Here is a 57671-nt window from a genome sequence, read left to right on the forward strand (position 1 = left end):
CTTGCCATGATGCAACAGCAGGGCGGCGGCATCGTGGACATGTTCAACATGTTCTCGGGCGGCGCCCTGCACCGTTTCAGCATTTTCGCGCTGAACGTGATGCCGTACATCTCGGCATCGATCGTGATGCAGCTGGCTGTGCACATCTTCCCCGCCTTGAAGGCGATGCAGAAGGAAGGTGAGTCCGGCCGCCGCAAGATCACCCAGTATTCGCGTATCGGCGCCGTGCTGCTCGCAGTGGTGCAGGGCGGTTCGATCGCGCTGGCGCTGCAGGGCCAGGTGTCGCCGACCGGCGCACCGGTCGTGTACATGCCGGGCATGGGCTTCGTGCTCACTGCCGTGGTCGCACTGACCGCCGGCACCATGTTCCTGATGTGGGTTGGTGAGCAGGTGACCGAGCGCGGCATCGGCAACGGCGTCTCGCTGATCATCTTCGCCGGTATCGTGGCGGGCCTGCCGGGTGCGGTCATCCACACCTTCGACGCCTACCGCGACGGCAACATCCAGTTCATCCAGCTGCTGCTGATCGCCATCGTCGTGCTCGCCTTCACCTTCTTCGTGGTGTTCGTCGAACGCGGCCAGCGCCGGATCACGGTGAACTACGCGCGCCGCCAGGGCGGTCGCAACGCGTACATGAACCAGACCTCGTTCCTGCCGCTGAAGCTGAACATGGCTGGCGTCATCCCGGCGATCTTCGCTTCGAGCCTGCTGGCCTTCCCGGCGACCCTCGCCATGTGGTCCGGCCAGGCTGCCAACCAGAGCACCTTTGGCCAGACCCTGCAGAAGGTCGCCAATGCCCTGGGTCCGGGCGAGCCGCTGCACATGATCGTGTTCGCTGCGCTGATCACCGGTTTCGCGTTCTTCTATACCGCGCTGGTGTTCAACTCGCAGGAAACCGCCGACAACCTGAAGAAGTCGGGCGCGCTGATTCCGGGCATCCGTCCGGGCAAGGCCACCGCCGACTACATCGATGGCGTGCTGACCCGACTGACTGCTGCCGGTTCGGCCTACCTGGTGATCGTCTGCCTGCTGCCGGAACTGATGCGCACGCAGTTGAATGCCTCGTTCTACTTCGGCGGTACTTCGCTGCTGATCGTGGTGGTGGTGGTGATGGACTTCATCGCCCAGGTGCAGGCGCACCTGATGTCCCATCAGTACGAGAGCCTGCTGAAAAAGGCCAACCTGAAGGGCGGCAACCGCGGTGGTTTTGCTCGCGGCTGATTAGCCTGTTATACTTTCGTCTTCCTGACGTGATGGTCCTCCGCTTCGCGGACTCTGGCCACACAAACGAAGGGCGGCCCCCGCAGCGGTTCCGGGTGGGGGTGTGATGAGGTGGTCCCGCGCTGGAGTAGCGCGGGCGGCCCGGGAGGCAACTCCAGGTCCAACCCCATCCGGCGCCGGAGCCTGGGCACACTCCCCGGGCCGGGTTCATGAAACCTCTGGTTTCACGGGCTTCCAAGTAAACCGGAACCTTGTTAGTATCACTGGTTCACTTTTTTGATCCATCCTGCCGGATCGGCGTGCCTTGAGCGCGCTGTCGGCCATCACTCAGCTGGAGAACCGCGTCATGGCGCGTATTGCAGGCGTCAACCTGCCAGCCCAGAAGCATGTCTGGGTCGGGTTGCAAAGCATTTACGGCATCGGCCGTACCCGTTCGAAGAAGGTCTGCGAAGTCGCAGGCGTCACTTCGACCACCAAGATCCGCGATCTGTCGGAGCCGGAAATCGAGCGCCTGCGCGCCGAAGTCGGCAAGTACATCGTGGAAGGCGATCTGCGCCGTGAAATCGGTATCGCGATCAAGCGCCTGATGGACCTGGGCTGCTACCGCGGCCTGCGTCACCGTCGCGGTCTGCCGCTGCGTGGCCAGCGCACCCGTACCAACGCCCGCACCCGCAAGGGCCCGCGCAAGGCGATCAGGAAGTAAGGGACATATAAATGGCTAAGCCTGCTGCTAAGACCAAGAAGAAGATCAAGCGCGTCGTCACCGACGGCGTTGCCCACGTCCACGCTTCGTTCAACAACACCATCGTGACCATCACCGACCGTCAGGGCAACGCTCTGTCGTGGGCGACCTCCGGTGGCGCTGGCTTCCGCGGTTCGCGCAAGTCGACCCCGTTCGCAGCCCAGGTGGCTGCCGAAAAGGCCGGTCGTGCTGCGCTGGACTACGGCGTGAAGTCGCTGGAAGTCCGCATCAAGGGTCCGGGTCCGGGCCGTGAGTCGGCCGTGCGTTCGTTGAACAACGTCGGCTACAAGATCACCAACATCATCGACGTGACGCCTATCCCGCACAACGGGTGCCGTCCGCCGAAGAAGCGTCGCGTCTAAAGGGAGCGATAAGAAATGGCTCGTTATATCGGTCCTACCTGTAAGCTCGCCCGTCGCGAAGGCGCCGACCTGTCCCTGAAGAGCCCGGCGCGTGCGCTGGACTCCAAGTGCAAGTTGGAGCAGAAGCCCGGCCAGCATGGCGCCACTGCCCGTAAGGGCAAGCTGTCCGACTACGCTACCCAGCTGCGTGAAAAGCAGAAGGTCAAGCGTATCTACGGTCTGCTGGAGCGTCAGTTCCGCAACTACTACAAGAAGGCCTCGACCAAGAAGGGCAACACCGGCGAGAACCTCCTGCAGCTGCTGGAAACCCGCCTGGACAACGTTGTCTACCGCATGGGCTTCGCCGTGACCCGTCCGGCTGCCCGTCAGCTGGTGTCGCACCGCGGCGTCACCGTGAATGGCAAGTCGGTCAACCTGGCCTCGTACCAGGTCAAGGCTGGCGACGCCATCGCCCTGTCTGAGAAGGCTGCCAAGCAGCTGCGCGTCCAGGAAGCCCTGACCGTCGCCGCCCAGCATGACCTGAGCCCGTCGTGGGTTGAAGTGGATTCCGGCAAGTTCTCCGGCATCTTCAAGGCTGTTCCGGATCGTTCGGATCTGCCTGCAGACATCAACGAAGCGCTGATCGTCGAGCTGTATTCGAAGTAATTCACATTGGAGAGCCCCCGGCGACGGCCGGGGGTTCACTAGGAGAACCCGCAACATGACGGTTACCGCCAACCAGGTTCTGCGTCCTCGCGGTCCGCAGATCGAACGCATTACCGACACCCGTGCAAAGGTCGTTATCGAACCTTTGGAGCGGGGTTACGGGCATACGCTGGGTAATGCCCTGCGTCGCGTGCTGCTGTCGTCCATCCCGGGCTTCGCCATCACGGAAGTCGAAATCGACGGCGTGTTGCACGAGTACACCACGGTCGAAGGTCTGCAGGAGGACGTGCTGGAAGTCCTGCTGAACCTGAAGGACGTGGCCATCCGTATGCACTCTGGCGACAACGCGACTCTGTCCCTGTCCAAGCAGGGTCCGGGCGTTGTCACCGCTGCCGACATCAAGGTCGACCACAATGTGGAGATCTTGAACGGCGACCACGTGATCTGCCACCTGACCAAGGACACGGCAGTGAACATGCGTCTGAAGATCGAGCGTGGTTTCGGCTATCAGCCGGCTGCTGCGCGTCGTCGTCCGGACGAAGAAACCCGTGCCATCGGCCGTCTGGTCCTGGATGCCTCGTTCTCGCCGGTCCGCCGTGTCGCCTATGCCGTGGAAGCGGCTCGTGTCGAACAGCGCACCGACCTGGACAAGCTGGTCATCGATATCGAGACCAACGGCACCATCGACGCCGAAGAAGCAGTGCGTACCGCTGCCGACATCCTCAGCGATCAGCTGTCGGTGTTCGGTGACTTCACCCACCGCGACCGCGGTGCAGCGAAGCCGGCCAACAACGGCGTGGATCCGGTGCTGCTGCGCCCGATCGACGATCTGGAGCTGACCGTGCGTTCGGCCAACTGCCTGAAGGCCGAGAGCATCTACTACATCGGCGATCTGATCCAGAAGACCGAAGTCGAGCTGCTGAAGACCCCGAACCTGGGTAAGAAGTCGCTCACCGAGATCAAGGAAGTGCTGGCCCAGCGTGGCCTGTCGCTCGGCATGAAGCTGGAGAACTGGCCGCCGGCCGGCGTCGCCAGCCACGGCATGCTGGGCTGATACAGCCTTTCTGCAAGACTGCATGGCCCCGTCGGCAACGACGGGGCCATTGCACCAAGGCAATACCGCCACGACGAACGAAGGTTCGCGGGCAGGTCGTCCAGGACGGATGGCCAGGACCAACCGCAGTCCGAGCAGCAGCGCCAGGAAGGCGACAACGATCCGCAAAGCCACATCATTAACCAAGGAATATCATCATGCGTCATCAGAAATCCGGCCGTAAGTTCAGCCGTACCAGCGCCCACCGCGAAGCGATGTTCAAGAACATGGCCGCCTCGCTGTTCAAGCACGAGCTGATCAAGACCACCCTGCCGAAGGCCAAGGAACTGCGCCGCGTCGCCGAGCCGCTGATCACCCTGGCCAAGGTCGACTCCGTCGCCAACCGTCGTCTGGCCTTCGCCCGCCTGCGCGACAACGAAGCCGTCGGCAACCTGTTCACCATCCTGGGCCCGCGCTACGCGACCCGTCCGGGCGGCTACCTGCGCCTGCTGAAGTGCGGCTTCCGCGCTGGCGACAACGCGCCGATGGCCTACGTCGAACTGGTTGACCGTCCGGTCGTGGCTGAAGCCGTCGAAGAATAATCGACGCGCGACACCCGTCATTCGGTGAAGAACCCGGCCTCGTGCCGGGTTTTTCCGTTTCTGCGGGGTCAGAGCCCTTTGCATCCGCAAAGGGATCCGACCCCGCACCGTTCCGACGGGCGCGACGTTGTGGCGGTTCGAACGGCGCGCAGTCTCGGTTACGCTTGCGGTCCGTACTACACGAGCGTTGCCGATGAATCCTCTGCGCTGGCCTTTCCGCGCCCAGTTCCTGCTGGGCTTCCTGATCTGCGCGGGCCTGCTGGGCTACGCCATCTTCCTGCAGTTGAAGATGGGCCTGGAGCCGTGTCCGCTGTGCATCTTCCAGCGCCTGGCGTTCGTCGCCTTGGGCCTGCTGTTCCTGATCGGCGCCCTGCATGGTCCGTCCAACCGTCCGGGGCGGGCGACCTACGGCATCCTCGCGTTCATCGCTGCTGCCGTGGGCGTGGGCATCGCCGCACGCCACGTCTACGTGCAGATGCTGCCGCCGGAGATGGGTGCAACCTGTGGCCCGCCGCTGGCCTTCCTGCGCGAAACCATGGGGCCGCTGGAAGTGTTCCGTACCGTGCTGACCGGCACCGGCAACTGCGGCAACATCGACTGGACCTTCCTCGGTCTGACCATGCCGATGTGGTCGGGCGTGTGGTTCGTGCTGCTGGCGCTGTGGGCGCTGGTTGTGTCGCTGCGCAAGGTCAAGCGCTGATCCAGCCTGGAGCCACGCATGGCGTGGCTCTACTGCATATCGGCAGCCACGCATGGCGTGGCTCTACTGCATATCGGCAGCCACGCATGGCGTGGCTCTACTGCATATCGGCAGCCACGCATGGCGTGGCTCTACTGGGTTCCGGTAGCAACCCTGAGGGCGGTGCAGTCCCCTGCAATGCCGGCCAGCGGCCGGCACTACCTCAGAAATCCTGCTGCAGGCTCAGATAGGCGCCGCGACGCGGCCCCCATTGCGGCGCGAACACGCCGATGCCGCCGCCATCGCGCAGCTGGTAGCTGCGGTCCAGCGTGTTGAGCACGGCCAGCTGCACATGCAGCGGATGGCCGCTGTCGGCGTTGAAGTCATGCGCGGCGCTGAGATTGACCTGCAGGTACGACGGCAGCTCGCCGCCATTGGGCACGCCCTCGATGTCCGAACGCAGGCCGCTGCCGTACACGTAGTTCGCGCCCACCCGGTTATGGCCAGCGAACGCGTAGCTGACGCCGCCGGAAGAGGTCAGCTTCTGGTCGTGGTCCAGATGGATCCAGTTCTGCTGCACGTAGGCCAATGCATCCGGATCGAGGTTGTACTGGCTGGTGATGACCTGGGTGCCCATCGCCTTGTTGTAGGCGGCGTTGAAGTACGCACTGATCGGCCCGTTGCTGTAGTCGGCGCTGAACTCCAGGCCGTGGATGTGGCCGCGCCGATAGTTGAAGGTGGAATAGATGTAGGCGGCGCCGAACTGGCCTTCGTCCTGCAGGCGCGAGACGCGGCGGTCGTAGGCATCCAGGCCGAGGGTGAGGTGCTCGCCGACCTGCTGTGACACGCCGATGTCGTAGTAGTCACTGCGCTCGGACAACGGCGTGTTGCTGCCACCGGCGGGTTGCTGGTTGCTGGTGCCGTCGAACAGGGCCAGATCGCTGCCGGCAACCAGTTCGCTGGCGGGCGGGGTGAAGTAGCGCGAGTAGCCGGCATGCACCGTGGTGCTGTCGCTGGCATTCCAGACCACGCCCAGGCGCGGGCTGAGCTGGCCCTCGGTGTGGCCGAACGCCTTGAAGCGGTCGCCGCGCAGGCCGTAGTTGACCGTCCAGTCATCGCCTATCCGCCACTCATCCTGCACGTACAGTGCCGCGGTGCTGGCGTGGAAGGCATTGCGGTCCGGGATCAGCTGCGGCGTGGTGCTTGTCTGCCGGCCATCGGCATCGACCGGGAAGACCCAGCTGCTGTTGTTGGCGGCGGCGTGTTCGTAGTTGCCATACAGGCCATAGCGCAGGGTGTGGTTGTCGCCCAGCGGCGTGGAGAAATCGGCCTGTAGCGTGTCGGCACGGTTGTTGCGCTGGACCTGCGAGGCGACGCCACTGAACACCAGGTCGCCGACGACGTCCGGGTTGAAGGCCACATCGCTGTAGCGCTGGCCGGCCGAGAGCTGGTACGCGGTCTGGCCCAGCGTGCCCTGCAGCACCAGCATGCCGAAGCGGGTGGTTTCGCGCTGGGTTTCGTCCAGCTGGCTGGAATCGAAGGTGGTGGTGTCCAGGTAACCGAACTGCGGGGTCTGCCCCGGGTTGACCGGAATCTGGAAGCGGTTGTTGGCGAAGCCGGCGAACACGCTCAGGCGGGTGTTGTCGTTGACCAGATAGGTCAGGTCGGCAAAGGCCTTCCCTTGGTGGGTATCGTCATGCAGCGGCTTGCGTGAGTTGGTGGGGTTCTCCAGCCCGACTTCGTTCTGATCGTAGTTGCCGGTCAGGAACCAGCTCCAGCGGCCCTGGTTGCCCCACCAGGAGGCATTCGGGTTGACCTTGCCGAACGAGCCGGCGGTGATGCCGGCGCTGCCGCCGTTGCCCAGTTCGGCGCCACTGCGGGTCGTGATATCGACCACCGCGGCGGTGCGTTCACCGAACTGGGCCGGCAGGGCGCCATCCATCAGGCGGATGCTCTTGATGGTGCGGGCATCCAGGGTCTGGCCGAAGCCGGAGATCGATTCGGGCAGAAGTACGCCGTTGATGCGGTACTGCAGGTTGGCGTGGTCGCCGCGCACGTGCACGCCGCCGTAGGAGTCCTGGACCACGCCCGGGGCCTGCAGCAGCACCTGGCTGAGCGGGGCGGAGGCGCCCAGGGGCTGCTTCTGGATGTCCTCGGCGGTGATCTGGTACTGGCTGCTGCCGATGTCCGGGGACAGGGCGTTGCGGGCTTGGTCGAGCTGGGCACTGACGGTGACCACGTCGAGGTTCTTGACCGCGGCCGCGCTGGAATCAGTGTCGGCGGCAAGCACGGGTTGGCTGGCCAGGATCAGGGCGAAGGTGATGGCGGTGGTGAGCAGGGAGGGCTTCATGGGAAATGGGCAGGGAAGGGGGAAGGGGCCGGTCCATGAGGGAGTGTTACTCCGTAACAACTGCGTGCCGATCATGCGCCTGTCCGGCGGTGGCGACCATGCCGTTTCTGGCCGATCACGCGGCCCCTTTCCACGCCGTTCAGGCAGTCGTGGCGGTGCCTGGCCCTTTGCGTCAGCGGCTGGCTCTGCGACCATGACCGCCCCCCACCCCCGGATGTCCGTGATGAGCCTGTCCGCCGTTCCGCCCGTCCCCGATCCTGCCGCCATCGCCGCTGGCGCTGCCTGGTCACCGGAGAGCTGGCGGGGCAAGACCGCGCTGCAGATGCCGACCTATCCCGATCCGGTGGCACTGGATGCCGCCCTGCACGAGTTGAAGCGGCTGCCGCCGCTGGTGACCTCATGGGAGATCCTGGCGCTGAAGCAGCAGCTTGCCGACGCCCAGGAAGGCAAGCGTTTCCTGCTGCAGGGTGGCGACTGCGCGGAGAATTTCAGCGACTGCGAATCGGGCACGATTTCCAACCGGTTGAAGGTGCTGCTGCAGATGAGCCTGGTGCTGGTGCACGGCCTGCGTCAGCCGGTGATCCGCGTCGGCCGTTTTGCCGGGCAGTACGCCAAGCCGCGCTCGGCCGATACCGAGACCCGCGATGGTGTGACCCTGCCCAGCTACCGTGGCGATGTCATCAATGCGCCGGCGTTCACTGAGGCGGCGCGGCTGCCCGATCCGAAGCGGATGCTGCAGGCCCACGCGCATTCGGCAATGACGATGAACTTCGTGCGGGCGCTGATCGATGGCGGCTTTGCCGACCTGCACCATCCCGAATACTGGAACCTGGAATGGGTAAGCCATTCGCCGTTGGCCGCCGACTACCAGAAGATGGTCGCCTCGATTGGCGATGCCGTGCACTTCATGGAGACCCTGGCCGGGGCGCGCGTGCACAACCTCAACCGCATCGATTTCTACACCTCGCATGAAGCGCTGCTGTTGCCCTACGAGCAGGCGCTGACCCGGCAGGTGCCGCGCCAGCAGGGCTGGTTGAACCTGAGCACGCACTATCCGTGGATCGGCATGCGTACCGCCGCGCTGGATGGCGCACACGTGGAGTACCTGCGTGGCGTGCGCAATCCGATCGCGATCAAGGTGGGCCCGTCGGTGACGCCGGACCAGTTGCTGCGCCTGATCGATGTGCTCAATCCGGATGACGAGCCGGGCCGCCTGAGCTTCATCCACCGCATGGGTGCGACGCAGATCGCGCAGAAGCTGCCGCCGTTGCTGGATGCGGTCAAGCGCGATGGTCGTCGCGTGCTGTGGGTGTGCGATGCGATGCACGGCAACACCGAAAGCACCGCCAATGGCTTCAAGACGCGGCGCTTCGACAATGTACGTGGTGAGGTCGAGATGTCGTTCGACCTGCACGCGGCCGCAGGCACCCGCCTGGGGGGCGTGCATCTGGAACTGACCGGTGAGGATGTGACCGAATGCACCGGCGGTGCGCGCGAGTTGACCGAGCGTGACCTGGAGCGTGCGTATCGTTCGACCGTCGATCCGCGATTGAACTACGAGCAGTCGCTGGAGATTGCGATGGCGATCGTGCGCAAGCAGGAGCAGGTGCGGTAAAAGGTGTTTCGGCAGGGCTGCGCCCTGCACCCGCAGAGGCAACGTCAACGTCAAATGCGGGCATTCGGCGTGTTGGCGGGGCGGTGTCGGATTGCGGGGACGCCGCAAGTACGTCCTTGTAGGCTTGGCCGCGGCATCCATGCCGCGGACACCCCGCAATCCGACACCGCCCCACCTTCGACAGATCTCCACGGCTGTTGGTAGGTGTCGACCTTGGTGGACACAAGTAGATCCACGCCATGCGTGGATGACTCCATCGAAATCGAATATTTCGATATCGGAACGAATTGAGCCGAGCATTGCTCGGCTCTACAGAAATGCCGGCAGATCGCGGAAATCTGTCGAAGGCGGGGTGGGTCCGGTTGCGGGAGTGTCCGCGGCATGGATGCCGCGGCCAAGCCCCCAGGGATGGGTTTACGGCGTCTCCCGCAACCGGACCCACCCCGCCATCCCGCAGGAAATCCGCTTCTGCTTCGGCTGTTGTTGCTCCAGCTTGCAGCAGGTGCAGGGCTGCAAGCCCTGCCGACCAACACCCTCCTTACGAACGACTGACGTGACGCTCATGCGCTATGCGCGAGGCTGTCCGCTTGGTGTTCGAGTGGAGGTGGCAACGGTGCACTGGGAAAGCGCACAGGCCTATGCATGGCCGTTGGGATTGGCAGTGTTGGTGGGTGGCATCGGCGCGTGGTTGATCCTGTGGATCTACCATCGGCTGAAAGGACGTGATCGTCGCCGCGCGCGCATCGGTCGTGTGCTCGGGCTGCCGATGGCCACGGCATGGCCGTTGCTGCTGCTGATTCCCGCGTTGCAATCCACACCGCTGCCGGAACACACGCTCGATCAGCTGCTGCGCGTGCTGCACATCGCTCTGACTGCCTGCTTCATCTGGCTGCTGGTGCGCGGCGTTGCTGCGGGTGAGCGGGCGATCCTGCGCAGTCATCCGATTGATGTCTCGGACAACCTCGAAGCGCGCCGCATCCAGACCCAGACGCGGGTGCTCAGCCGCGTGCTGATGGGCGGCATCATCGTGCTCGGTGCTTCGCTGGTGCTGTTGACCTTTCCGATGGTGCAGAAGATCGGCACCGCACTGCTGGCGTCGGCCGGCCTGATCGGCCTGGTGGCGGGTATCGCTGCCAAACCGGTGTTCGGCAATCTGATCGCCGGCCTGCAGATCGCGGTGACACAGCCGATCCGGCTCGACGACGTGGTGATCGTCGAAGGCGAATGGGGGCGCGTCGAGGAAATCGGCAGCAGCTATGTGGTGGTGCGCATCTGGGATGAGCGGCGGATGGTGGTGCCGCTGACATGGTTCATCGAGCATCCGTTCCAGAACTGGACGCGACGCAGTGCCGACCTGCTGGGAACGGCTTTCCTGTGGCTGGACTACCGTGCGCCGATCGCGGCGATACGTGCCGAGCTGGAACGCATCTGCCAGGGCCAGCCGCTGTGGGATGGACGGGTGTGCGTGACCCAGGTGACCGAAACCAGCGAGCGCGCGATCCAGGTACGGCTGCTGGTCAGTGCGCGCAGTTCCGGTGATGCGTTCGACCTGCGCTGCCTGGTGCGCGAGCGCATGCTGGATTTCCTCGCGCGCGAGCATCCGCAATCGCTGCCGCAGGTGCGCGCGCGCCTGCAGCGGGACGATGAGCTGGATATGCCGCGGATGCGGCGTGCAGGCAGCGCGGATGTGCGCTCGCCGGGTGCGGAGGACGGTGAGGCGGCGATCGCGCCGGTGGAGCCGGGCCAGCCTCTGTAGAGCCGAGCCATGCTCGGCTGCTTTCGATTTTCCGGTGAAGCCGAGCGTGGGCTCGGCTCTACAGAAACACGATCAGGGATCGCCGGATTCGATCAATGCATCGGTATCGAAGTGCGGCGGACGCCTGGCGCGCGTGCGCTGCTCATACGCGTAGGCCATCTCGATCAACTTCGGTTCGCTCCACGCCGTGCCCATGAACAACAGCCCCGCGGGCAGGCCATCGATCTGGCCCATCGGCACGCTCAGGCTGGGGTAGCCGGCGACGGCGGCGACACTGTAGCTCTCGCCGGGGAAGTCATCCCCCGTGCTGCGCAGGGGCCAGGCCACGCCGGTTGTCGGTGCGACCAGCGCATCCAGCTTCTGCGATGCCAATACGGCGTCGATGCCTTCCGGGCCCGCCAGTCGCCGCGCATCGCTGCGCGCGCGGATGTACACGGGATCGCCCAGGCCAGGGGTCGCCTCGGCCTCCTGCAGCAGCTCCTGGCCGAACAGGCCCAGTTCCTGGCCCTTGTGTGCCTCGTTGAAGGCGATCAGCCCGGCCAGGCTGCGCAGTGGTGCCTGGTAGGTGTTGAGGTAGCGCCCCAGTCCGGCCTTGAATTCGTACAGCAGGACGATGCGCTCGGCATCGGCCCAGGCGCCCTGGTTGGGCAGTTCCACCGGCACCACCACGGCGCCGGCGCGGCGCAGCTCGGCGACCGCCTGCTCAACCAGCGGCGGCATCCCGCGATACTTCAGCAGTGGTGTCTGCAGCAGGCCGATGCGCTTGCCACGCAGTCCCTGCGGATCCAGTCGTGCGGTGTAGTCGTAGACGGCGCGGCCGGGCATGGTCGCGGTGGCGGGATCGGCATCATCGCGGCCGGCGATGGCGGTCAGCACGGCGGCGGCGTCCGCGACGCTGCGGGTCATCGGGCCCGCAGTGTCCTGGCTGAAGGAGATCGGGATGATGCCTTCGCGGCTGACCAGGCCGACGGTCGGTTTCAGGCCGACCACGCCGTTGACCGCCGCGGGGCAGACGATGCTGCCATCGGTTTCGGTGCCGATGGCCACGCTGGCCAGGTTGGCGGCCACGGCCACCGCGCTGCCGCTGCTGGAGCCACAGGGCGAATGACTGAGGCGGTAGGGATTGCGGGTCTGCCCCCCGCGCGCGCTCCAGCCAGAGATCGAGTCGTTGCCACGGAAGTTGGCCCACTCGCTGAGGTTGGTCTTGCCCAGTACCACCGCGCCCGCTTCGCGCAGGCGTCGCACCAGGTAGGCATCGTCGGGGCGGAAGCTCTGCAGGGCGAGGGAGCCGGCACTGGTGGCCATTGGCGCGGCGTTGATGTTGTCCTTCAGCAGGATCGGGATGCCATGCAGCGGTCCGCGCAGGCGGCCGTTACGGCGCTCGCGATCACGCTCTGCAGCTTCCTTCAGGGCATCCGGATTGAGCTCGATCACCGCGCGCAGGCGCGGGCCGGCGCGGTCCAGTGTGGCGATGCGCTTGAGGTAAGCGTGAGTGAGGGTGGTGCTGTCCAGTTCGCCGGCGACCATGCGTGCCTGCAGGTCGGAGACTTCGGTCTCGGCGTAGGGGAAGGGCACGTTGCTGCTACCCGGTTCGGCAGCGTGGGCGCTGGACGTGGCCGGGCTGCAGCCAGCAGCAAACACCGCAGGCAGTGCGGCGATCAGACAGGAAAGGAGGGGCGGCAAGGACAGGCGCATGGGGCAGCTTCGACGGCTCCGATCCCCAGTGTAGCGGCTGCTCAGCGGCGGCGCTTGCGCAGGTCGCGCGCCAGCACGTAGACGACGATCAGGTTGATCGCCAGCACGGTCCACGAGGCCCAGCCGGGATGGCGGACGATCGCGTAGATATCGAAGGGCAGGTAGATGGAGGCGGTCAGGCAGCCCAGCCAGGAGGCCCATGCCTTGGCTTTCCACAGACCCCAGGCTTCGACCAGGTGCAGCAGGCCGTAGCCGATCATCGCCGCTGCGGCCAGGTGCACCGCGTCGGGACTGATTGCATTCAACAGCGAGGGCAGGGTGCCGTGATCCGGGTCCAGGCTGAAACGCCGGATCAGGGCATTGACGCCGTCGCGAAGCGGCTGCGGACCGAGGATTTCCAGCCCGGTAGCCGCCAACAACGCCAGCATCGCCTTGCTCGCTTCGAGCAAGGCGATGACGTGGAGGCCCGGATGCCGATGCGGATCCGGGTTGTAGCCGTTCTGGCTCACGGTTCGCTGGATCAGCCGCCGCGCGAGTTCTTCTTGCGGTCGCTTTCGGTCAGGAACTTCTTGCGCAGACGGATCTCCTTCGGGGTGATCTCGACCAGCTCGTCGTCTTCGATGAAGTCCAGGGCCTGTTCCAGCGAGTACTTGATCGCCGGGGTCAGCTGGATCGCATCGTCCTTGCCCGAAGCGCGCATGTTGGTCAGCGGCTTGGTCTTGATCGCGTTGACGGTCAGGTCGTTGTCCTTGGAGTGGATGCCGACCAGCTGACCTTCATACACGTTGTCGCCTTCAGCAGCGAACAGCTTGCCGCGTTCCTGCAGCGGGCCGAGCGAGTACGCCGGGGTGGTACCCGGGGCATTGGCGATCATCACACCGTTGATGCGCTTGGCGATGGCGCCCTGTTCCTTCGGGCCGTAATGGTCGAACACGTGGAACAGCAGGCCCGAACCCTGGGTGAGGGTCTTGAACTCGTTCTGGAAGCCGATCAGGCCACGGGCCGGGATCTGGTATTCCAGGCGCACACGGCCCTTGCCGTCCGATTCCATGTTCTTCAGCTGGCCCTTGCGGGTGCCCAGCTTTTCCATCACGCCGCCCTGGTGGACTTCTTCGATATCCACCACCAGCTGCTCGATCGGCTCCATGGCCTGGCCGTCGATCTGCTTGATGATCACTTCCGGGCGCGACACTGCCAGTTCGTAGCCTTCACGACGCATGTTCTCGATCAGCACCGACAGGTGCAGTTCGCCACGGCCGGAGACCAGGAACTTGTCGGCGTCTTCCAGCTGTTCGACCTTCAGGGCCACGTTGTGGACCTGCTCGCGATCCAGACGGTCCTTGATCTGGCGGCTGGTCAGGAACTTGCCACCGGACAGGTCCTTGTTGCCGGCGAACGGCGAGTTGTTGACCTGGAAGGTCATCGAGATGGTCGGCTCGTCGACGGTCAGTGCCGGCAGCGCTTCCGGGGTTTCCGGATGGCACAGCGTGTCGGAGATGGTCAGTTCCGGAATACCGGAGATGGCGACGATGTCGCCGGCTTCGGCGGTGTCCTGCTCGATGCGCTCCAGGCCCAGGAAGCCCAGCACCTGCGCGACCTTGCCGTTGCGCTTCTTGCCTTCACGGTCGATCACCGCGACCTGCATGTTCTTCTTCAGGGTGCCGCGCTGGATGCGGCCGATGCCGATCACGCCCACGAAGTTGTTGTAGTCCAGCTGGCTGATGCGCATCTGGAACGGACCTTCCGGGTCCACTTCCGGCTTCGGTGCGTGCTGCATGATCGCTTCGTACAGCGGGGTCATGTCGCCGTCGCGCACGGTGTCTTCCAGGCCGGCGTAGCCGTTCAGGGCCGAGGCGTAGACGATCGGGAAGTCGAGCTGCTCATTGGTGGCGCCGAGCTTGTCGAACAGGTCGAAGACCTGGTCGATCACCCACTCCGGACGCGAGCCCGGACGGTCGACCTTGTTGACCACGACGATCGGCTTGAAGCCCATCGCGAAGGCCTTCTGGGTGACGAAGCGGGTCTGCGGCATCGGGCCGTCCATCGCGTCGACCAGGATCAGCACGGTGTCGACCATCGACAGCACGCGCTCGACCTCGCCGCCGAAGTCGGCATGTCCGGGGGTGTCGACGATGTTGATCCGGTTCTTGATACCGGTCTTCTTGTCTTCCCAGGTGATGGCGGTGTTCTTGGCCAGGATGGTGATGCCGCGTTCCTTTTCCTGGTCGTTGCTGTCCATCACGCGCTCGGCGAGGACGGTACGCTCGGACAGGGTGCCGGACTGCTTCAGCAGCTGGTCGACCAGGGTGGTCTTGCCATGGTCGACGTGAGCGACGATGGCGATGTTGCGAAGATTTTCGATGGACATACGAAAGGGGGCCAGTCGGCGCCGGATTTGGAAAAAGAAGTCCAACATTATACGTCGAACTTGACGATTGGCGAAAACCTGGATTTCAGACCTGCCGAGGTCCCCATTCAGCCTGGCTCCCGGCGCTGCCCGTCCGCGGGCTGAAGACCCTGCCTGCGCCGATGGTCGAAGCCGCTCATGCCACGGGGGAGGTGTATCCTTATGGGGCTGATTACACACCCCGCATCCAAGGATCTGCATGTCCCTCATCGCCACTTTCGACACCACCCAGGGCCCGATCAAGGTCGAGCTGTTCGCCGACAAGGCGCCGCTGACGGTCGCCAACTTCGTGAACCTGGTCAAGCGCGGCTTCTATGATGGCCTGATCTTCCACCGCGTGATCCCCGATTTCATGATCCAGGGCGGTTGCCCGCAGGGTCGTGGCACCGGCGGCCCGGGCTACAAGTTCGAAGACGAGAAGAATGGTGTGAAGCACCAGATCGGCTCGCTGTCGATGGCCAACGCCGGCCCGAACACCAATGGCAGCCAGTTCTTCATCACCCACATCAAGACCGATTGGCTGGACGGCAAGCACACCGTGTTCGGCCAGGTGCTGGAAGGCCAGGCGATCGTCGATTCGGTCAAGCAGGGCGACGTGATCCATTCGATCACCCTGGAAGGCGACACCGACGCTCTGCTCGCCGCCCAGGCTGAGCGCGTGGGTGAGTGGAACAAGCTCATTCCCGCCTGATCCAATACCCGGACGGCCCCCTGCGAAGGGGGCCGTTTCCATGTTGCGGCCGCCTCGCCAGGCCCATCCCCGCCCGTGCGGCCATCTTCTACAACGCTATTTGGCTTCTTAGCAGAGGAAATCCCCATGAAAGCACCTGTTCGTGTTGCCGTGACCGGCGCCGCCGGCCAGATCGGCTACGCCCTGCTGTTCCGTATCGCCTCCGGTGAAATGCTGGGCAAGGACCAGCCGGTCATCCTGCAGCTGCTGGAACTGCCGGTCGACAAGGCCCAGGCCGCCCTGAAGGGCGTGATGATGGAACTGGAAGACTGCGCGTTCCCGCTGCTGGCCGGCATGGTCGGCACCGACGACGCTGAAGTCGCCTTCAAGGACGCCGACATCGCCCTGCTGGTCGGCGCGCGTCCGCGCGGCCCGGGCATGGAGCGCAAGGATCTGCTGCTGGAAAACGCGAAGATCTTCACCGCCCAGGGCGCCGCACTGAACAAGGTCGCCAAGCGTGACGTGAAGGTGCTGGTGGTCGGCAACCCGGCCAACACCAACGCCTACATCGCGATGAAGTCGGCGCCGGACCTGAACCCGCGCAACTTCACCGCCATGCTGCGCCTGGACCACAACCGCGCGCTGAGCCAGCTGTCGACCAAGCTCGGCAAGCCGGTCGCCGGCATGGAGAAGCTGGTGGTGTGGGGCAACCACAGCCCGACCATGTACCCGGACTACCGTTTCGCCACCGCCGATGGTGCGTCGATCGCCGATGCGATCAACGACCAGGAGTGGAACGCCAACACCTTCATCCCGACCGTCGGCAAGCGCGGCGCGGCGATCATCGAAGCCCGTGGCTCGTCCTCGGCTGCTTCGGCCGCCAACGCCGCGATCGACCACGTGCGTGACTGGGTGCTGGGCAGCAACGGCAAGTGGGTCACCATGGGCGTGCCGTCCGACGGTTCCTACGGGATTCCGGAAGGCGTGATCTTCGGCTTCGCGGTCACCACCGAGAACGGCGAGTACACCCTGGTCAAGGATCTGCCGGTCGACGACTTCAGCCAGAAGTACATCGACAAGACCCTGGCCGAGCTGGAAGAAGAGCGCGCCGGCGTCGCCCACCTGCTGGGCTGATGCGGTCTGTGCCGGCAGCTTGCCGGCACGTTTTCCATCACGGTAGGTACCAACCGTTGTTGGTGCTTTTCCAGTGAGGTAGGTACCGACCGTTGGTCGGTACGCAGAAAACGGGGAAGCTTCGGCTTCCCCGTTTTCGTTTGAGGGGCAAGGAAACCGATGATCCATCTGCATTACATCGACAACGCGCTGCTGGTGGCCGAGAAGCCTGCCGGCCTGCTGTCCGTGCCCGGCCGCTCGGCGGAGAACCAGGACTGCGTGGTCGCGCGGTTGCAGGCGGTGTATCCCGATGCGCTGACCGTGCATCGCCTGGACCAGGTCACCTCCGGCCTGCTGCTGCACGCGCGTGGCAAGGACGTGCAGGTGGCGCTGTCGATGCAGTTCGAGAAGCGCGAGGTGTGCAAGCGCTACGAAGCCATCGTGCAGGGGCTGCTTGAAGGAGATGCGGGTGAAGTGGATCTGCCGCTGATCGTCGATTGGCCGAACCGGCCGCGGCAGATGGTCGACCACGAACGCGGCAAGCCGGCACTGACCCGGTGGCGCGTGCTGGCGCGTGACGTCGCGGCGCAACGCACGCGTGTTGAACTGGAGCCGGTCACCGGCCGCAGCCACCAGTTGCGCCTGCACATGGCCAGCCTCGGTCATCCCATCGTCGGCGACGTGCTGTACGGCGCGGACGCGGCGCAGCGCGTGCACCTGCATGCACGGGAGCTGCGGTTCACCCATCCGGTGACAGGCGAGGCGCTCGCGTTCGAGTCTGCGACTCCGTTCTAGAGAGTAGGTGTATCGGCAGGGCTGCGCCCTGCACCTGCCGAAGCAACAGCAACAGCAACAGCGGCATTCCTTGGGTTGGCGGGGCGGTGTCGGATTGCGGGGACGCCGCAAGTACGTCCCTGTAGGCTTGGCAGCCGCATCCATGCGGCTGACACCCCGCAATCCGACACCGCCCCGCCTTCGACAGATTTCCGATGGCCGATGGGCCCACGCCATGCGTGGATGAATCTCCATCGGAATCGAATATTTCGATAAGTGATCGAAAAGCATCTACGCATGGCGTGGGTCTATGTGTCGACCGAGGTCGACAGCTACCAACAGCAGCCCAACAGCAGCGGGAAATTGTCGGAGGCGGGGTGGGTCCGGTTGCGGGGGCGTGAGCGCCATGGATGGCGCGACCGAGCCTACAGGGACGTATTCACGGCGTCCCCCGCAACCGGACCCGCCCCGCCATCCCTCAGTAGCCCAGCTTTTGACGTTGACGTTGACGTTGACGTTGATTCTGCAGGTGCAGGGCTGCAAGCCCTGCAGAACAAACCCCACCCCCTACCAAGGTAGGGCGGCCCGCGCGCCAGCGCCGGACTATGCTCGAACCATGACTTTGTCTGGGAGGGCTGCGTCATGAACTACGAGGAAACCTACCGCCGTTCGATCGACGAGCCGGAGGCATTCTGGGGCGAGGAGGCCAAGCGCATCCATTGGCACAAGCCGCCGCAACAGGTGCTCGACTACAGCAACCCGCCGTTCCGGCGCTGGTTCGTCGGTGGCGAAACCAATCTCTGCTACAACGCCGTCGACCGGCATCTGGCCGACCGCCCGGACCAGCTCGCGCTGGTCGCCATCTCCACCGAAACCAACAGCACCCGCGAAGTCACCTATCGCCAGCTGTATCGCGAAGTGAACGACTTCGCCGCCGTGCTGAAACATCTTGGTGTCGGCCACGGTGATCGCGTGGTGATCTACATGCCGAACATGGCCGAAGCCGTGTTCGCCATGCTTGCCTGTGCACGTATCGGTGCGGTGCACTCGGTGGTGTTCGGTGGTTTCGCCGCACACAACCTCGCGCTGCGCATCGACGATGCCAAGCCGAAGCTGCTGATCGCTGCAGATGCCGGCATGCGTGGCGGCAAGCTCATTCCGTACAAGGCGATGGTCGATGCCGCCTGCGCCGAAGCCAGCAATCCGCCGCCGCACGTGCTGATCGTTTCGCGCGGGCTGGACCCGGCCGAGCCACGCATCGAAGGGCGTGATGTCGAGTACGCCAGCCTGCGTGCGCAGATCGGGCAGACCGATGTGCCGGTGCAATGGCTGGAATCGAGCGAGCCCAGCTACCTGCTGTACACCTCCGGCACCACCGGCAAGCCGAAGGGCGTGCAGCGCGATGTCGGTGGCTATGCGGTGGCGATGGCGCAGTCGATGCAGACCGTGTTCGACTGCAAGCCGGGGCAGGTGATGTTCTCCACCTCCGACGTCGGCTGGGCCGTGGGCCATTCCTACAACGTGTATGGCCCGTTGATCGGCGGCTGCACCTCGCTGCTGTATGAAGGGCTGCCGACCAACCCGGATCCGGGTATCTGGTGGGCGCTGTGCGAGCAGTACAACGTACGCACGATGTTCTCGTCGCCGACGGCGATCCGCGTGCTGAAGAAGCACGATGCCGATTTCATCCACCGGCACGACCTGGATGCGCTGAAGTATCTGTTCCTGGCCGGCGAGCCGCTGGACGAACCAACCGCACACTGGATCAGTGACGCGCTGGGCAAGCCGATCATCGACAACTACTGGCAGACCGAAACCGGGTGGCCGGCATTGACCCTGCTGCCTGGGCTGGACATGAAACCGGTGCGTTTCGGCTCACCGGGTTTCCCCAATCTCGGCTACCGGATGAAGGTGATCGACGAGAACACCGGTGAAGAAGTGGCTGCGGGGCAGAAGGGTGTGCTGGTGATGACGCCGCCGTTGCCGCCGGGCTGCATGAGCACGGTCTGGAATGACGACAGCCGCTTCCTGCAGAGTTACTTCAGCCACTTCAAGGAACTGCTGTACAGCTCGCTGGACTGGGCCATCCGCGATGACGATGGCTATACCTTCATCCTGGGCCGCACCGACGATGTGATCAACGTGGCCGGCCACCGCCTGGGCACGCGTGAGATCGAAGAGGCGATCTCCAGTCATCCGCGCGTGGCCGAGGCCGCAGTGATCGGGGTGAAGGACGAGTTGAAGGGGCAGGTGCCGCTGGTGTTCGTGACGCTCAAACAGGGCCTTGATGGCGAGGACCCGGCTGCGGTGGTGGCCGAGATGATGGCCACGGTGACCGCGTCGCTGGGGGCGGTGGCGCGGCCGGCGCATGTGCACGTGGTCAACGCGCTGCCCAAAACCCGTTCGGGCAAGCTGCTGCGGCGTTCGCTGCAGGCATTGGCCGAGCAGCGCGATCCCGGCGATCTGTCGACGCTGGACGACCCGGGCGCTCTGGAAGAGATCCGCCGCGCGCTGGGGCGTTGACCCGGTCCTGTAGAGCCGAGCCCATGCTCGGCTGCCCGGGTCAGGTACACGCAGCCGAGCATGGGCTCGGCTCTACAGAGATCCAGCGGTGCTGCAGCGCAGCTTCCTCGCCGCCACCGGTGCGCTAAGCTCGCCCCGGGGAGCGTGCCCGCAAGGGCACGCATGCGTATCGCATCGAGGGAAGGGGGAGCTATGGCACTGCTGCATGCCAAGACGGCCGCTGGCCGCCAGGAGATCGAAGACCGCGCCCGGCGCCTGCCGGCGGCGCTGCGTTCGATCCTGTTGATGGTGGACGGTCAGCGCGATGAAAGCGAACTGCGCGGCTTGTTCGAAGGACTGCGCGCACCGCAGGATGCGCTGGAGCAGTTGGCCGCACTCGGCCTGATCGAAGTGGTCGGCGGCAGGGCCGAACCTGCCCCGCAGCGCGGACTCTGCAGCGGCCGCGAGCAGGATCCGGCGCTGTACCAGCAGTTGTACGATGCGATGAGCGATGCCGTGCGCCGCCATCTCGGCCTGAAAGGCTACTTCATGCAGTTGAAGATCGAGCGCTGTACCGACGCGGTCACCCTGGAACGGCTGTGCCCGGAAATGATCACCGCGATCGGCAAGGCGCGCAGCCCGGCGCTGGCACAGCGCTGGTGGCAGGAGGTCCAGGTGTTGCTGGCACCGGTCACCGCCGAGGTCGTGCCCGGCTGACACGCGGGGTAAAGTGGTCCGCTCTTTTTCCGCCCAGGAGCCCCGCATGCAGGACGACACCGATACACCCGGTTGGGATGCGATCAATGCCGCACTGGCGCCGCTGTACGCCGGCCAGGAGCCGCGTCACTTCGGTACCGCATTGCCGTACACGCTGGGTGGCCAGGATCCGCTCGACGGCATCAGCGTGTACTGGGTGGAAGCACCGGTTCCGCATTGGCACTACGTCACCTACGGTCTGTCCGAACTGTATGCAAAAGAGAGCAGCGATGCGGCCACCAGTGGCTACGGCTTCGAGCTGACGTTCCGCCTGGCTGCGGACAAGGGTGAACATGCCGACAGCACGCCGCCTGCGTGGCCGATGAACCTGCTGCAGAATCTGGCGCGCTATGTGTTCAGCAGCGGCAATGTGTTCGAGGATGGACACCACCTCAACGCCAACGGCCCGATCGCGCTGGAGACCGATACCCATCTCTGCCACCTGGCGTTTGTGGCCGATCCGCAGTTGCCCGCGCGCGATACCGCCAATGGGCAGCTGCAGTTCCTGCAGGTGGTGGGGCTGACCGATGAGGAAATGGACGCGATCAAGCGCTGGTCCACGCGCGGTGTGCTGCAGGTGCTCGAGCCGGCGATGCCGTTGTGGATCACCGATCTGCATCGCGGCAACCTGCTGGACGATCCGGCGCTGGCCGCGCAGGTGCAGGCCGGCAGCGAGCGTGAGGGATCCAGTACGGGCATGTTGTTCATCGAAACGCTGGACTGGCGGCAGACGGCGGGCATCACCACGCTGGTGCTGGGGGCAGGGCAGGTCGGCAGCGTGGGTGAACTGCTGCCACTGCGCGTGCGCCACGGCAAGTCACTGACGCTGGTCAGCCGCGAACGGCAATGGGAGTTCGTGCCTGCCACCGATGGCGCCGCCACGGTCGAGGGCGACAACGTGCGCTGGCTACTGGACGACGCGGCGTTGCAGGCCTGGCATGAAGTGCGGCCAGAACGCGGAACCTACACGGTGTCGAGCACGTTGCAGGTTGAAGTGGTGCCGACGTTCCTGCGCGATGCGAAGGGCGAAGTGATCCGCGAAATCGGCTGACCGCGTCGATGGTACCGATGGGGTCAGAGCCGCCTGCTGCGCAGACGGATCCGACCCCGCCTCCCGGACCGATGGGGTTAGAGCCGTTCGCGATGCGAACGGATCCGACCCCGGTTCCATCAGGCCAGGCCTTCGGCCTTCAGCGCCGCCTGCACGCCCGCATCGGCGTCCATGCGCGCCTTGTAGGCGGCCAGGTTGTCCAAGCCCGACAGGTCGACCTTGGTGCCAGCGGCCCAGCGCAGGGTGATGTAGAAGTAGGGATCGGCGAAGCTGCGGAAGCCGGCCAGCCACGGCTTGTCGGCCAGCTGCTTGTCGGCGGTCTCGAACAGCGCGCGCAGGCGCTTGTGGGCAGCGGCGCGGATCGCGTCGTACTGCCCTTCATCGGCGATGAACTTGCCCGGCGAGAACAGCGGCGAGAACGCCGGGTGCACGTCGGAGTTGACGAAGGCCAGCCAGCGGGTGGCTTCAGCGCGCTGGCGCGGGCTGCCATCGCCGCCAAGACCGGCCTGCGGGTAGGTGTCGGCGATGTAGCCCATGATCGCTGCGTTCTGCAGCAGCACGAAGTCGCCATCGACGACCGCCGGTACGGCGCCGGCCGGATTGATCTTGAGGAATTCCGGACCCTTCAGGGTGTCCTTGTTCAGCAGTTCGACCTCGAACGGCTGGCCGGTCCACTGCAGGGCGATGTGGTCGGCGGTGGAACAGGCACCGGGCTTGCTGTACAGCTTCATGGGAACTCCAGGCGGGGTGTGGCGGGAAACCCCCACTATCCCAGAGCCCACCGGCGCGCGGCAACGCTGCCGCCGGCAACGGATCGTTACGACTGCCGGGGCTTGAGGTTCTGCACTTTGTAGAAGGTGTGATCGCCGATGGTGGCCACCTGGTAGGCGTTGCGCCAGTTCGGGCTGGCAATCGCCAGCGCAGCGAAGTGGCTGGCACCGGGCACGATCTCGCGGCGCTCGCCGGCCGGCAGCGCCCAGTTGCGCTCGGCGTCGAAGGCTACGTCCATCGCTTCACTCCAGGCCGCATCGTTGCCCAGCTGGGTGCCGGGGGAGACTATGGTGGGGGCGAACTGCTTGCGCGCGGTCACCACCTGGCACATCGAGTCGCCCCAGAGGCCGCTGTCGAGGCGACGCAGAGCGACCTCGGCCACGGCCTGCTGGCCACGCAGGGTCTGGTCGCGGGCTTCCAGGTAGACGGTGGTGCTCAAACACAATGAATCAGCGGCCGGCTGCGGCAACAACTGCGACAGCCAGAGAATCCAGGCCAGTTTCATATAACTCCTTGCTCCGTGTGGGACGCACCTGGCGGTTCCGGCAGCGCAGGCTGCTGGAGGCGGGGTACGACTTGGCGTCATGGGGAGGCGGCCATCGGGGCTGCCCCGTGGGCGGCCCCAAGAACACGATCGTGGATCGATCGGCGGGGTCCGCACCGGCTCACCGGAAACTGGCTGGTGAGCGGAAAGATGGCGCAAGGTAGGGGGGCATTGCCGAACGCATCCTGAATCGTCCCGCTTGACATTCAGCTTGGGGGCCGGTGACGGAAATCACATTCCGGCCCCCATTCAGATTTTGATCAGAGCGCGGCGGCGACCCTGCTGCCCTGATCGATGGCACGTTTTGCATCGAGTTCGGCGGCCACATCGGCACCGCCGATCAGCTGTGCGGCGATGCCGGCTGCCTGCAGTTCGGCCTGCAGCGCGCGCTGCGGTTCCTGCCCGGCACAGATCACCACGTGGTCGACCGGCAGCAGCTGTTCGCTGCCATCGACGCGGATGCGCAGGCCCGCATCGTCCACGCCCAGGTACTCGACACCGCCCAGCATGCGCACGCCCTTGGCCTTCAGCGTGGCGCGGTGGATCCAGCCGGTGGTCTTGCCCAGGCGCGCACCGGGCTTGCCGGCGCTGCGCTGCAGCAGCCACAGCCTGCGCGGCGAGGCTTCCACGGCCGGCCGGGCCAGTGCGCCGCGGGCCTCGAAGGAGGCATCCACGCCCCATTCGGCCATCCAGCGCTGCGGGTCCAGCGATGGAGAAGGGCCGTCATGGGCAAGGAACTCGCCGACATCGAAGCCGATGCCGCCGGCGCCGATGATGGCGGCGTTGGCACCGACCTCGACCCGGCCCAGCAGCACGTCCAGGTAGTTCACCACCTTGGCGTGGTCGGCACCGGGGAAGTCGACCTTGCGCGGCACGATGCCGGTGGCCAGCACGACCTCATCGAAACCGGCCAGGCTGGCCGCGTCGGCACGGGTGCCCAGGCGCAGCTGCACGCCGGTCTCGGCCAGCTTGTGGCGGAAGTAGCGCAGGGTCTCGTGGAACTCTTCCTTGCCGGGAATGCGCTTGGCGACGTTGAACTGGCCACCGATCTCCTCGCTGGCGTCGAACAGGGTGACCTGGTGGCCGCGTTCGGCAGCGACCGTGGCGCAGGCCAGGCCGGCCGGCCCTGCGCCGACCACGGCCACCCGCTTCGGTGCGGTGGTCGGGGTATAGACCAGCTCGGTCTCGTGGGCAGCGCGCGGATTGACCAGGCAACTGGCCAGCTTGTTCTCGAACACGTGGTCCAGGCAGGCCTGGTTGCAGGCGATGCAGGTGTTGATGGCCTCGGCACGGCCGGCGCGCGCCTTGTTCGGCCACTGCGGATCGGCCAGCAGCGGGCGTGCCAGCGACACCATGTCGGCCCCGCCATCGGCGAGGATGCGCTCGGCGACATCGGGCATGTTGATGCGGTTGGTCGCCACCAGCGGCAACGTCACGTGCGGCTTGAGCTTGGCGGTGACCGCGGCGAACGCGCCACGCGGTACCGACGTGGCAATGGTCGGAATGCGCGCTTCATGCCAGCCGATGCCTGAGTTGATGATCGTGGCGCCAGCGGCTTCGATGGCCTGGGCCTGCTGCACGATCTCTTCCCAGTTGCTGCCGTCTTCGACCAGGTCGACCAGCGACAGGCGGTAGATGATGATGAAATCCGGACCGCAGGCCTCGCGGATGCGACGCACGATCTCCACCGCGAAGCGCATGCGCTGCGCGGCATCACCGCCCCAGCGGTCGTTGCGCTTGTTGGTGCGCGGGGCGACGAACTCGTTGATGAGGTAGCCCTCCGAGCCCATCACTTCCACGCCGTCGTAGCCGGCCTCGCGGGCCAGCTTCGCGCTGCGTGCGTAGTCGGCGATGTGCCGCTCGACGCCGCTGGCCGACAGGGCGCGCGGGGTGAACGGATTGATCGGCGCCTTCAGCTTCGACGGCGCTACCGACAGCGGGTGATAGGCATAGCGCCCGGCATGCAGCAGCTGCAGGCAGATCTTCGCGCCGTGCTGGTGCGCGGCGGCGGTGAGCTGCCGATGCGGACGCACTTCCCATGGCCAGGACAGCTTGCCGCCGAACGGCTTGAGCCAGCCCACCACGTTCGGCGCGAAACCGCCGGTGACGATCAGGCCGACGCCACCTTCGGCGCGCTCTGCGAAATAAGCGGCCAAGCGCGGGAAGTCGCGTGCGCGGTCTTCCAGGCCGGTGTGCATCGAGCCCATCAGCACCCGGTTGCGCAACTGGGTGAAGCCCAGGTCCAGCGGGGCGAACAGGTGGGGATAGGCGCTTTCGTTGGCTGGCGACATGTCGATACGCTTGCGTACGGAAGCGCGAAGGGTGCCGCGAAACTGCGCCGGGGGCAAGGGCTGGCAGATGGGGAGCGCCGGCCGTTGGCCGACATTCCGGTCAGCTCAGGGCGACTGAGGTTGTCGGCCAGCGTCCGGCACTACCGGTGCGCGGCCGATCCCGAACCAGCCGAGGGTGATCCCGCACAGCGGCCCGATCAGCAGTGCGAAGGCGAGCGTGCCGACGCCGACGTTGCCACCCAGCCACCAGCCCAGCAGCAGCACGCTGCCTTCAATCAGGCTCCGCACCTTCCAGATCGGCCAGCCGGTGCGCGCGTGCAGGCCGGTCATCAGGCCATCGCGCGGCCCAGGGCCCAGCTTCGCGCCGATGTACAGGCCGGTGGCCAGCGCCACCAGCAGCATGCCGGCGCAGAACATCGCCACCTGCCAGCCGAGGCCGACGGCCGGGGGCAGCAGCCACAGCCCGAACTGGGCCGAGGGGCCGATCAGCATCACGTTGAGCACGGTGCCGACGCCGGGCTTCTGTCGCAGCGGCCACCACAGCAGCAGTACCAGCGCGCCGATCACGTTGGTGGCCAGGCCGAACGACAACGGGGTCTGTGCCGCAATGCCCTGCGACAGCACATCCCACGGCGCGACACCGATCGCGGCGCGGATCATCAACGAGGCGCCGAAGCCATAGAGGAACAGGCCGATGATCAGTTGCAGCAGGCGCAGGGGCAGGGCGGTGGGCATGACAGGCTCAGGGCAGGGGAATCTGTTTCCACCCTATCCCCGAAACGGGCTGTTCAATAGATACAGATGTCGGCCAATCCACCGCGACAGGCTGGGGATCGTGAATCAGTCGTCCCAGCCGGCCAGCGCCAGCTTGCCGATGGTGCGGCCGCTGGCCAGGCGCTGGTGGGCGGTTTCCAGGTTGGCTGCATTGATCGGCCCCAGCACTTCGCTCAGCGTGCCGCGCAACTGCCCCGCATCGATCATGCTGGCGGCGCGGTTGAGGATGCGGTGCTGCTCGATGCGGTCGGCGGTGGCAAAGCGCGCGCGGGCAAACATGAATTCCCAATGGATGCCGATGCACTTGGCCTTGTAGGGATCGCCGATGCGCAGCGGGCCGCGCGGTTCGACGATCAGGCCGACATGTCCCTGCGGCGCCAGCAGATGGCCCAGTTCGTCCCAGTAGTGGTCGGTATCGGCCAGATTGAGTGCCACCTGCACGTCGTCGATGCCAAGCGCCTGCAGCTGCGGCAGCAGCGGCTGGCGATGATCGATCACATGCTGGGCGCCCATCCGCCGGCACCAGTCGATCGAGGCTTCACGCGAGGCGGTGGCAATGACCTCGAAGCCGGCGTGGTGGGCCAGCTGGATCGCCATCGAGCCGACGCCGCCGGCACCACCGATCACCAGCAGGCGCTGGCCGGCGTGGCGGCGGTCATCAAGCAGCAGGGGCATGCGCTGGAACAGCAGTTCCCACGCGGTCAGGGTGGTCAGCGGCAGCGCGGCCGCTTCGGCGAAGTCGAGGGTGGTCGGTTTGCGCGCCACCAGCCGCTCATCCACCAGCTGATACTGCGCATTGCAGCCAGGGCGAGTGACATCACCGGCGTAGTAGACCTCGTCACCGGAGGCGAACAGGCTGGCCTCCTCGCCCATCGCTTCGACCACGCCTGCCGCGTCCCAGCCGAGAATGCGCGGAGTATCCAGCGATGCGGCCGACGTGCCTGCACGCAGCTTCCCATCCACGGGATTGACGGAAAGTGCTTCGACACGGATCAGCAGGTCACGGCCCCGCGGCGGCTGCGGTGGTGGCAGCACCAGATCGCGCAGGGCAGGGGCGGATTCACGGCACAGGGCGACGGCTTTCATTGCAGCTCCAGCTCGGTTCCTGTCTGCATCATAAGGTTCCTCACCTCGATGGGCGCGCGCTGAACCGCTTTGCGATAAACCAGAGGCAAAACTGTCGCATCTGGCTCTTAAACCCATCCAAACCCTTGTGGTGTCTGGGTCTTGCGGATTTTCATCATCCTGTATAGGGTTTCAACGTCGGACCGGTGGCCGGTCGTGCGCAGCGCTTCACATGTTACGGGACTGTTAACATGACCTTCACCCGCCTGAGCATAATGTTCGCGGCGGTGGCGTGCTGAATCGGCTGTCTGAACATCGACGCAGTAGTGCTGGCCCATGCCTCTACCGGTTTCATACCCCCGAAATAGGAGCTGTACTCAATGAACAAGAAGATCCTTACTGCCGCGCTGCTGGGCGGTCTGGCTTTCGCCCAGGCTGCGTCGGCGCAGGAGTTCGATGACCGCTGGTACCTGACCGGTTCGGCCGGCTTCAACTTCCAGGATAACGACCGTCTGACCAACGACGCTCCGTTCGTGACCCTGGGTCTGGGCAAGTTCATCAGCCCGAACTGGTCGCTGGATGGTGAGCTGAACTACCAGAACCCGAACTTCGACGCCAACCAGGATCAGAACTGGTCGCAGTACGGCGTGTCGTTCGATCTGCGTCGCCACTTCATCAAGGAAGGCCGCGGCTGGAACCCCTACATCGTGGGCGGCCTGGGCTACCAGAAGTCTGAAGAAGAGTACGCAGCTGGCCCGAACGGCCCGGCTGACCGCAAGGACGGCAACCTGGCTGCCAAGCTCGGCGTCGGCCTGCAGACCACCTTCGACAAGCGCGTTGCTGTCCGCGCCGAAGTGGCCTACCGCGCTGACTTCGACGACCAGAGCATCGCCGCGCGCGACGAAAGCTGGTTCGGCGACGTGCTGGCTTCGGTCGGCGTCGTGATCCCGCTGGGCCCGGCCCCGGTGGCTGCTGTTCCGGCACCGGCTCCGGTTGCCCCGAGCTGCGCCGACCTGGATGACGACGGTGACGGCGTCAACAACTGCGACGACAAGTGCCCGAACTCGCAGCCGGGTCAGACCATCGGTCCGGACGGTTGCCCGGTGCCGGTCTCGATCGACCTGAAGGGCGTGAACTTCGACTTCGACAAGTCGAACCTGCGTCCGGACGCTGTGGCCATCCTGAGCGAAGCCACCGAGATCCTGAAGCGTTACCCGGATCTGCGCGTTGAAGTCGCCGGTCACACCGACTCGAAGGGTACCGACGCTTACAACCAGAAGCTGTCGGAGCGCCGCGCCACCGCGGTGTATAACTACCTGACCAAGAACGGCGTCGACGCTGGCCGTCTGGCCGGTCCGATCGGCTACGGCGAGAGCCGTCCGATTGCGCCGAACACCAACCCGGATGGTTCGGACAATCCGGAAGGTCGCGCCAAGAACCGTCGTACCGAGCTGAACGTCCAGAACTAAGTTCTGACGCTCTGCCAGTAAGACACAGCAGGACCCGGCTTCGGCCGGGTCTTGTTGTTTGTGCGGTCCGGAATGATGAATCAGCGCTCTAGTGGCGACCGTTCGTCGGCAATTTGCTTATGAAACCAATGAGTTGCCGTATTCATTGAAAGTGGCGCTTGAAAGATGACGTGGCATTGCTAAACTCGCCGCGTCACTTCCTTCCGTGGATGCCCTCATGCTGCGCTCTGCATCGGCTGCCGTTCTGGCGCTGGCCCTGGTTCCTGCTGCTCACGCTGCGGTCGATTGCTCGGTCAACACCAGCGCTTCGCCGCTGCCGTTGCCGGCCACGGCCATCGCCCCGGTGGCTGATGAGCTGTATATCCGCAGCAGCCAGCTGGGCATGTCCAGCGGCGTGCTGGGCAGCAGCTACGATCCGTCCCAGTCGCTGGACCAGGTGCTGCAGCGGTTGCGCATCGATGGCTGCCAGAACATCGCCAAGGCGATTCCGAGCGCGCCGGCGGTGAAGCCGAATGATCCTGCCGCGTACAAGCCGCAGACCGAGTTCGACAACACGCCGTGGCGCTTCGACATGAGCCAGAACGGCAAGCGCATGACCGCCGAAGAGTTCGACGCCTGGATGAAGGCACGCGGCGTGCGCGTGGTCAAGGCGCGTCCGGTTCCGGCCGCCACCCCGGCCGCAGCCGAAGTACCGGCTGAGACCAAGCCGGTCGACAAGAAGTAAGCGCGGCGGGGAGCAGAGGCTTGCGCACGCGCCGCCCACCTGCTGCCCCCGCTGCCCGCTCCCACGCTGCGCGTGGGCGTGCGAATCCTCCTGCGGTTTCCGCTGGCGTGCGCCATGGCCTGGCGCGCGTGCTGTCCAAGGCCGGCGTGTGCTCGCGCAGCGAAGCCGCGCGCTGGATCGCCGATGGCCGTGTCCGTGTCGCCGGGCGCATCGTCCGTGATCCGGAATTTCCGATTGCCAGCCCGGCGCCGCCGATCGAGGTCGACGGCCAGCCGATGGGCGCACCACAACGCCTGTACCTGATGCTCAACAAGCCGCGCGGGGTGGTCACCACCGTGCAGGACGAGCGTGGCCGCGACACGGTGTACCGCTGCTTCGATGGCGCCGGCCTGCCGTGGATCGCGCCGGTCGGTCGCCTGGACAAGGCCAGTGAAGGCCTGTTGCTGTTCAGCAACGATCCGCAGTGGGCCGCGCGCCTGACCGATCCGGAGACCGGCCCGCAGAAGACCTATCACGTGCAGGTGGATCGCCTGCCCGATGACGACACCCTGGCGGCGCTGCGCGCCGGTGTCGAAGACGAGGGTGAATTCCTCCTCGCCCTGGCCGTACGCGTGCTGCGCAGCGGCGACAAGACCGCCTGGTTGGAGGTGGTCCTCGACGAGGGCCGCAACCGCCATATCCGTCGCCTGCTGGCGGCCTTCGACCTGCAGGTGCTGCGCCTGGTCCGCGTTGCGATCGGAGAGCTCACGCTCGGCGATCTCGGCAAGGGCCAGTGGCGGGCGCTGGAGGTCAGCGACCAGCAGCGGCTGGGGGCCGCTGCACCGGGCTGAGTGATGCCCACGGCCGGCAGTTGCCGGCCACCGTTCCAGGCGTAGGGGGCGCCTGGTTGTCGAATGTCCAGAACGGAGCCTGCCCATGTATCACCCGACCCTCAAGCAAACCCTGCGCTGCGCCAGTCTGTTGTTGCCGATCGTGCTGTTGACCGCGTGTGGCGGCCACAAGAAAACGGCCAAGGCCGATCGCCCGGCCGAGACCCCGGTGGTTGAAGTGAAGACCCCGGAACTGGATGGCCGCGGCAGCTATCGCTTCATGATGAGCAACGGCGACCAGAAGATGACCGCCGACCAGTTCGATGCCTGGATGAAAGCCAATGGCATCCGCGTTGCCAAGGGCAATGGGCAGGATGCTGCCGCCAAGCCGGTGGTGGTCGCCAGCAAGGACGAGCCCAAGGACAAGAAGAAAAAGAAGAAGTAGCGCCGGGTGGGTGCCGACCTCGGTCGGCACGTCATCAGACTCCGGTAGGTGCCGACCTTGGTCGGCACGCTTTGGCCTGAAGGGTCAGAGCCCTTTCCGCAGGAAAGGGATCCGACTCCGCCGGTGATCAGCCCTTGATCACGCCCAGCTCGACGCCGATGCGGGTGAACGCATCGATCGCGCGGTCCAGATGCTCACGGCTGTGCGCGGCGCTGATCTGGGTGCGGATGCGCGCCTGGCCCTTGGGTACCACCGGGAAGAAGAAGCCGATCGCGTAGATGCCTTCTTCGAGCAGGCGCTCGGCGAACTTCTGCGCCAGCGGTGCGTCGTACAGCATCACCGGGCTGATCGGGTGCACGCCGGGCTTCACGTCGAAGCCGGCAGCGGTCATCTTCTCGCGGAAGTAGGTGGTGTTCTCGGCCAGGGTGCTGCGCAGGTCATCGGCTGCGGCCAGCATCTCGAACGCCTTGATGCCGGCGGCAACCACGTGCGGCGGCAGCGAGTTGGAGAACAGGTACGGGCGCGAACGCTGGCGCAGCAGCTCGATCACTTCGGCGCTGGCGCAGGTGAAGCCACCCAGTGCGCCGCCCATGGCCTTGCCCAGGGTGCCGGTGATGATGTCGATCTTCTCCAGCACGCCCTTGACCTCGGCCGAGCCGCGGCCCGTCGCGCCGAGGAAGCCGGTGGCATGGCATTCGTCGATGTGCACCAGTGCGTTGTACTTCTTCGCCAGTGCGGTGATTTCGTCCAGCGGCGCGATGAAGCCGTCCATCGAGAACACGCCGTCGGTGGTGATCAGCTTGGTCTTGCAGCCGGCAGCATCGGCGGCCTGCAGCTGCGCCTCCAGGTCGGCCATGTCGCAGTTGGCGTAGCGGAAGCGCTTGGCCTTGCACAGGCGCACACCGTCGATGATCGAAGCATGGTTCAACGCATCGGAGATGATCGCGTCGTTCTCGCCCAGCAGCGGCTCGAACAGGCCGCCGTTGGCGTCGAAGCAGGCCGCGTACAGGATGGTGTCCTGCTTGCCGAAGAAGCCGGCGATCTGTGCTTCCAGCTGCTTGTGCAGGTCCTGGGTGCCGCAGATGAAGCGCACCGATGCCATGCCGAAACCATGGCTGTCCAGCGCGTCCTTCGCGGCCTGGATCAGGTCCGGATGGTCGGCCAGGCCAAGGTAGTTGTTGGCGCAGAAGTTCAGCACCTTGCGGCCGTCTTCGAGGGTGATCTCGGCGGACTGCGGGCTGGTGATGATCCGCTCGGATTTGAACAGGCCCTGGGCGCGGATGGCGTCCAGTTCCTCAGCATAGTGGCGGGTCAGGGCGGAGGAGTCGGTCATGGCGTGGGCACGGCTCAGCACGGGAAACCACTGATTCTACCGGGCATCGACGGCTGCGGACCGGGCCGGATGGGGCACCGCCATGGCCGGCACATGTTGCATCGCAATAGCAAACGGGTTAAAAATTCGTGAACCGGGGCTGTCTGGCTCCGGTCGCTGCGCCCGCTGCAGATCCCGCCTTCCACGCCACCGACCCCACCGGAGACGCCCATGAAGCACGCCCGTGCCTGCCTCGCCATTGCCGCCGCCCTGACCCTCGCGCCGTTCGCCGCCAGCGCCCAGGACAACGAATCTCCGTACAGCTGGAACGTCACCGCCGTCTCGGACTACCTGTTCCGTGGTGTGTCGCAGACCGATGAGGATCCGACCCTGCAGGCCGGCTTCACCTACACCAGCCCGGTCGGCCTGTATGCCGGCGTCTGGGGCTCGGGCGTCGACTTCGGCGCAGGCGATCCGAAGACCGAGGTCGACTACCTGATCGGCTACGGCGTGGACGTGACCGAGCGCGTCAACTTCGACGTGCTGTTGAACCGTTATACCTACCTCAAGTCCAGCCACCAGAACTACAACGAGCTGATCACCACCACCACGCTGGACGACACCTACAAGCTGACGGTGGCCTACAGCAACGACGTGTGGAACAGCAGCACCGATGGCTGGTACTTCGGCCTGGGTGGCAGCTGGGGCTTGCCGAAGGAGTTCACGCTCAACGCCAACGTCGGCCGCAGCACCTTCGAGGACGGGATCGCCAAGGACTACACCGACTGGAACGTCGGCGTCGCCCGCCAGTTCGGCCTGTTCAACGTCGGCCTGGGCTACTACGGCACCGACGGCAATGGCCGCGACAACTCCGGCAAGCTGGCGCACAGCCGGGTGATGCTGAGCGTGGCGGTCGGAAAGTAACGCCGCAGGCGTTACGGTAGTGCCGGCCGCTGGCCGGCAGCACCAAAGAAAAAGGCGCCCAATGGGCGCCTTTTTCAGCTCCGGCGACGCCGGGCATGGCCCGGCGCTACCGTGGGCCGGATCAATTCCAGCTCAAAACAACCTTGCCTGCCTTGCCTTCTTCCATCAGGTCGAAGCCCTTCTGGAAATCGTCGATCGGCAGCTGGTGGGTCATCACCTTGCCGAGCGGGAAGCCGGACAGCACCAGCTGGGTCATCTTGTACCAGGTCTCGTACATCTTGCGGCCGTAGATGCCCTGCACGGTCAGGCCCTTGAAGATGATCTTGTCCCAGTCGCAGCCGGCGCCCTTGGGCATGATGCCGAGCATGGCGATCTTGCCGCCGTGGTACATGCAGTCGAGCATGTCGTTGAACGCGCGCGGATTGCCGCTCATTTCCAGGCCCACGTCGAAGCCCTCCATGTGCAGTTCCTTCATCACGTCCTTCAGCGACGTGTTGGCGACGTTGACCACTCGCGTGGCGCCCATGTCGGCGGCCAGCTTGAGGCGGAAGTCGTTGACGTCGGTCACCACCACGTTGCGTGCACCGATGTGCTTGCAGATGCCCGCCGCGATGATGCCGATCGGGCCGGCGCCGGTGATCAGCACGTCTTCGCCGATGACGTTGAATTCCAGCGCGCAGTGCGCGGCATTGCCGTACGGGTCGAAGAAGGCGGCCAGTTCGGACGGGATCTGGTCGGGGATCGGCCACAGGTTGCTGGCCGGCATCACCATGTATTCGGCGAACGCGCCGTTGACGTTGACGCCGATGCCGACGGTGTTCGGGCACAGGTGCGGACGACCGCCGCGGCAGTTGCGGCAGTGGCCGCAGACGATGTGGCCTTCGGCCGACACGCGCTGGCCGATCTCGTAGCCGGTCACGCCCGGGCCGATCTCGGCGATGCGGCCGACGAACTCATGGCCGATGGTCAGGCCCGGCTTGATCGTGCGCTGGCTCCATTCGTCCCACAGGTAGATGTGCAGGTCGGTGCCGCAGATCGCGGTCTTTTCCAGCTTGATCAGGACCTGGTTGGGGCCCGGGGTCGGCACCGGAACCTCTTCCATCCAGATGCCCTTGGCCGCTTCGCGCTTGACCAGGGCCTTCATCGTTTGCTGCGCCATCGGGGTGGAACTCATCAGGGGGAAAGCGCGGATTATAGGGCGCCACGCGGATTTCCCATGTTGCGCTGCGGGTGCATTGGTGGAACGAAAGATGCACGCAGGCGGGCGTTTCGAACGTTGCCGCTGCGCTCGCCGGGCATGGCCCGGCGCTACCCCGCATGGCGGCTGCCCCGGTAGCGCTGGGCCATGCCCGGCGGATGCTTGGGTGCCAACTGAGGTTGGCTGCTACCGGGGCATCGGTGCGCCCGGCCCATGACTTCCGGGGTTCGGGGCGGGGCAGGGTGGCGGGCTACAATCGAAGGTTCCACTACCAGGGGCCGCTCAATGCGCTCGAACCTGCTTGCATTCTCCGTCGTCGCCAGCCTTGGGCTGGTCCAGGTCGCCCATGCCGCTGAAGGCATGTGGGTGCCGCAGCAGCTGCCGGAAATCGCCGGCCCGCTGCAGAAGGCCGGCCTCAAGCTGTCCCCGGAACAGCTGGCCAACCTGACCGGCGACCCGATGGGCGCGGTGGTCGCGCTGGGCGGCTGCACCGCCAGCTTCGTCTCCCCGCAGGGCCTGGTGGTCACCAACCACCACTGTGCCTACGGTGCGATCCAGCTGAATTCGACCGCGCAGAAGAACCTGATCAAGGACGGCTTCAACGCGCCCAAGCTCAGCGATGAACTGAGTGCCGGCCCGAACGCCCGCGTGTTCGTGCTCGACCAGATCACCGACGTCACCGCCCAGGCCAAGGCCGCCATCGCCGGCGCCGGCAAGGACCCGCTGGCCCGCAGCCGTGCGCTGGATGCCTTCGACAAGGCCCAGGTCGCCGCCTGTGAAGCCGATGCCGGTTTCCGCTGCCGCCTGTACAGCTTCTCCGGCGGCAACGCCTACCGCCTGTTCCGCAACCTGGAAATCAAGGACGTGCGCCTGGTCTATGCACCTCCGGGCAGCGTCGGCAAGTTCGGCGGCGACGTCGACAACTGGATGTGGCCGCGCCACACCGGTGATTTCTCGTTCTACCGTGCCTACGTCGGCAAGGACGGCAAGCCGGCGGCGTTCTCGGCCGACAACGTGCCGTACCAGCCCAAGCACTTCCTGAAGTTCGCCGATACGCCGCTGGGCGCCGACGACTTCGTGATGGTGGCCGGCTACCCGGGCCGCACCAACCGTTACGCGCTGGCCGGTGAGTTCAACGAGACCGCCAGCTTCACCTACCCGACCATCGCCCGCCACTACAACGCGGTGCTGAAGATGATCGCCGACGCCGGCAAGGCCGACGCCGACGTCAAGGTGAAGTACGCCGCCACCGCCGCCAGCATGAACAACGTGGCCAAGAACTACCTGGGCCAGCTGGAAGGCTTCAAGCGCATCGACGCCGCCGGCCAGAAGCAGGCTGAAGAAGCGGCGGTGCTGGCCTGGCTGAAGAAGCAGGGCGCTGCCGGCAAGCCGGCGCTGGCTGCGCACGCGCAGCTGCTGCAGCACCTGGACACCAGCAAGTCCACGCGCGAGCGCGACCTGTTCGTTGGCCAGTTCAACAACACCTCGGCCGTTGGCGCGGCAATCACTCTGTACCGCCTGTCGATCGAGCGCAGCAAGCCCGACGCCGAGCGCGAAGCGGGTTACCAGGACCGCGACCTGACCACCATCGAGGGCAGCCTGAAGCAGATGGATCGCCGCTACGTGGCGAAGATGGACCAGCAGCTGCAGGCCTACTGGCTCGACCAGTACGCGGCCCTGCCGGCCGCGCAGCGCGACAACGAAGTGCTGAACACGTGGCTGGCCGGCAGCGATGCCACTGCGGTGAAGTCGCTGGTGACCAAGCTGGGCGGCACCGAGCTGGGCAGCCTGGACAACCGCCTGAAGTGGTTCAAGGCCGATCGCGCGGCGTTTGAAGCCAGCACCGATCCGGCCATCCAGTACGCGGTGGCCGTCATGCCGGCGCTGCTGAAGCAGGAAGAGCAGAAGAAGATCCGCGAAGGCGAATCGCTGACTGCCCGACCGCTGTACCTGCAGGCCGTGGCCGACTACAAGAAGAGCCAGGGTGAGTTCGTCTACCCGGACGCCAACCTGTCGCTGCGCATCACCTTCGGCAACGTCATGGGCTATGGCAAGGACGGCGTGAAGTACACCCCGTTCACCACCCTGGAAGGTGTTGCGGCGAAGGAAACCGGTGAAGATCCGTTCGACTCGCCGAAGGCGCTGCTGGATGCGGTCAAGGCCAAGCGCTATGGCGGCCTGGAAGACAAGCGCATTGGTTCGGTGCCGGTGAACTTCCTGTCCAACCTGGACATCACCGGTGGCAACTCCGGCTCGCCGGTGCTCGATGCCAACGGCAAGCTGGTGGGCCTGGCCTTCGACGGCAACTGGGAATCGGTCAGCTCCAACTGGGTGTTCGACCCGGTGATGACCCGCATGATCGCCGTCGACAGCCGCTACATGCAGTGGATCATGCAGGAAGTGGCGCCGGCGCCGCAGCTGCTGAAGGAACTGAACCTGGCGAAATGATCCGTCTGCGGTCGCTGGCGGTCTATCCACGCATGGCGTGGATCTACTGGCCGCCTCCGGTAGCGCCGGGCCATGCCCGGCGGAATCCGTAGGAAACCTGAAACCCCGCGACGCCTGTCGCGGGGTTTTTTCATGCCCCGTCCGGCCCGGTCCGCCGAACAGGTATCATCCCTGTTCCGCGTACTTCACAGGATGTGAACACTGCGCCGGAACTCCTCCCCCAAGGACCCCTTGTTCGCATGCGCATCCTGCTTGCCCGTCACGGCGAAACGCCGTGGAACGCCGAAGGCCGCTACCAAGGCCAGATCGACATCCCGCTTTCGCCCATCGGTGAGGCCCAGGCGCAGGCGCTTGGCGCCCGCCTGGTTTCGGTGGACATCACCCGTGCGGTGGCCTCGCCGCTGTCGCGCGCCCAGCGCACCGCGCAGTTGGCCCTTGGCGCTGCGCGCGCCGACATGCTGCTGACCGAGCCGGAACTGCAGGAGATCGCCCACGGTGAGTGGGAAGGTCTGCTGGCCAGCGAAATCAACGAAAAAGATCCGTCGCGCCTGCAGGCCTGGCGCAATGAGCCGGACACCGTGCTGATGCCGGGCGGCGAATCGCTGCGCCTGGTGCTGGAGCGCAGCTGGCGCGGCCTGGCCCGTGCCGCTGAAGGCCTTGGCGAACACGACACGCTGCTGGTGGTCGCCCACGACGCGGTCAACCGGGTGATTCTGTGCAAGGTGCTGGGCCTGCCGCTGTCGCGGCTGTGGACCTTCCGCCAGGCACCGACCACGCTCAACCTGCTGGAAGGCCCCGATCTGGACAGCCTGGAAGTGGTGCGCCTGAACGACTGCGCCCACCACACGCCGTTCTTCGGTGAAGCCAAGCACCGCGCACTCTGAATTTCCTGTCCTGAACCACCTGTACCTGTTGGAAGCCTTGCCGTGAAGAACACCCCGACCACTCTGGCCGATTGGCTGGATTACATTGAACGCCAGCACCCGGCCACCATCGACATGGGACTGGAGCGCGTGCGCACAGTGGCCACCGCGATGGGCCTGGGCACACCGGCCAGGCACACCATCGTGGTCGGTGGTACCAACGGCAAGGGCTCCACCGTTGCCTTCATCGAAGCCATCGCGCGCGCTGCGGGCTGGAAGGTCGGTGCGTACACCTCACCGCACCTGCTGCGCTACAACGAGCGCGTGCGCATCGATGGCCAGGATGCCGATGACGCCGCACTGGTCGCTGCGTTCAACACGGTCGAGGCCGCGCGCGGTGATGTGACGCTGACCTATTTCGAGTACGGAACGCTGGCCGCGCTGCAGTTGTTCGCCGATGCCGATCTCGATCTGGCCGTGCTGGAAGTCGGCCTTGGCGGCCGCCTGGATGCGGTCAACATCGTCGACGCAGACGTGTCGGTGATCACCACCGTGGACATCGATCATGCCGAATGGCTGGGCGAGGACCGCGAGGCCATCGGTGCCGAGAAGGCCGGCATCATCCGCGGCTGGAAGCCGGTGATCCTGGGCGAGACCGATCCGCCGTCGAGCGTACTGGCGCGCGCCTATCTGGTAGGTGCCAATGCGATCCGCGGTGGCAGCGACTACTTCTACGAACCGATCGATGCGCAGCGTTGGCGTTGGCGCGATGTGGGCACCCGCCTGGAGCTGCCGACCCCGGCGCTGGCTGGGCCGATCCAGCTGGCCAATGCCGGTGCGGCGATCGCTGCGCTGCGTGCACTGGACAAGCCGGTGCCGCGCGCGGCCTGGGCCGCAGGCGTGGCAGCGGCGCGCATCGCCGGGCGCCTGCAGGCGTTCGAGCGCGATGGCGTGCAGGTTCGCGTCGATGTCGGCCACAACCCGCAGGCGGCCGGCCAGCTGGCGCGCGCGCTGAAGGCCGAGGCTGCCCCCGGGCGCACCCTGGCGGTGTACGCCGCGCTGCAGGACAAGGACGCCGTGGGCGTGGTGCAGGCCCTGCAGGACGTGGTGAGCGACTGGACCCTGGCCGGGCTGGATGGCCCGCGTGGGCAGAGCGCGGCGCAACTGCAGGTACGCCTGGCCGATACCGCCGCAGCCACTGCGGCGCTGGCCGATACGGTCGAACAGGCGCTGGCGCAGGTGCTGGCCCGTGCCGAACGCGGCGACCGGATACTGGTGTTCGGCTCCTTCCATACCGCAGCCGCTGCGCTGCAATGGCTGCAGGCCCCTGCCTGACCGCCGTTCAGCCATTACCGACGCCGCCCGGTCGCGCACCCGTATAATCGACCGCAACGTCCAGCCTGCCGCCTGCCCTACGTGGATACGCCCCTGAAACAGCGTCTGATTGGTGCCATCGTCCTGGTGGCCTTGGCCGTCATCTTCCTGCCGATGCTCGTCAAGGGCCCGGCCCCGGACAGCGGTGTGGCCAATGTGCCGATCGCCGCGCCCGATGCGCCTGCCGATGGCCAGTTCGAAACCCGCGAACTGCCGCTGGTCGCGCCTGCCGGTGGCGCCACCGGGTTGCAGAGCGGTCAGGCTCGTCCCGTCGAGGAGGCCGCCGCACCGGCTGCACCGCCGACCGTGGACACCTCGCCAGCAGTCGCCGCCGGCAACTACGCGGTGACCTTCGGCGCCTACGGCAGCCAGGCCGATGCCGATGCGGTGGTCGCCTACCTGAAGCGCTCGCAGCTTCCGGGCTTCATCGAGACCGCATCGATCAACGGTCGCCCGGCCTGGCGCGTGCGCGTTGGACCGTATGCTGATCGTGCGCAGGCCGAAGCGGGCCGGCTGCAGGCGGTGAAGGTCCGCGCCGACGTGAAGGCAGAAGTCATCACCCTCGATGCCAAGCCCTCGACCAGCGCACCGGTGGCCAGCACGCCGGCGCCCGCGCCGAGCGCCAGCACCCCCGTCGCGGCGACTGCGCCGTCGGCGACCGGCAACCCGGTGCGCAGTGAAAGCCTGCCGCCGAGCACGCCAACCGCAGCAACAGCGCCGGCCACCAAGCCGGAACCGGCCAAGCCCGTGGCCAAGCCGGAACCAAAGCCCGAGCCCAAGCCGGAAGCGACCGCCAGCAAGCCGGCCACCCCGCCGAGTACGCCGGCCGCACCGGCTGCGAGCGGCGTGGGGTTTGCCGTGCAGCTCGGTGCATTCGGCCAGGCCAACGATGCCAACGCCCTGCGCGACAAGGTCCGCGCGGCAGGCTTCAGCGCCTTCGTCGAGCAGGTGCGCACCGAAAAGGGCAGCCTGCACCGGGTCCGCGTCGGGCCGGTCGCCAACCGCGCCGATGCCGAACAGTTGAAGGCGCAGGTCGCCGCCAAGGTCGGCGTGGCCGGTATGGTGCGACCGCACCCATGACCTGTACGCAGCCCCGTTGCCAGCGCCGCCGAAGGAGCGGGGCGCCATGATCGACGTGGTGCTGCTGATCGTGATCGCCGCCTCCACCCTGCTCGGGTTGCTGCGCGGCTTCGTCGGCATCGTCATCGGCACCGTATCGTGGCTGGTGGCTGCCTGGGCGGCTTTCGCCTTCGGCAATGACGCCGCACGCTGGTGGGCGGCACCGGCCGCGCCCGGCGGCGAGCATTTCATCGGCGGTTACCTCAGCGTCGGCATCGGCGTGATGGTCGTCGTCGCCGTGATCGGCATGGTCATCAAGGCCATCGTCCACCGCAACATGCTGGGCAGCCTGGACCGCCTGCTGGGTGGGATCCTTGGCGCCGTGCGTGGGGGCCTCATCGCGGCCGTGCTGCTGCTGCTGGCCGGCTTCACCCCGCTCACCGCCGAACCCTCCTGGCGCGGCTCGGCGCTGCGTCCGGTGCTGAACCCGGCCGTGGGCTGGATGAACAGCAAGCTGCCGCACTGGCAGGTGCCGGGGGCCGACCTGCTGCCCAAGGCCTTGCCGATGGACGCACTGTCCCCATCTGCGTTGATGGAGCTGGGCAAAAGCGCCGGCGCCGGAGTGGGCAAGCCGGGGGCGACAGGCGATAATGGCGTACTCGGTCAGATAGTGGCGGGCAGCGGATGGCTGCGGCCTGCGAAGGCGGAACAGGGCGAGGCATATGATCCGGCCGAAGTGCGCCCGGACGCCCCAGCACTACCGGGCAGCATCGAGCCGGGCGACCCGGCCAATGTCGACCGCAGACGCGGCGACAACTCTGGCCAGGTACGGCCACCTTCCTTGTAACTGGGCACAGCCCAGCGGAGACCTCGCATCATGTGTGGCATCGTCGGAATCGTCGGCAACCAGAACGTCGCCGGGCAGTTGTATGACGGCTTGACCGTCCTCCAGCATCGCGGCCAGGACGCGGCGGGCATCGCCACCGTCAACGGCAGCCGCCTGCGGGTGCAGAAGGCCACCGGCCTGGTCCGCGATGTCTTCGATGCACGCACCATGTCCACCCTGGAAGGCAGCGTCGGTATCGCCCATGTGCGCTACCCGACCGCGGGTTCCGAAGGCATGGACGAGGCGCAGCCGTTCTACGTCAATTCGCCGTACGGCATCGCGCTGGCCCACAACGGCAACCTGATCAACACCGAGGACCTGCGCCAGCAGGTGTTCGAGCAGGACCGCCGCAACGTCAATACCGATTCGGACAGCGAAGTGCTGTTGAACGTGTTCGCCTACGAACTGGAACAGCAGCGCCAGCTCAGCCCGGAAGCCGCCATCCGCGCGGTGGCCGGCGTGCACCGTCGCTGCAAGGGCGGCTATGCGGTGGTCAGCGTGGTGCTGGGCCTGGGCCTGGTCGCTTTCCGCGATCCGCATGGCATCCGCCCGCTGGTGCTGGGCAAGCGCAGCCACGCCGAGGGTGACGAGTACATCGTTGCCTCCGAGTCGGCCGCGCTGGACGTGCTGGGCTTCCAGCGCGTGCGTGACGTGCAGCCGGGCGAAGCGCTGGTGATCACCGCGCGCGGTGAACTGTTCTCGGAAATCTGCGCCGAGCCGGCCGAACACACCCCGTGCATCTTCGAGTACGTGTACTTCGCACGCCCCGATTCGATGATCGACAACGTGTCGGTGCACAAGGCGCGCATGCGCATGGGCATCAAGCTGGGCGAGAAGATCCTGCGCCTGCGCCCGGACCACGACATCGACACCATCATCCCGATCCCGGACACCTCGCGCGATGCTGCGCTGGAGATCTCCAACGTGCTCGGGGTGAAGTACCGCGAAGGCTTCATCAAGAACCGTTACATCGGCCGCACGTTCATCATGCCGGGCCAGGGCGAGCGGGTGAAGTCGGTGCGCCGCAAGCTCAACCCGATCCACCTGGAGTTCCGCAACCGCGTGGTGCTGCTGGTGGACGACTCGATCGTGCGCGGCACCACCAGCCAGCAGATCGTGCAGATGGCGCGAGATGCCGGCGCGCGCAAGGTCTACCTGGCCAGCGCCGCACCGCCGGTGCGTTACCCGAACATCTACGGCATCGACATGCCGGCCGCTGAAGAACTGGTCGCGCACAACCGCAGCATCGAGGAAATCGAAGCCCACCTGGGCTGCGACTGGCTGATCTACCAGGACATCGAAGACATGGAAGCGGCGGTGAGCGAAGGCAATCCGGCGCTGCGCAACTTCGATTCGTCGTGCTTCAACGGGCATTACCCGACGGGCATCGAACCGGGCTACTTCGAGCGCATCCAGCAGCTGCGTTCGGACGACGCCAAGCACAAGCGCCGCGCCTGAGGTCCAGGCGGTGATCGACGTGCCTGACGTCGGTGGCAATCTGCTGCGCGCCGCGCAGCAGTGCCTGGCCGAAGCCGATCCCCTGCGCAAGGTCGCACTGACCCAAGCCTACGCCGCTGCGTTCCGCGCCGGCCGGTTGAACGTACCGGCCGATGCGCCGCCAGCCGAACCGATCCGCATGCCGGGCCGACCGCCGCAGCTGCTGATGGTGCATCCGCGTGAAGTGCCCCGGCGCGGCCTGGGCGGTGTGGAGGGGCGCGCGGCGTTCATCCATGCCATCGCCCATATCGAGCTCAATGCGATCGACCTGGCCTGGGACGCGGTATACCGCTTCCGCGGTCTGCCGGCAGCGTTCCACGCCGACTGGGTGAGCTGCGCCGACGACGAATCGCGCCACTTCATGCTGCTGCGCGAGCGCCTGCTGGCACACGGCCATGAGTACGCCGATTTCCCTGCGCACAACGGCCTGTGGGAAATGTGCGAGAAGACCGCGCACGACGGCCTCGCGCGCATGGCGCTGGTGCCGCGCGTGCTGGAAGCGCGTGGGCTGGACGTGACGCCTGGCATGATCGACAAGCTGCGCAATGTCGGCGACGGTGAAACCGCTGATGTGCTGGAAGTGATCCTGCGCGAGGAGGTTGCACACGTTGCCGCTGGGTCGCGCTGGTTCCGCTGGTACTGCGATCGCGCCGGCGTCGAACCGCGTGCACGTTTCAAGGAACTGCTGGTCGAGTATGCCGGTGGCTACCTGCACGGGCCGTTCAATATGGAAGCGCGCCTGCTGGCGGGGTTCGATGCGGATGAGCTCGCCAATCTGATCGAGCAGGCGGGTTGACCGGCGTCGGTTGATCCATCATCCACGCATGGCGTGGATCTACTGCAAGGCCGGTACCCCGGTGGATGAGGTCCACCCGCCACCCCAGTAGATCCACGCCATGCGTGGATGCCGTTCGCTCGTTCACCCGTTCGGCAACACCACGCGCCTGCCATCCACCGTCGGCCGGTTGATGTAGAACAACCCCGGCCCGGGGCGGTACGGCAGCTCGCTGACACCGGCATCGGCGGTGTAGGTCAGGGCGGTATCGCCCAGCGCATCGAAATTCCAGTGTGCGGACTGCATCAGGTAACGGCGGCGCAACAACGCTTCCTGCGTCGGGGTCAGCGACTGGCCGGCGATCAGACGGCGCGCGATCGGCTGCAGTGCACCAGGCAGCTCCCAACCCGCCACCTCGGCGGCGTCGGCGGTCCAGGTCACGCCGGCATCGACGGCGTGCTTCTGCATCACCTGCAGCGCCACCAGCTGATAGCGCCAATCGATGCGCCGGTGCAGCACCACCGCAGCGGTGACGTACAGCACCGGCGACATCAGCACGCTGCGGCTGCCGGCGCGTCGTTGCTGCTGCCACTGGTGCCAGACATCGACCCACACTTCCTTCGGGTTCAACCCCAGCTGCTGCCGCCAGCGCTCGGCGTCGGCCTGTGCTTCAGCGTAGGCGGTCGTCGCCTGCAGCAGTGCCAGTGGCGGTGTCTGGTAGTCCTCCACGCCGGGCCGGCGCAGCTGCTGCCGTCGGGGCCGGCTGAGCAGCTTGGGCCCTTCCTCCACCTGGTCGTAGCCTCCACCGATGTTGGCGTGCACACCGGGCAGTGCGATTTCGGGATGGGTCGGTGCCACCGTGGTCAACGCATAGTGCTGGCGATGCTCATCGCGCGCGCTGAGCTGCAACACAGCCTCGGCGATGCCCGCGGGCAGGGCGATGCGGGGGTGCTCGTCGGCGCGACCGCCGTTGACGGCGACCACCGTGTCGAACAGGCCGATGAAGCGCAGTGTCGGCCGCGGCAGGGCGAAGCCGGTGCTGCACGAAAGCCCTGCCTGCAGCAGGAGCTGCCGCCAGCGCTCGGCATCCCACCCGCGCAGGTGGTTGGCCACATCGCGTGTGGCGGCCGCGCCCCGCGAATAGCCGAACAGATCCAGCTGCACGCTGTGCAGCGGCGCGCGCCACTGCGAGGCAAGTGCCGACAGTGCGGCCGGCAGCAACACCTGCAATGCACGCTGCACCTTCGCCTGCACGCCACTGGCGCCAATCCCGAAGGCCAGGCCGATCAGGTCGTCTTCGGCATCGTCGCGGGTGCCGACACCTTCAACATAGATCGCCAGCGAAGGTGCGCTGCCCGGTGTGCGTCGGCTGTCCGGATACAGCTGGTGCAGGCGCGCGATGTTGGTGGCGCCGTTGTCGTAGCTGCTGGTGAGCCGGCTCTGGTAGGTCGAATCGTCATCGGCGCGGAGCAGGGCAGGGCGCGGTCGCGGCACCTGCCGGTGACCCTGCGCCAGGTTGTGCGCGTTGTTGCGGGTGCCATCGAAGAACAGGCCGATCCGCAGCAGGCCTGGATCAGCCGTCATGTCACTGCTGTGCTGTCCTGGTGCCATGTGCATTTCCCGTCGTGGCCACGTCACGGTAGCGCGAAAGCTGTGTGTTGGCGAAGTGTACTGACGCTTTTGACCTCACTGAACGCAGATGCGGTCGATCACAGATCGCGATTTCCATTCCCCTCATCTATTGAATTCACACGCCCTGCGCAGGCCTGATGGCCGAACCCGGCACTCCGGGTCGTGCTGCATCAACGCTGTCCACTTCACTCCAAGGAGCGACAAGATGATGTCCAGATCGATAGGTAAAGCGACAGGTGGTCTGTTGTTGGGATTGTCGGTAGCGGCGGCCGCGAGTGCGGCGCCGTTGTTCGAGCCGGTCACCGTGCTCAGCCGTGCATCGGCCACCAGCGAGCCGGCACTGGGGCGATTGCTGGCCACCCCGTCCACCGCCGCCGTACAGGAAGTGCGTGTCGATGCTGCCGCCACCGCGCAGCCGCAGCTGGAATTCGAGCTGCTCGGGCAGAAGGTGCAGGCTGTGCGCAGCAAGGTCGAGGCGCTGCCGGATGGTGGCAGCGTCTGGTATGGCCAGCTGCGCGCGCCGTCCGATCGCCTGCAGGCGGCCACGTCCAATGGCCAGGACGATCCGGGCAACTCGCTGATCCTGGTGCGCTCGGGCAACACCCTCACCGGCTCGATCCGCAAGGACGGCAAGCTGTATCGCCTGCGTCCGCTGGGCAATCGCCACGTGCTGGTCGAGGTGGATGAGTCGCGGATGCCGGCCGACCATCCGGCCGACTACAACCAGTTGCCGAAGATCGCCATGCCGGCCAATGATCGCCTTGGCACCGCGCAGGCCTCGTCGGGAAGCCCGGCGACCATCCGCGTGCTGGTGGTGGCGACCAACGCTGCAGTGACCGCCTACGGCGGCAACATGCAGTCGCTGGTGCAGCTGGCCGTTGCCGAGTCCAACCAGGGGTATACCAACAGCAACGTGGGCCTGACCCTGCAGCTGGCCGGTTATGAAACCACCAGCTACACCGAGTCCGGCAATTTCACCACCGACCTGTCGCGCTTCCGTGGCACCAGCGACGGCTACATGGACAGCATCCACACCAGCCGCAACAACACGGCCGCCGACGTCGGCGTTCTGCTGATCAACAACACCAGTTACTGCGGGCTGGCCTCGGGCATCGGCTCCACGGCGTCGACGGCGTTTGCCGCGGTGTACTGGGATTGCGCCACCGGCTACTACTCGTTCGCCCATGAAATCGGCCATCTGCAGAGCGCACGGCACGATATCGCCAGTGATCCGAGCACGTCACCGTATGCCTATGGCCATGGCTATCGTTATGAGCCGGCCAGCGGGTCGCGCTGGCGCACGATCATGGCCTATGACTGCTCGGCCGGCTGCCCGCGGCTGAACTACTGGTCCAATCCGAACATCAGCTACAACGGCGTGCCGATGGGCATCGCCAGCAGTGCCGACAACCAGCGCGTGCTGGTCAATACCAAGGCCACCATCGCGGCCTTCCGCTGAGGCCAAGCGCCGACCAGGGGCGGCGTCTACCAGAGCGCGTGCACCTGCTCTGGTAGATGCCAACCTTGGTTGGCACCCTGCGACCCATCAGACGCGCGCGAGCGTATCCAGGGTCCAGCCGTTGGCATCCACGCGCAGCACCGAGCCCTGTTCGTACCAGTCGCCCAGCACGATGCGGGTGCAGCTGCGTCCGCCGGCCTGCAGGGTGTGGATCGCCGGGCGATGGGTATGGCCATGGATCATCGTGTCCACGCCATGGCGCGCGTAAGTGGCTTCCACTTCGGCCGGGGCCACGTCGGTGACGGTTTCGAACTGCGCACGGTCGCCCTGCTTCATTTCCGACTGGCGCGCCTGGCTCGCATCGCGCGCTTTCTGCGCGAAGGCGATGCGCGCTTCCAGCGGCTGCGACAGGAACTGCGCCTGGAAGACAGGATCGCGGGTCTGGGCGCGGAACTGCTGGTAGGGGATGTCATCGGTGCATAGCAGATCGCCGTGCTGCAGCAGCACCGGGCGGCCGTACAGCTCGATCATGCACGGGTCCGGCAGGATGCGCAGGCCGGCGCGGCGGGCATAGTCTTCGCCGAGCAGGAAGTCACGGTTGCCGCGGATGAAGAACACCGGCACGCCGCTGTCGGACAGTACCTTCAGTGCATCGGCCACCGCATCGGCTGCGGCCGATGGGGTGTCCTCGCCGATCCAGGCTTCGAACAGATCGCCGAGGATGTACAGCGCGTCGGCGCCGGGCGCCTCCTCGCGCAGGAAGCGCAGGAACAGGTCGGTGATGGCCGGACGGCTGGGGTCCAGATGCAGATCGGAGATGAACAGCGTGGTCATGCGGATATTCTAGGGCATCGCTTCGCCGGTAGCGCAGGGCCCTGCGCAGTCGCCGGGCATCACACCGGCAACGGCAGCCAGGCCAGGCTGGCCGAGGCCAGCAGTGCAGCGATGCCGGTGGCCGCCAGAACGTCGCTCGGGTAGTGCAGGCCCAGTACTACGCGCGACAGGCCCACGCCGAAGGTGAACGGCACCAGCAGCGGTGCCAGCCAGGGGTAGTAGGCCAGCGCGACGATGGTGAACGACACCGCGTGCAGGGTATGCCCGGACGGGAAGCTGAACTCATCCAGCGGCGCCACCCAGGCACGGATACGCAGGTCGGCCGCGTACGGTCGTGGTCGCCTGGTCCAACGTTTCAGCCCCTTGTACAGCAGCAGTGCGGCCAGCCCGGTGGCGGCCATGTGCACCGATGCACGCAGGCCATCGAAGCCATCAATGAGCACCAGCGCGCCCATCAACACGTACCAGAACACGCCATCGCCGAGCCGGCTGATGATCGAGAAGACGCGGCGCACGCGGCGACGTCGGCAGTAGTGGTTGGCGCGCCGACACAACCGTGCTTCGCGGCCGGCCAGCAGCTCAAGCGGCGTGGTGCGCATGTCCGCTCCTCCGCGCATTGGCCAGTTCCGCCAGCAGGTTTTCGAACTCCGCCACTACCTGCTGTGGGTGCAGCCGCTTCATCGCCCGTGCCGCGTTGCCGCCCAACTCGCGGCGCAGGGCGTCATCGGCAGCCAGTTGAACTGCTGCCTGCACGAACTGCTCGTCGTCATCCACTGCCGCACCATTCTCGCCGTTGCGCAGGTACTCGCGGGCCGCGCCGTAGTCGAAAGCGACAGTAGCCAGGCCGCTTGCCATGCTTTCCAGGGTCACGTTGCCGAATGTCTCGCTGCGGCTGGGGAACAGGAACAGGTCGCCACTGGCGAAATGGCGGGCGAGGGCATCGCCACGCTGGATGCCGCAGAAGATGAAATCGGGATTCTCATGGGCCAGTTTTTCGCGCGCCGGGCCATCGCCGACCCAGATGAAGCGTGCTTTCGGACGCACCTGCTGCAGCTTGCGGAAGGCTTTCACCGCCAGGCCGAGATTCTTTTCGGCGGCGATGCGGCCGACGTAGATCGCTGCCAGCCCCGTACCATCGATGCCCCATTCTTCGCGCAGCGCCGGGTCGCGGCGTGCGGGGTCGAACTGCTGGTTGTCGACCGCGCGCGCGAGCAGGCGCACACGCTCGAAACCCTGTTCGGTGAGAAATTCCTGCAGTTCGCGGGTGGGCACCAGGGTCGCATCGGCCTGGTTGTGGAAGCGGCGCATCCAGCGCATTGCCGCCGACTGCAGCCACGCCACTCCATAGTCAGGCAGGTATTCGTCGAAGCGGGTGTGGAATCCGGTAGCCACCGGAATGCCGAGGCGGCGCGCGGTGCGCAGCGCCGACCAGCCCAGCGGGCCTTCGGTAGCCACGTAGATCGCGTCCGGGCGCTGCTGCCGCCAGTGCCGGCCCAGCCGGATCGGTGCGGGCAGGCCGAAGCGCAGGCCGGGATAACGCGGCAAGGCCGCGCCCGGAACCAGCAGGGTGCCCGGTACCGCCTCCAGCGCTTCACTGGCCTGTCGCGGGCGGATCAGGTCGACCTCGTGGCCGGCGGCGCGCAATCCCTGCTCCAGGCCCTGCACGGTCAGTGCGACGCCGTTGATCTCCGGCGGGTAGGTTTCGGTGACGATGGCATAGCGCATGGCGGGCCTCCGGTTTTACGCATGCTCAGGCTTGGCGATGTAGCGGACATGACCGCTTTGCGACAGCGCGATGACGGCCGGGCAAGGCGATGCCTGCGTAATTCAGGGGCACAAAAAAACCACGGCCCCGAAGGGCCGTGGTCGTGGTGTTGCGCCAGCGTGTGGATCAGAAGCGCTGCTGGTACTTCATGTACATGAAACGACCGATGTCGTAGCCACCGTAGTAGGAGAACGACGAATTCGGCTTGCTGTACATCACCGGGCCTTCCTTGCCGAACACGTTGTTGGCGCCAACCGACACGGTGGCATCCCACGGCAGGTTGTAACGGAACTGCACGTCGTGGAAGGTGACCGCGCCACGCTGGTTGTAATCGCGGGTGCCCTTGATCCACGGTGCCATGAAGCCCGGATCGGAGCACTCATCCGCGTAGCGGGTGGCGTTGAGGCAACGCTCCTTCACGCCGGAGTAGTAACGCGCGGTCCAGCTGACGCCGAAGTCACCGATATCCCAACCCAGCACCAGGTTCGAACGCACCCGGAATGCCAGGCTGGTGCTGGTGCCGATGGTGTTGGCCACGCCGTTGATCGGGGTAGGCACCACGCCGGCATCGTTGGTCGAACGGTACACGTTCTTGCTGACGTAGGTGCTGGTCCAGCCAGCGCTCAGCTTGCCGTAGCTGGTATCCACGCGGTAGCTGACGTCCAGGTCGTAGCCTTCGGTCTCTGCGAAGCCTGCGTTACGGTTGCCGAACTTCAGGCCGGTGACGATGCCGGTGGCGGCATCACGGGTGAAGCGGCTGCAACGCGCTTCGATACCCTGCTCGTAGCAGTCGGTGAGGATCTGGTTCGGGCTGTCATCGACAATGGTGTTGTCGATGCGGATCTTCCACCAGTCCAGCGCAACGTTGAGGTTGCTGACGAAGGTCGGGCTCCACACCAGGCCCAGCGTCTTGCTGGTCGAGGTTTCCGGGGTCAGCTGCGGGTTGGAACCGGATACGAACGGCGTCGGCGTTGCGTCCTGGGCGGTGGTCACCGGCGTATTGCCCTGGCGCAGCTGACGGAAGTTGCCGGCATCGGCGATGTCGCGTGCGCAACGTCCGCGGACTTCAGCACTGTTCTTGGAAGCGCCGAACACGGTGTCGCAGGGATCGCTGAACTGCGCGAAGGTTTCCGAACCGCCACCGTACAGGTCACTGATGGTCGGTGCACGGAAACCTTCGGCCCAGGTGCCGCGGACCAGCAGCTGGTCGATCGGCTTCCACTTGAAGCCGAACTTGCTGTTGAGGGTGTTGCCGAAGGTGTTGTACTCGGAGAAACGCGTTGCGGCGCTGAAGCTCAGTTCCTTGGCACCCGGCAGGTCGGCCAGGATCGGCACGTTGAGCTCCAGGTACGCTTCCTTCACCGTGTAGCTGCCACCGGTCGGGCCAGCGGCCAGGTTGGTGGTGGCACCGGTCTGGGCCAGCGCGTCAGGCGTGTACTTGCCATCTTCCTTGCGGCTTTCGACGCCGAAGGCAAAGCCCAGGTCGCCGGCCGGCAGGGTCATGATGCTGCCCGACAGATTGGCGAACGCATTCTTGGTGGTGGTGCGGCCGGTGGTTTTTTCGGACGGGAACAGCCAGGACAGCAGTTCTTCGTTGCCGGTCAGGCCGTTCGGGTCATTCTTGCCAAACGGCACCAGCGGGTTCCACGGCTTGCAGCCATCGATGACCGCGCCCTGGCGGCCGCACATCACCTTGCCGGTGGCCGCGTCGAGGAACGAAGGGCCCACGGCATCGCGCACGCGCTTCTTGTGCAGGTTGCCGGTGGCGGTGGCGGTCAGCTCGTTGCGGTTGTACTGGTAGCCCACGTCCCAGTCGAAGTAGCGCTGGCCGATCTCGAAGGCACCATCCAGCGACACCACCGCACGATAGGTCTTCAGTTCGCTGGTGCTCACGCGCGGCACTTCCCAGGTGCGGCGGTTCCAGGACACTGCGGTCGGGTTGGCGTAACCGTGCTGGCTGCCGAACGGGTTGAAGTAGCTGTCCCTGGACATCTGGCCCGTGGCGTTCGGGTCATTGGGAATGGACACCGAGCTGGACTGGGTCGGGTAGCCGGCGATCTGGCGCTCGGAAGAACGCTTGTTGTAGCCGAACTCCGTGCGCAGGTTGATGTCATCGGTCAGCTTGAAGCGGCCATCGAAGTACACCGAATCACGCTTGATCGGGTACATGACGTGCATCTGGTCGTTGGCATTGCTGACGTCACCGGTGAACGGCGTCGCATCGGTCAGGTGGTAATTGGCCGGGTTGGTCGGGTCGGCACCACGGTTGAGCGAGTAGCCGCAGCCCAGGCGGGTATCGGTACAGCCCGGGCGGCCCTTCAGGCCGGTGATCTGGCCGTACTGGCTCAGCGTGGTCCAGTTGGAGGGGTCATTGGGGTTGTGGTCGCTGGTACCGTACTTGCTGAACCAGCGGTCACGTGCCCACACGCTCTTTTCTTCGGAGTGTTCCAGCGCCAGCGTCAGCGACACGCGGTCGTTGCTCCAGCCGCCCACCACGTCGAAGCGGTCGCGCGCGCCGTCACCTTCGCTGTACTGGCCGTGGTAGACGTTGGCGGTCACGCCGTTGACGTTGGAACGGGTGATGATGTTGACCACGCCGGCCATCGCATCGGAACCGTAGATGGCCGAAGCGCCATCCTTCAGCACTTCGATACGCTCCACCGCCGACACCGGCAGCGAGGACACGTCCTGCAGGCCCGAGGTGCTGATGCCCAGGCGCTTGCCGTTGACCAGCACCAGGGTGCGCTGCGCGCCCAGGTTGCGCATGTCGATGTAGGTGCCGCCGGTGTTTTCGCCCGAGCTCAGCGCGTTTGCGCGGCTGATCGCCGGGCTGCCCATCGCCGTCACGTTCTGCAGGATGTCGGCAACGGAGCTGAAGCCCTGGCGTTCGATATCGGTACGGCTCAGGGCCAGCACCGGCTGCGCCGTTTCAACGTCCACCTGGCGGATGCGCGAACCGGTGATCTCGATGCGGTCCAGGTTGGTCGGCGATGCGGTGCTGCTGCTCTGGGCGAACGCCGGCAGCGCAGCCAGCGTCGCAGTGGTTGCCAGGGCGTAGCGGATGGCCTGCCCCAGTGCGGTGGTGCGTGAAGTCATGACGAGCTCTCTCTCGGGTCGTGCAAAGGACGCCAAAACGGGCGTCGAAGGAATCGGCAGGTCCAAGACCGAGCCGATGACCCGATAGTAGTCTCGTTGGTTAATGCTCTGTAAAGAGCGCATGTCGGTTTGTGTCGTTACGCATCACCTGTTTTCACCAAACGTGAACAAAAGCAGGGGTTTACGTGAAGGCTCGGCACGCGCAAGCGCCGCCAGCTGCTGCGTTGCAGCAGGAATTGGCGGTCGATTGCGCGAACTGTAACGAAATGTAATCGGGCGCCGACGGGTGATGCGTGGGCGCCCTCGGCGTCCTGCTCAGACCACGAACGGACGGAACTGGATGCCCAGCCCGGCGATGCCTTCGGTCTCGCCGATCAGGTCGGCGCGCAGCAGCGGCCGCGCATCGATGAAGGCCTGCGGCACGATCAGCGACAGGCGGCTGTCGTCGGCGGTCAGCTCCAGCACCGGCAGCGGTGCGTCTTCATGCGCGCGGTTGAGCAGTACCGCCAGGCGCAGCAGGGCAACCAGGCGTCGTGCCGTCAGCAGCAGGCGTTCGGGGATGGCATCGAAGGCGGTCTTGCTGATGCCGCGGCGGTGATTGCGCACCAGCGTCGCCAGCATCTGCTGTTCCTGCCGCGAGAAGCCGGCGATGTCCGAGTTCTCCAGCACGTAGCTGCCATGCACGTGGTAACCGCTGTGGGCGATCATCAAGCCCAGTTCATGCAGGCGCGCGGCCCAGCCGAGCATGCGTGCATCATCGGCATCCAGCTTCCAGCGTTCCTGCACCTGCTCCAGCAACGACAGTGCGGTGTCCTGTACGCGGCCGGCCTGCACCGTGTCGATGCCATAGCGATGGGTGAGGGCGGCCACCGATTCATCGCGCGGGTCGTTGTCACCGGCACGGCCGAGGATGTCATAGAGGATGCCCTCGCGCATCGCGGCCTTGCTGACCAGCAGCTTCTGCAGGCCCAGTGCCTGGAAGGCGGCCTCCAGCACCAGGATGCCGCCGGCGATGATCGGGCGGCGATCGCTGGACAGGCCGGGCAGCACGATGTCGTCGATCTTCTTGGCCTTCAGCAGCTCATCGCGGAGCTGCGGCAACGCCTCGGCGGTGATCGCACCCTTGCTCAGCTTCATCGTCGCGCAGATTTCGCTGATGGCCTTGTGGGTGCCGGACGAGCCAAGGGCTTCCTGCCAGCCCAGCGCGCGGTATTTGCTGGCGAAGGGCTGGAACTCCCGGCCGATCTCGGCCAGGGCATCCTTCCAGCGCTTCTTGCTGAGTTTGCCGCCCGGGAAAAAGCGACGGGTGCTGGCGATGCAGCCGGCCTGCAGGCTCTCGCGTTCCAGGGTCTGCATGCCCTTGCCGATGATGAACTCGGTCGAGCCGCCGCCGATGTCGATGACCAGGCGGTGCTGGTCGGGCTTGGGCGGTTGCGCATGGGCCACGCCCAGGTAGATCAGTCGCGCCTCTTCGCGGCCACTGACCACTTCGATGGCATGCCCGAGCGCGGTTTCGGCCGGCATCAGGAAGGCCTGCGGCGAACGCAGCTGGCGCACGGTATTGGTGGCCAGTGCACGCACGCGATGTGGCGGGACGTTGCGGATGCGCTGGCCGAACCGTGCCAGGCACTCCAGCGCGCGCTGCCGCGCTGCTGCGGAGAGTCCGCCCTTGCCGTCCAGGCCGTCGGCCATGCGCACGGTCTCGCGCAGGCGGTCGATCACCCGCAGCTGGCCAAGCGTGTAACGCGCGATGACCATGTGGAAACTATTGGAGCCAAGGTCGATGGCGGCCAGCAGGTCGCCATCCTGCAATGCGGGCGGAGTCGTGGTGGTATGCGGCATGGGCGAATGTTAGCCGAAGGGGCGGTGAACTCGTCACCGCGCGGCCTTCACATTTTGTGGTGGGGGGGCGGCGGCAGGGCTGCGCCCTGCACCCGCAGAGTCAACGTCAACGTCAAAAGCGGGGTATCCGTGGGAAGGCGGGGTGGGTCCGGTTGCGGGGGACGCCGTGAACCCATCCTTGGGGGCTTGGCCGCGGCATCCATGCCGCGGACACCCCCGCAACCGGACCCACCTCGCCTTCGACAGTTTTCCGCGATCTGTCGGAATGGCATTGCCTGCTCTTGGTAGGTGTCGACCTTGGTCGACACGGTAGATCCACGCCACGCGTGGATGCATCCAAACGTGCCGACCAAGGTTGGCATCTACCGGATCAAAGACCCTGCATGTGTCGACCTTCGACAGATCGCCGCGGCTGTTGGTAGGTGTCGACCTTGGGCGACACGGTAGATCCACGCCATGCGTGGATGCATCCAAACGTGCCGACCAAGGTCGGCACCTACCGGTCAGAGTCCCTGCATCAACGCCATCTGTGCCGAATGCGGGGCTTCGTCGTGGGCCGGGGCGCGCTTGTGGTAGATGCCCTCGGCATCCAGCTCCCAGGCGTTGAGGTTGTCGTCCAGATAGTTCTGCAGCACTTCGCGATAGACCCGCTTGGCCAGTGCCGGGTCGAGGATCGGGAAGCAGGTCTCCACCCGGCGCAGCAGGTTGCGTTCCAGCCAGTCGGCGCTGGCGCAGTACAGCTCCGGTGCGCCGTCGTTGCCGAACCAGTAGACCCGGCTGTGTTCCAGGAAGCGGCCGACGATCGAGCGCACGCGGATGTTGTCCGACACGCCGGGTACGCCCGGGCGCAGGGTGCAGGCGCCGCGGATGATCAGGTCGATCTGCACCCCCGCCTGCGAGGCGGCGTACAGCGCACGGATCACCTGCGCTTCGTTGAGTGCGTTCATCTTGGCGATGATCCGCGCTGGTCGCCCGGCGGCAGCGACGCGTGTCTCGCGCTCGATCCTCGCCAGGATCCCGGTATGCAGGGTGAAGGGAGACTGCAGCAGGCGCTTGAGCTTCATCTTCGAGGCCAGCCCGGACAACTGCTGGAACAGCAGGTGCACGTCGTTGCCGATGTCGGCATCGGCGGTGATCAGGCTCAGGTCGGTGTACGCGCGTGCGGTACCACTGTGGTAATTGCCCGTGCCCAGGTGCACGTAGCGGCGCAGCTTGCGGCCTTCGCGGCGCACGATCAGCAGCATCTTGGCGTGGGTCTTGTAGCCGACCACGCCGTACACCACCTGCACGCCGGCTTCCTGCAGCCGATCGGCCAGGCCCAGGTTGGCTTCTTCATCGAACCGCGCGCGCAGCTCGACCACCACGGTCACGTCCTTGCCGGCACGTGCGGCCTGGATCAACGCATCGACGATCAACGAGTCCTTGCCGGTGCGGTACAGGGTCTGCTTGATCGCCAGCACGTTTGGATCGAGCGCGGCCTGGCGGATCAGGTCGAGCACTGCAGCGAACGCGTCGAAAGGGTGGTGCAGCAGCAGGTCCTTGCGTGCGGTGGTCTCGAAGATGCCGTCGCTGTCGCGCAGGGTGCGCGGGGTCATCGGCGGATACTTGAGGTCCGGCTGCGCGATCAGGTCGTACAGCTGGATGATGCGGTTGAGGTTGACCGGTCCATCGATGCGGTACACCGCGTTCTCGGTCAGGCCGAAGTTCTGCAGCAGGGTGCGGACGATGTCGCGCGGCATGTCGTGGGCGATTTCCAGGCGCACCGCAGGACGGTAGCCACGGTCCACCAGCTCGTCACGCAGCGCCAGCGCCAGGTTTTCCACTTCCTCCTCGTCCACCACCAGCTCGGAGTTGCGGGTGACACGGAACTGATAGGCGCCCAGCACTTCCAGGCCCGGGAACAACTCGTCCACGAAGGTGGACAGCACCGAGGACAGGAACACGAAGTTCTGCGGGCCGCCGAGTTTTTCCGGCAGCTGGATGATCCGCGGCAGCGAACGCGGCGCGCGCACGATGGCCAGGTGGCCGGTGCGGCCGAACGCGTCGGTGCCCTTCAGCACCACCACGATGTTCAGCGACTTGTTGAGGATCTTCGGGAACGGATGCACCGGATCCAGGCCCAGCGGCGACAGCACCGGCATGATCTCGTTGCGGAAGTAGGCACGCAGCCAGCGCTTCTGCCGGTGGGTCCAGGAGTTGCGGCCGAGCACGCCGATGCCGGCCTCCATCAGCGCCGGACGCAGCGTCTGGTTCCAGCAGCGGTACTGCTGGTCCACCAGCTCGGCGGCGCGCTCGTGGATGGCATTGAGAATGGCCTGCGGGCTCATGCCATCCGGTGCCGGCGGCAGGCCGAACTCCTGCGCATGACGGACCGCAGCGGCACGGATCTCGAAGAATTCATCCAGGTTGGTGCAGGAAATGCACATGAAGCGCAGGCGCTCCAGCAGCGGCACCTGCGGGTCCATCGCCTGCGCCAGCACGCGGAAGTTGAAATCCAGCTGCGACAGTTCGCGGTTGATGTACAGCGCCGGGTCGCGCAACGGATCGCTGTCCGTGCTCACGGGGAGGGGGAGGGATCCGAGGCTGCTCATGGCGTCATTCTTCGAAGGAGGTCAGGGGGGCGGATTCACGCGGTCGCACGTGGTCGGCATCGAAATGGCAGGCGAACACCGAGCCCTTGCCGACCTCGCTGTCGATTTCCAGGCGTGCGTGGTGCAGACCGAGGATGTGCTTGACGATCGACAAGCCCAGGCCGGTGCCGCCGCTTTCGCGTGAGCGGCTGCTGGAGACACGGTAGAAACGTTCGGTCAGACGCGGCAGGTGCGTGGCAGGAATGCCGTAGCCGGTGTCACGCACCGCCAGCACCACGCCGTCGCCCTCGCGGCGGAACTCCACCGCGATGCGGCCACCGGCCGGGGTGTAGCGCACCGCGTTGGTGACCAGGTTGGAGAACGCGCTGTGCAGTTCCTTGGTCGAGCCCTGCAGGTCCACGCCGGCCAGGTCGTCGATGCTGATCTGGTGGCGGCCCTGGCTGTGCGCCTCGGCTTCGCGGCGCAGCGTGGCCAGCATGGGCTGCATGGCCACCGTCTCGGCTTCGCTGTGTTCCTGTGATTCCAGCCGCGACAGGGTCAACAGGTCTTCCACCAGCTGGGCCATGCGCTGGCTTTGCTTGCGCATCTCTTCCAGCATCGGTCCGGTTCCCGGGAAATCCTCCGGGTCCATCATGTCCAGGTAGCCGTGGACCACGGTGAGCGGGGTGCGCAGCTCATGTGAAACGTTGGCCACGAAGTCGCGGCGTACCTGTTCCAGGCGCAGCAGTTTGCTGACGTCGCGGGCGATCAGCAGCCAGTAGTCGGACGAATAGGGAATCAGGCGCAGGTTCAGGCGGATCGCAGGATCGACCGGCGAGGGCACGTCCAGGATCGGTTCGGCGTTGCGGCCACCGGCCAGCCAGTGGGCCAGCGGCATCGGCTGCAGGCGTTCGACCAGGGCTTCACCCAGATCGCCGGGATGGTGCAGGCCGAGCAGCGCCGTGGCCGCTTCGTTGAACCACTGCACGCGCTGGCTGTTGCGGTCCAGCACCACCACGGCGTCGGGCAGCGCGGCCGCTGCAGCGCGATAGCTGCGCAGCATGTCCAACAGGCGTCGCTTGCGCACGCGCATCTCGACCTGGTTGCGGTACAGCAGGCGGTCCAGCTCGTTCCAGACGCCGGTGCCTTCGGCGGCGGTGTCCCAGCGCTGGCGCGCGGTCAGCCGGCGCAGCACGCGGCGCAGCCGCCAGTAATGCCAGACCAGCGTCGCCAGTGCCGCCAGCGCGATGCACAGCCACAGGTGGCCAGTGA

At 65.9% G+C, this 57671-nt stretch carries 47 protein-coding genes (2 of these 47 only partly in view); 28 read left to right on the plus strand and 19 right to left on the minus strand.

The window, feature by feature from the left end; genetic code table 11:
• The 7 genes from secY to CR156_RS01325 all read left to right on the plus strand — a co-directional run.
• On the plus strand, nucleotides 1-1221 hold the 3' portion of the coding sequence (gene secY, locus CR156_RS01295) for a preprotein translocase subunit SecY (RefSeq protein WP_025879317.1). It extends 147 nt beyond the left edge of the window; the window shows 1221 of its 1368 coding nt (coding positions 148-1368); the start codon falls outside the window, past its left edge; its stop codon occupies nucleotides 1219-1221.
• Nucleotides 1222-1567: 346 nt separating this feature from the next.
• Nucleotides 1568-1924, plus strand: coding sequence for a 30S ribosomal protein S13 (rpsM, locus tag CR156_RS01300; protein WP_025879318.1), 357 nt, complete (start codon nucleotides 1568-1570; stop codon nucleotides 1922-1924).
• A gap of 11 nt (nucleotides 1925-1935) precedes the next feature.
• Complete coding sequence (gene rpsK / locus CR156_RS01305; RefSeq protein ID WP_004145443.1) at nucleotides 1936-2325, plus strand: 30S ribosomal protein S11; 390 nt, start codon at nucleotides 1936-1938, stop codon at nucleotides 2323-2325.
• Nucleotides 2326-2340: 15 nt separating this feature from the next.
• A complete protein-coding gene (gene rpsD, locus CR156_RS01310) occupies nucleotides 2341-2970 on the plus strand; it encodes a 30S ribosomal protein S4 (protein WP_025879319.1) in 630 nt (209 codons plus the stop codon).
• 55 nt (nucleotides 2971-3025) lie between these two features.
• A complete protein-coding gene (locus CR156_RS01315; protein ID WP_025879320.1) occupies nucleotides 3026-4024 on the plus strand; it encodes a DNA-directed RNA polymerase subunit alpha in 999 nt (332 codons plus the stop codon).
• Nucleotides 4025-4221: 197 nt separating this feature from the next.
• A complete protein-coding gene (rplQ, locus tag CR156_RS01320) occupies nucleotides 4222-4605 on the plus strand; it encodes a 50S ribosomal protein L17 (RefSeq protein ID WP_089239009.1) in 384 nt (127 codons plus the stop codon).
• 193 nt (nucleotides 4606-4798) lie between these two features.
• Nucleotides 4799-5305 carry a disulfide bond formation protein B gene (locus CR156_RS01325; RefSeq protein ID WP_089239011.1) on the plus strand — a complete coding sequence of 169 codons (507 nt, stop codon included), beginning with the start codon at nucleotides 4799-4801 and terminating at the stop codon, nucleotides 5303-5305.
• 202 nt (nucleotides 5306-5507) lie between these two features.
• Here CR156_RS01325 and CR156_RS01330 read toward each other — a convergent pair whose 3' ends face one another.
• Complete coding sequence (locus CR156_RS01330; protein WP_100551645.1) at nucleotides 5508-7634, minus strand: TonB-dependent receptor; 2127 nt, start codon at nucleotides 7632-7634, stop codon at nucleotides 5508-5510.
• A gap of 223 nt (nucleotides 7635-7857) precedes the next feature.
• On the opposite strand from CR156_RS01330, the gene CR156_RS01335 reads away from it, so the two are divergent.
• Together CR156_RS01335 and CR156_RS01345 are read left to right on the plus strand one after the other, a co-directional pair.
• A complete protein-coding gene (locus CR156_RS01335) occupies nucleotides 7858-9249 on the plus strand; it encodes a class II 3-deoxy-7-phosphoheptulonate synthase (protein WP_100551646.1) in 1392 nt (463 codons plus the stop codon).
• Nucleotides 9250-9862: 613 nt separating this feature from the next.
• Nucleotides 9863-11005, plus strand: a complete 1143-nt coding sequence (locus tag CR156_RS01345; protein WP_100554052.1) for a mechanosensitive ion channel family protein — start codon at nucleotides 9863-9865, stop codon at nucleotides 11003-11005.
• A 72-nt stretch (nucleotides 11006-11077) separates the two neighbouring features.
• Here CR156_RS01345 and CR156_RS01350 read toward each other — a convergent pair whose 3' ends face one another.
• From CR156_RS01350 to typA, 3 genes are read right to left on the minus strand one after another with little or no spacing between them, the layout of a single operon-like run.
• Entirely contained in the window at nucleotides 11078-12700 is a 1623-nt protein-coding gene (locus tag CR156_RS01350; RefSeq protein ID WP_100551647.1) for an amidase, read from the minus strand.
• A 41-nt stretch (nucleotides 12701-12741) separates the two neighbouring features.
• Nucleotides 12742-13209, minus strand: coding sequence for a DUF2127 domain-containing protein (locus CR156_RS01355; RefSeq protein WP_025879438.1), 468 nt, complete (start codon nucleotides 13207-13209; stop codon nucleotides 12742-12744).
• 11 nt (nucleotides 13210-13220) lie between these two features.
• Nucleotides 13221-15068 (minus strand): translational GTPase TypA, encoded by a 1848-nt coding sequence (gene typA, locus CR156_RS01360; RefSeq protein ID WP_025879437.1) that lies wholly within the window; start codon nucleotides 15066-15068, stop codon nucleotides 13221-13223.
• A 238-nt stretch (nucleotides 15069-15306) separates the two neighbouring features.
• Here typA and CR156_RS01365 point away from each other — a divergent pair, with 238 nt between their 5' ends.
• The 6 genes from CR156_RS01365 (at nucleotide 15307) to CR156_RS01390 (ending at nucleotide 21973) form a co-directional block, all read left to right on the plus strand.
• Nucleotides 15307-15798 carry a peptidylprolyl isomerase gene (locus CR156_RS01365; protein WP_089239021.1) on the plus strand — a complete coding sequence of 164 codons (492 nt, stop codon included), beginning with the start codon at nucleotides 15307-15309 and terminating at the stop codon, nucleotides 15796-15798.
• A gap of 126 nt (nucleotides 15799-15924) precedes the next feature.
• A complete protein-coding gene (locus CR156_RS01370; protein ID WP_025879435.1) occupies nucleotides 15925-16911 on the plus strand; it encodes a malate dehydrogenase in 987 nt (328 codons plus the stop codon).
• Between the two features lie 159 nt (nucleotides 16912-17070).
• Nucleotides 17071-17685 (plus strand): RluA family pseudouridine synthase, encoded by a 615-nt coding sequence (locus CR156_RS01375; protein WP_100551648.1) that lies wholly within the window; start codon nucleotides 17071-17073, stop codon nucleotides 17683-17685.
• Between the two features lie 621 nt (nucleotides 17686-18306).
• Nucleotides 18307-20187, plus strand: a complete 1881-nt coding sequence (gene prpE, locus CR156_RS01380; RefSeq protein ID WP_100551649.1) for a propionate--CoA ligase — start codon at nucleotides 18307-18309, stop codon at nucleotides 20185-20187.
• Between the two features lie 192 nt (nucleotides 20188-20379).
• Entirely contained in the window at nucleotides 20380-20883 is a 504-nt protein-coding gene (locus CR156_RS01385; RefSeq protein WP_100551650.1) for a hypothetical protein, read from the plus strand.
• A 46-nt stretch (nucleotides 20884-20929) separates the two neighbouring features.
• Nucleotides 20930-21973: a suppressor of fused domain protein gene (locus CR156_RS01390; RefSeq protein WP_100551651.1), complete on the plus strand. Its 1044-nt coding sequence runs from the start codon at nucleotides 20930-20932 to the stop codon at nucleotides 21971-21973.
• A gap of 119 nt (nucleotides 21974-22092) precedes the next feature.
• Here CR156_RS01390 and CR156_RS01395 read toward each other — a convergent pair whose 3' ends face one another.
• The 5 genes from CR156_RS01395 to CR156_RS01415 all read right to left on the minus strand — a co-directional run bounded on the left by CR156_RS01395 (nucleotide 22093) and on the right by CR156_RS01415 (nucleotide 27439).
• Nucleotides 22093-22704, minus strand: a complete 612-nt coding sequence (locus CR156_RS01395; RefSeq protein WP_100551652.1) for a glutathione S-transferase N-terminal domain-containing protein — start codon at nucleotides 22702-22704, stop codon at nucleotides 22093-22095.
• An 86-nt stretch (nucleotides 22705-22790) separates the two neighbouring features.
• Nucleotides 22791-23249 (minus strand): cell wall hydrolase, encoded by a 459-nt coding sequence (locus tag CR156_RS01400; RefSeq protein WP_025878087.1) that lies wholly within the window; start codon nucleotides 23247-23249, stop codon nucleotides 22791-22793.
• 299 nt (nucleotides 23250-23548) lie between these two features.
• Nucleotides 23549-25579 carry an FAD-dependent oxidoreductase gene (locus CR156_RS01405; RefSeq protein WP_100551653.1) on the minus strand — a complete coding sequence of 677 codons (2031 nt, stop codon included), beginning with the start codon at nucleotides 25577-25579 and terminating at the stop codon, nucleotides 23549-23551.
• Between the two features lie 105 nt (nucleotides 25580-25684).
• Complete coding sequence (gene yczE / locus CR156_RS01410) at nucleotides 25685-26314, minus strand: membrane protein YczE (protein ID WP_100551654.1); 630 nt, start codon at nucleotides 26312-26314, stop codon at nucleotides 25685-25687.
• A 105-nt stretch (nucleotides 26315-26419) separates the two neighbouring features.
• A complete protein-coding gene (locus CR156_RS01415) occupies nucleotides 26420-27439 on the minus strand; it encodes a zinc-binding alcohol dehydrogenase family protein (protein ID WP_100551655.1) in 1020 nt (339 codons plus the stop codon).
• Between the two features lie 359 nt (nucleotides 27440-27798).
• Between CR156_RS01415 and CR156_RS01420 the strand changes: the two genes are divergently transcribed.
• From CR156_RS01420 to CR156_RS01435, 4 genes are all read left to right on the plus strand, one after another.
• The gene (locus CR156_RS01420; RefSeq protein WP_100551656.1) at nucleotides 27799-28887 is read left to right on the plus strand and encodes an OmpA family protein; all 1089 of its coding nucleotides are present in this window, start codon (nucleotides 27799-27801) and stop codon (nucleotides 28885-28887) included.
• Nucleotides 28888-29104: 217 nt separating this feature from the next.
• On the plus strand, nucleotides 29105-29611 hold the full coding sequence (locus tag CR156_RS01425) for a hypothetical protein (RefSeq protein ID WP_100551657.1): 507 nt from the start codon (nucleotides 29105-29107) through the stop codon (nucleotides 29609-29611).
• Nucleotides 29612-29631: 20 nt separating this feature from the next.
• On the plus strand, nucleotides 29632-30441 hold the full coding sequence (locus CR156_RS01430) for a pseudouridine synthase (RefSeq protein ID WP_180163707.1): 810 nt from the start codon (nucleotides 29632-29634) through the stop codon (nucleotides 30439-30441).
• Between the two features lie 85 nt (nucleotides 30442-30526).
• On the plus strand, nucleotides 30527-30865 hold the full coding sequence (locus CR156_RS01435) for a hypothetical protein (RefSeq protein WP_025878095.1): 339 nt from the start codon (nucleotides 30527-30529) through the stop codon (nucleotides 30863-30865).
• 127 nt (nucleotides 30866-30992) lie between these two features.
• Here the strand turns inward: CR156_RS01435 and kbl are convergent, their stop codons facing one another.
• Nucleotides 30993-32198, minus strand: coding sequence for a glycine C-acetyltransferase (kbl, locus tag CR156_RS01440; RefSeq protein ID WP_100551658.1), 1206 nt, complete (start codon nucleotides 32196-32198; stop codon nucleotides 30993-30995).
• Nucleotides 32199-32408: 210 nt separating this feature from the next.
• Here kbl and CR156_RS01445 point away from each other — a divergent pair, with 210 nt between their 5' ends.
• On the plus strand, nucleotides 32409-33101 hold the full coding sequence (locus tag CR156_RS01445; protein WP_089239045.1) for a TorF family putative porin: 693 nt from the start codon (nucleotides 32409-32411) through the stop codon (nucleotides 33099-33101).
• Between the two features lie 121 nt (nucleotides 33102-33222).
• Here CR156_RS01445 and tdh read toward each other — a convergent pair whose 3' ends face one another.
• Entirely contained in the window at nucleotides 33223-34245 is a 1023-nt protein-coding gene (tdh, locus tag CR156_RS01450; RefSeq protein WP_032952044.1) for an L-threonine 3-dehydrogenase, read from the minus strand.
• Between the two features lie 339 nt (nucleotides 34246-34584).
• On the opposite strand from tdh, the gene CR156_RS01455 reads away from it, so the two are divergent.
• The 7 genes from CR156_RS01455 to CR156_RS01485 all read left to right on the plus strand — a co-directional run bounded on the left by CR156_RS01455 (nucleotide 34585) and on the right by CR156_RS01485 (nucleotide 43222).
• Nucleotides 34585-36747, plus strand: a complete 2163-nt coding sequence (locus CR156_RS01455) for a S46 family peptidase (RefSeq protein ID WP_100551659.1) — start codon at nucleotides 34585-34587, stop codon at nucleotides 36745-36747.
• Nucleotides 36748-36986: 239 nt separating this feature from the next.
• Entirely contained in the window at nucleotides 36987-37631 is a 645-nt protein-coding gene (locus tag CR156_RS01460; RefSeq protein WP_100551660.1) for a histidine phosphatase family protein, read from the plus strand.
• Between the two features lie 42 nt (nucleotides 37632-37673).
• Nucleotides 37674-38945, plus strand: a complete 1272-nt coding sequence (folC, locus tag CR156_RS01465) for a bifunctional tetrahydrofolate synthase/dihydrofolate synthase (protein WP_100551661.1) — start codon at nucleotides 37674-37676, stop codon at nucleotides 38943-38945.
• An 81-nt stretch (nucleotides 38946-39026) separates the two neighbouring features.
• A complete protein-coding gene (locus CR156_RS01470) occupies nucleotides 39027-40064 on the plus strand; it encodes an SPOR domain-containing protein (protein WP_100551662.1) in 1038 nt (345 codons plus the stop codon).
• A gap of 46 nt (nucleotides 40065-40110) precedes the next feature.
• Nucleotides 40111-40890 carry a CvpA family protein gene (locus CR156_RS01475; protein ID WP_100551663.1) on the plus strand — a complete coding sequence of 260 codons (780 nt, stop codon included), beginning with the start codon at nucleotides 40111-40113 and terminating at the stop codon, nucleotides 40888-40890.
• 30 nt (nucleotides 40891-40920) lie between these two features.
• Nucleotides 40921-42387 carry an amidophosphoribosyltransferase gene (purF, locus tag CR156_RS01480; RefSeq protein ID WP_025878104.1) on the plus strand — a complete coding sequence of 489 codons (1467 nt, stop codon included), beginning with the start codon at nucleotides 40921-40923 and terminating at the stop codon, nucleotides 42385-42387.
• A gap of 10 nt (nucleotides 42388-42397) precedes the next feature.
• Entirely contained in the window at nucleotides 42398-43222 is an 825-nt protein-coding gene (locus CR156_RS01485; RefSeq protein WP_100551664.1) for a ferritin-like domain-containing protein, read from the plus strand.
• 123 nt (nucleotides 43223-43345) lie between these two features.
• Here the strand turns inward: CR156_RS01485 and CR156_RS01490 are convergent, their stop codons facing one another.
• Nucleotides 43346-44818 carry a DUF2235 domain-containing protein gene (locus CR156_RS01490; RefSeq protein WP_100551665.1) on the minus strand — a complete coding sequence of 491 codons (1473 nt, stop codon included), beginning with the start codon at nucleotides 44816-44818 and terminating at the stop codon, nucleotides 43346-43348.
• A gap of 220 nt (nucleotides 44819-45038) precedes the next feature.
• Here CR156_RS01490 and CR156_RS01495 point away from each other — a divergent pair, with 220 nt between their 5' ends.
• A complete protein-coding gene (locus CR156_RS01495) occupies nucleotides 45039-46292 on the plus strand; it encodes a zinc-dependent metalloprotease (protein WP_099819161.1) in 1254 nt (417 codons plus the stop codon).
• Nucleotides 46293-46379: 87 nt separating this feature from the next.
• On the opposite strand, the gene lpxH is transcribed toward CR156_RS01495, so the two are convergent.
• The 7 genes from lpxH to phoR all read right to left on the minus strand — a co-directional run.
• Entirely contained in the window at nucleotides 46380-47126 is a 747-nt protein-coding gene (lpxH, locus tag CR156_RS01500; RefSeq protein WP_100551666.1) for a UDP-2,3-diacylglucosamine diphosphatase, read from the minus strand.
• A gap of 59 nt (nucleotides 47127-47185) precedes the next feature.
• On the minus strand, nucleotides 47186-47725 hold the full coding sequence (locus tag CR156_RS01505) for a phosphatase PAP2 family protein (protein WP_025878111.1): 540 nt from the start codon (nucleotides 47723-47725) through the stop codon (nucleotides 47186-47188).
• Entirely contained in the window at nucleotides 47706-48851 is a 1146-nt protein-coding gene (locus CR156_RS01510; protein WP_100551667.1) for a glycosyltransferase family 4 protein, read from the minus strand. Before CR156_RS01510 ends, CR156_RS01505 begins: the two co-directional genes overlap by 20 nt.
• Before the next feature lie 166 nt (nucleotides 48852-49017).
• The gene (locus tag CR156_RS01515; protein ID WP_100551668.1) at nucleotides 49018-51987 is read right to left on the minus strand and encodes a TonB-dependent receptor domain-containing protein; all 2970 of its coding nucleotides are present in this window, start codon (nucleotides 51985-51987) and stop codon (nucleotides 49018-49020) included.
• Nucleotides 51988-52302: 315 nt separating this feature from the next.
• The gene (gene ppx / locus CR156_RS01520) at nucleotides 52303-53829 is read right to left on the minus strand and encodes an exopolyphosphatase (protein WP_100551669.1); all 1527 of its coding nucleotides are present in this window, start codon (nucleotides 53827-53829) and stop codon (nucleotides 52303-52305) included.
• A 503-nt stretch (nucleotides 53830-54332) separates the two neighbouring features.
• Nucleotides 54333-56420 (minus strand): polyphosphate kinase 1, encoded by a 2088-nt coding sequence (gene ppk1 / locus CR156_RS01525; protein ID WP_089239073.1) that lies wholly within the window; start codon nucleotides 56418-56420, stop codon nucleotides 54333-54335.
• Nucleotides 56421-56424: 4 nt separating this feature from the next.
• Nucleotides 56425-57671, minus strand: partial view of a phosphate regulon sensor histidine kinase PhoR gene (phoR, locus tag CR156_RS01530; protein ID WP_089239075.1) — the 3' portion only. It continues 85 nt past the right edge of the window; the window shows 1247 of its 1332 coding nt (coding positions 86-1332); the start codon falls outside the window, past its right edge; it ends in the stop codon at nucleotides 56425-56427.

It is taken from the genome of Stenotrophomonas lactitubi (genome assembly GCF_002803515.1).
In the GTDB taxonomy this organism is placed as follows: Bacteria; Pseudomonadota; Gammaproteobacteria; order Xanthomonadales; family Xanthomonadaceae; genus Stenotrophomonas; species Stenotrophomonas lactitubi.

Coding starts and splice junctions, on each gene's coding strand:
- rpsM (WP_025879318.1), top strand. CDS start 1,568: ATGGCGCGTATTGCAGGCGTCAACCTGCCAGCCCAGAAGCATGTCTGG.
- rpsK (WP_004145443.1), top strand. CDS start 1,936: ATGGCTAAGCCTGCTGCTAAGACCAAGAAGAAGATCAAGCGCGTCGTC.
- rpsD (WP_025879319.1), top strand. CDS start 2,341: ATGGCTCGTTATATCGGTCCTACCTGTAAGCTCGCCCGTCGCGAAGGC.
- CR156_RS01315 (WP_025879320.1), top strand. CDS start 3,026: ATGACGGTTACCGCCAACCAGGTTCTGCGTCCTCGCGGTCCGCAGATC.
- rplQ (WP_089239009.1), top strand. CDS start 4,222: ATGCGTCATCAGAAATCCGGCCGTAAGTTCAGCCGTACCAGCGCCCAC.
- CR156_RS01325 (WP_089239011.1), top strand. CDS start 4,799: ATGAATCCTCTGCGCTGGCCTTTCCGCGCCCAGTTCCTGCTGGGCTTC.
- CR156_RS01330 (WP_100551645.1), bottom strand. CDS start 7,634: ATGAAGCCCTCCCTGCTCACCACCGCCATCACCTTCGCCCTGATCCTG.
- CR156_RS01335 (WP_100551646.1), top strand. CDS start 7,858: ATGAGCCTGTCCGCCGTTCCGCCCGTCCCCGATCCTGCCGCCATCGCC.
- CR156_RS01350 (WP_100551647.1), bottom strand. CDS start 12,700: ATGCGCCTGTCCTTGCCGCCCCTCCTTTCCTGTCTGATCGCCGCACTG.
- typA (WP_025879437.1), bottom strand. CDS start 15,068: ATGTCCATCGAAAATCTTCGCAACATCGCCATCGTCGCTCACGTCGAC.
- CR156_RS01365 (WP_089239021.1), top strand. CDS start 15,307: ATGTCCCTCATCGCCACTTTCGACACCACCCAGGGCCCGATCAAGGTC.
- CR156_RS01370 (WP_025879435.1), top strand. CDS start 15,925: ATGAAAGCACCTGTTCGTGTTGCCGTGACCGGCGCCGCCGGCCAGATC.
- CR156_RS01375 (WP_100551648.1), top strand. CDS start 17,071: ATGATCCATCTGCATTACATCGACAACGCGCTGCTGGTGGCCGAGAAG.
- prpE (WP_100551649.1), top strand. CDS start 18,307: ATGAACTACGAGGAAACCTACCGCCGTTCGATCGACGAGCCGGAGGCA.
- CR156_RS01385 (WP_100551650.1), top strand. CDS start 20,380: ATGGCACTGCTGCATGCCAAGACGGCCGCTGGCCGCCAGGAGATCGAA.
- CR156_RS01390 (WP_100551651.1), top strand. CDS start 20,930: ATGCAGGACGACACCGATACACCCGGTTGGGATGCGATCAATGCCGCA.
- CR156_RS01395 (WP_100551652.1), bottom strand. CDS start 22,704: ATGAAGCTGTACAGCAAGCCCGGTGCCTGTTCCACCGCCGACCACATC.
- CR156_RS01400 (WP_025878087.1), bottom strand. CDS start 23,249: ATGAAACTGGCCTGGATTCTCTGGCTGTCGCAGTTGTTGCCGCAGCCG.
- CR156_RS01405 (WP_100551653.1), bottom strand. CDS start 25,579: ATGTCGCCAGCCAACGAAAGCGCCTATCCCCACCTGTTCGCCCCGCTG.
- yczE (WP_100551654.1), bottom strand. CDS start 26,314: ATGCCCACCGCCCTGCCCCTGCGCCTGCTGCAACTGATCATCGGCCTG.
- CR156_RS01415 (WP_100551655.1), bottom strand. CDS start 27,439: ATGAAAGCCGTCGCCCTGTGCCGTGAATCCGCCCCTGCCCTGCGCGAT.
- CR156_RS01420 (WP_100551656.1), top strand. CDS start 27,799: ATGAACAAGAAGATCCTTACTGCCGCGCTGCTGGGCGGTCTGGCTTTC.
- CR156_RS01425 (WP_100551657.1), top strand. CDS start 29,105: ATGCTGCGCTCTGCATCGGCTGCCGTTCTGGCGCTGGCCCTGGTTCCT.
- CR156_RS01435 (WP_025878095.1), top strand. CDS start 30,527: ATGTATCACCCGACCCTCAAGCAAACCCTGCGCTGCGCCAGTCTGTTG.
- kbl (WP_100551658.1), bottom strand. CDS start 32,198: ATGACCGACTCCTCCGCCCTGACCCGCCACTATGCTGAGGAACTGGAC.
- CR156_RS01445 (WP_089239045.1), top strand. CDS start 32,409: ATGAAGCACGCCCGTGCCTGCCTCGCCATTGCCGCCGCCCTGACCCTC.
- tdh (WP_032952044.1), bottom strand. CDS start 34,245: ATGAAGGCCCTGGTCAAGCGCGAAGCGGCCAAGGGCATCTGGATGGAA.
- CR156_RS01455 (WP_100551659.1), top strand. CDS start 34,585: ATGCGCTCGAACCTGCTTGCATTCTCCGTCGTCGCCAGCCTTGGGCTG.
- CR156_RS01460 (WP_100551660.1), top strand. CDS start 36,987: ATGCGCATCCTGCTTGCCCGTCACGGCGAAACGCCGTGGAACGCCGAA.
- CR156_RS01475 (WP_100551663.1), top strand. CDS start 40,111: ATGATCGACGTGGTGCTGCTGATCGTGATCGCCGCCTCCACCCTGCTC.
- purF (WP_025878104.1), top strand. CDS start 40,921: ATGTGTGGCATCGTCGGAATCGTCGGCAACCAGAACGTCGCCGGGCAG.
- CR156_RS01490 (WP_100551665.1), bottom strand. CDS start 44,818: ATGCACATGGCACCAGGACAGCACAGCAGTGACATGACGGCTGATCCA.
- CR156_RS01495 (WP_099819161.1), top strand. CDS start 45,039: ATGATGTCCAGATCGATAGGTAAAGCGACAGGTGGTCTGTTGTTGGGA.
- lpxH (WP_100551666.1), bottom strand. CDS start 47,126: ATGACCACGCTGTTCATCTCCGATCTGCATCTGGACCCCAGCCGTCCG.
- CR156_RS01505 (WP_025878111.1), bottom strand. CDS start 47,725: ATGCGCACCACGCCGCTTGAGCTGCTGGCCGGCCGCGAAGCACGGTTG.
- CR156_RS01510 (WP_100551667.1), bottom strand. CDS start 48,851: ATGCGCTATGCCATCGTCACCGAAACCTACCCGCCGGAGATCAACGGC.
- CR156_RS01515 (WP_100551668.1), bottom strand. CDS start 51,987: ATGACTTCACGCACCACCGCACTGGGGCAGGCCATCCGCTACGCCCTG.
- ppx (WP_100551669.1), bottom strand. CDS start 53,829: ATGCCGCATACCACCACGACTCCGCCCGCATTGCAGGATGGCGACCTG.
- ppk1 (WP_089239073.1), bottom strand. CDS start 56,420: ATGAGCAGCCTCGGATCCCTCCCCCTCCCCGTGAGCACGGACAGCGAT.